This is a genomic window from Pseudomonas sp. UM16, from assembly GCF_050312595.1.
GTDB lineage: Bacteria > Pseudomonadota > Gammaproteobacteria > Pseudomonadales > Pseudomonadaceae > Aquipseudomonas.
On record NZ_JBNPJT010000009.1, the window covers coordinates 114,470 to 171,618 of the forward strand.

The window sequence follows — 57,149 nt, forward strand, 5'->3', positions numbered from 1 at the left end:
TCGAGCTCGTCACGGTACCGGCTCGGCATTGCGAGACGGCCCTTTGCGTCGAGGTTGATGGCGTTTGCTCCGCGGAACACGGCTGCGATTCCCCACTTGTTTGCTTTTTTGTGTTCAGAAAACCCACTTCATGCCACTTTCTGCCACTTGCGCACACTATAGGAATCCGCCTACCACACCGTCAAGGCGCGGCTATAAGGAAATCCCTTACAGATCGGAGATTTAGCGCAATGTAGGAACAAGAAAGGACAAAGCGGAGAGGTTTTTGACGAAAAAAATCAAACCCATTCAGACAAATAGCGTCCGAAGTTAAAGTAATTTATTAAGAGTAAGATTTTTTTGGTATTACGAAGACACATCTGCTAGCGATTCAAGCAGGAGGGGTGGAAGGTGGAGAGTCGATCTGTAAGCCGGGTTTTGTCGAGGACAGTCATTCCTCTACGACGGCCATCACTGGACGCCTCTAGCAACCTACCCGGTTCCAACGCGGGCCGCGCCATATGGAACCCTATTTGGTCTTGCTCCGAGTGGGGTTTACCTAGCCACGAACTGTTGCCAGTCGTGCGGTGCGCTCTTACCGCACCTTTTCACCCTTACCGGCACCGAAGTGCTTAGGCGGTTGTTTTCTGTGGCACTTTCCGTAGGCTCGCGCCTCCCAGGGGTTACCTGGCACTCTGCCCTATGGAGCCCGGACTTTCCTCCCCCCTCTTTTGCGGAACAAAAGAAGGCAGCGACTGTCCGATCGACTCTCCGCCGCAAAGGTTAACGGCAGCAGCGCTCAAGAACAAGCGATAAAACAAATAGTAGCACCAAGCCACTATTTGTCTTTCTGTTTTTCCAGCGCTACCTGATACAGCACATTCTTGCGTACTCCGGTAATTTCCGCCGCCAGTGCCGCCGCCCGCTTCAGGGGCATCTCCGCCAGCAGCAGGTCAAGCACGCGCAGCGCCTCGCTACTGACAGCCTGCTCGTCTTCCGGTGCAGTCCAGCCCGCAACCAGCACCACGCACTCGCCACGCTGCTGATTGCTGTCAGCCTCGACGAAAGCGCGCAGTTCAGCCAGTGGCAGCCCCTTTAGGGTTTCAAAGGTCTTGGTCAGCTCACGGGCCAGCAATGCCGGCCGCTCGCCACCAAACACCTCTTCCATGTCCTGCAGGCACTCCAAAATACGATGCGGCGCCTCATAGAAAATCAAGGTGCGCGGCTCTTCCTTGACCTGGCTCAGGCGCGCGCGGCGGCCGACCGCCTTGGCTGGGAGGAACCCCTCAAAGATGAACCGGTCAGAAGGCAGCCCGGCAGCCGACAACGCCGCGATCAAAGCGCAAGCTCCCGGCACCGGCACCACCGCAATGCCGGCGGCACGCGCCTGGCGCACCAGGTGGTAGCCCGGATCAGAAATCAGTGGCGTGCCGGCATCGGAGATCAACGCAACGTTATCACCTGCCAGCAACCGGGTGAGAAAGCGACTGCCCTCATCCCGCTCGTTGTGCTCGTGGCACGCTGCCAAGGGGGTATTGATTCCAAAGTGTTGCAGCAAACGGATCGAATGACGGGTGTCTTCTGCGGCAATCAGGGCCACATCGCTGAGCACTTTCAGTGCCCGCGCACTCATGTCGTCCAGGTTGCCGATAGGCGTGGCCACCACGTAAAGCGTGCCAGCAGTGGATTGGGAAGCCCCTGGAGCATCAGTCACAGCACACACCTTGTCGTCTTGAACAAAGCGCCATTGTAGCCCGACTGACGGCAACAATGCGTAACCTGCGCAGCCTGCAGATCACGATCCACGACCTATATTGAAGGATTAACGCCAGTAACATCGCGCCCCGGCCAGTGCTTGGGTACAATCGCCCGTTAATTTGATCGAGTAACAGGACCTTTACATGATCGCTTGCCTGCGGCTGTTCACAGCCCTTTGCCTCGCCGCCCTGCTGGCAGCATGCGCCAGCTCGCCTTCGTCGAGCCTCGGCGAACTGCCACGCACCCCGGACGCCAGCATCGAGCAATTGCTTGAACAGGCCGCCACCAGCAAGACCCCCGAACAAGCCGCCCTGCTGCGCCTGAGCGCCGCCGACCTGGCTTACCGGCAGAAGGACAACGTCCGCGCGGCGAAAATCCTCGAACAGGTGCCGGTCGAGCAACTTAAACCGGCCCAACAGGTGTTCGCCAGCACATTGAGCGCTGAGCTGGCCATGACCCGCAACCAGCCCAAGGCCGCCCTGACCGCCCTGAGCCATCCAAGCCTGGCGCGACTGGGCGAACTGCCAGAAGAACAGCAGGCCCGCACCCTCAGCGTGCAAGCTGCCGCCCTGGAAGCCGACGGCCAGACCTTGAACGCCGCCAAGGCGCGCGTGCAACTGGCACCGCTGCTCAGCGCCAACGCTGCCAGTGCCAACCACGACGCGATCTGGAACCTGGTCGCTGCCCTGCCTAGCGATCAGCTGCAAGGCGTTGCCAGCGGCAACGACACCCTGGCCGGCTGGGCCAGCCTGGCCCTGGCAGTGAAGAGCGCCGGGACCCTGGAACAGCAACAGGCTGCCATCGACACCTGGCGCAGCCAGCACTCCGACCACCCCGCCGCCCTGCAACTGCCGCTGCCGCTGGTCAAACTCAAGGAACTGGCCAGCCAGCCGCTGACCAAGATTGCCTTGCTGCTGCCACAAGAAGGCCAACTGGCCGGTGTTGCCCGCGCCCTGCGCGACGGCTTCATGGCGGCACACTTCCAGGCACAGCAAGCCGGTCAAAAACCGCCGGCGATCGAAGTATTCGACAGCTCGCGCCTGACCTCCCTGGATGATTTCTATCGCCAGGCCCAGGCCTCCGGCGTGCAACTGGTGGTTGGCCCGCTGGAGAAACCACTGGTCAAGCAACTCGCTTCGCGCCCACAGCTACCAATCACCACCCTGGCCCTGAACTACAGCGATGCAGGTCAGAACGGCCCGGCACAACTGTTCCAGTTTGGCTTGGCCGCCGAAGACGAAGCCCGCGAAGTATCGCGTCGCGCCCGCGCCGACGGCATGGTTCGCGCTGTTGCCCTGGTGCCTCGTGGCGAATGGGGTGACCGCGTACTCAAGGCATTCCGCCAGGACTGGGAAGCCAACGGCGGCACCCTGCTCGCCGCCGAGCATATCGACCAACCGGTAGCATTGGCCCAGCAGATTGCTGACCTGTTCCAACTGCGTCAGAGCGAAGGCCGCGCCAAGAGCCTGCAGAACACCGTCGGTGGCGCCGTTTCGGCGCAGCCGTCGCGCCGCCAGGACATTGACTTCATCTTCCTCGCCGCCACCCCTCAGCAAGGCCAGCAGATCAAGCCGACCCTTAACTTCCAGTACGCCGGTGACGTACCGGTCTACGCCACTTCGCACCTGTACAGCGCCAGCGGTGACGTCAACCAGTACAACGACATGAACGGCATTCGGTTCTGCGAAACGCCATGGCTGCTCGACACCAACAACAGCCTGCGTCAACAGGTGGTCAGCCAGTGGCCACAAGCTGCCGGCAGCCTTGGCCGCCTGTATGCCATGGGTATCGATGCCTACAGCCTGGCGCCACGCCTGGGCCAGCTCAAGGCACTGCCAGACAACCGTATCGAAGGCTTCTCCGGCAGCCTGAGCATGAACCCGAACCAGCGCATTGAACGTCAGCTGCCTTGGGCCGAGTTCTCCGGCGGTCAGGTCAAGCGCCTGCCCGACACCCCACGCTGATGCCTGACAGTTCGCGCCAACAGGCAGGCCAGGCCGCCGAGCGGCACGCCCTTGAATACCTTCAAGGGCAAGGCCTGCACCTGTTAGCGCAGAACTGGCGATGCAAACTTGGCGAGCTTGATCTGGTCATGCTCGACAGCGATACAGTAGTATTTGTCGAAGTTCGCTATCGGTTGCACGCGAACTTTGGCGGTGCGCTCGCCAGTATCGACGGGCGCAAGCAGGACAAACTGGTGCTAGCCGCCGAGTCTTTTCTGCACAAGGAAACACGCTGGGCCAACCACCCCTGCCGTTTCGATGTGATCGCCGTGCAAGGCAGAGGCCACTCGGGCCAAGCGCTCCAATGGCTGAAAAACGCCTTCGACTGCTGAGCCCGCCCTGACCCTGCACGTTTACCCCAATAACTTTTTTGCTCTTTGCTTCGCGGGCTGCACAGTCATGTGCCGGGACCCTTTCTGTACACTCCCGACACGCCCGACCAGCCGCCCTACTTAAGGTCTCACTGATGGACATGCAATCCCGAATTCGCCAGCTTTTTCAGGCCAGCATCAACACCAAGCAACAGGCGATGGAAGTCCTTGCACCACACATCGAGCAAGCCAGTCAGGTCATGGTCAACACACTGCTCAACGAGGGCAAGATGCTCGCGTGCGGCAACGGTGGCTCGGCCGGCGATGCCCAGCATTTCTCTTCTGAACTGCTCAACCGCTTCGAACGCGAGCGCCCGAGCCTGCCGGCTATCGCCCTGACCACCGACAGCTCGACCATCACCTCGATTGCCAACGACTACAGCTACAACGAAATCTTTTCCAAGCAGATCCGCGCCCTGGGCCAACCAGGCGACGTGTTGCTGGCGATTTCGACCAGCGGTAACTCAGCAAACATAATTCAGGCGATCCAGGCCGCACATGATCGCGAAATGATTGTCGTAGCCCTGACCGGACGCGATGGTGGCGGCATGGCCTCACTGCTGCTGCCCGAGGACGTCGAAATCCGCGTTCCGGCCAACGTCACCGCACGTATCCAGGAAGTCCACCTGCTGGCGATCCACTGCCTCTGCGACCTGATCGACAGCCAATTGTTCGGGAGTGAAGAATGACCCCTAAGCGCATCGGCCTGATGGCCTTGACCCTGTGCCTGAGCCTCAGTGGCTGCAGCTCGGTCCTTACCGCCACCCGCGACAAGCCGATCGAAGATGATCGCGGCACCCGCACCTTCGGTAGCAAAATCGATGACTCACTGATCGAAACCAAAGTAGCTGTGAACGTAGCCAAGGCCAGCCCTGACCTGGACAAGAACTCACACATTGTTGTCAGCAGCTTTAATGGCGTTGTCCTGCTGGCAGGGCAAACCCCGCGCGCCGACCTCAAGAACCTGGCCGAACAGGCTGCAGGTCAGGTCCAGCGGGTAAAAAAGGTGCATAACGAGCTGCAGGTGCTGCCGCCCTCCTCGTTGCTGGCGCGCAACAATGACGCCTGGCTGACCACCAAGATCAAGACCCAAATGCTCACCGACAGCAACATTCCCGGCTCGCGGATCAAGGTGATCACCGAGAACGGCATCGTTTACTTGCTCGGCCTGCTGACCCAACAGGAAGCCACCCGCGCCACCAACCTGGTGCAAGGTGTGTCGGGCGTGCAGAAAATCGTCAAGCTGTTCGAATACATCGACTGATTACCATCCTGTGGGAGCCGGCCTTGCCGGCGATGGGGCGCAACGCGTCCCTAGCTCTTACATTCAATCTGCCTAGGAAGTCCCCATGAAAAACGGCCTGCTGCCAACCCTGCTGATCGGCGCCTTCGCCACCCTGGCCGGCTGCTCCACCCCAAGCCTGATCACCCTCAACGACGGCCGCGAATTCCAGGCAGTCGACGCACCTCGCTTCGAACGCAGCTCGGGCTTCTACGAGTTCGAACAGCTGGATGGCAAAGTGACCCGCGTCAACAAGGACCAGGTCCGCACCATCAGCGACCTGTAAGCCAAGCGAGAGCACAAAAAAAGGCGATCCATGCGGATCGCCTTTTTTCTTACTTCACAACCTTCAGACTCGGACGCCCGCTGGGGCGTGGCGGCTGGCCACCAGCCGGCGGACCATCGTCATCCGGCTCAACGCCATCGTCCTCTTCATAGTCATCATCCTCAAGCACAGGCGGCTCAAGCTCGAAGACCATGCCCTGGCCGTTTTCCCGGGCGTAAATCCCGAGAATCGCACCGGCAGGCACGAACAGGGTATGAGCAACCCCGCCAAAGCGCCCCTCGAAGCTCACAGCCTCGTTATCCATGTGCAGGTGACGTACGGCACTGGGTGAGATATTCAAGACGATCTGGCCATCGCTGGCGAAGCCCTGGGGCACTTGTACCGCTGGGTACTCAGCGTTGACCAGCATATGCGGGGTGCAGTCGTTGTCCACGATCCACTCATAGAGTGCACGTACCAAATAGGGGCGACTGGAGTTCATCGACAGCTCCTTAAAACCTAGCGCATTTCACGTTCAGCAGCGGACAAGCTTGCCTGGAAAGCTTCGCGGGCAAACTGTCGCTCCATGTAATCGAGCAACGGCTTGGCCGGCCGCGGCAGTTCAATTCCCAACACTGGCAAACGCCAGAGTATGGGCAGTAGACAACAATCGACCAGACTTTGCTCCTCACTGAGGAAACACGGCTTGTCGGCAAACAACGGCGATACGCCGGTCAGGCTTTCGCGCAGCTCCTTGCGCGCCTGTACACGCGCCGCTTCCTTGCTGCGTGGGTCGAGAATCAAATCAACCAGTGCACACCAATCGCGCTGGATGCGATGGATCAGCAGCCGGCTGTTGGCTCGCGCTACCGGATAGACCGGCAACAGCGGTGGATGCGGATAACGCTCGTCGAGGTATTCCATCACCACGGTCGACTCGTACAACGCCAGGTCGCGATCGACCAGGGTCGGCACGCCGCCATAGGGGTTCACTTCGACCAGCTTGGGCGGCAAGCGTCCGGGATCGACATTGATGATCTCGACGCTGACACCCTTCTCGGCGAGAACGATGCGCACCCGATGAGAATAATGGTCAGCGGGGTCGGAGTAGCAGGCTAACCGGTTGGTCACGCCCATAGTGGTCCTCCTCGCGATGAAATTATAAAAGCTACAAATGCAAACGCGCCCTGCAGGTGCCTCCGTGTTCCGGAGGGCCCCCAGGGCGCGTTCAACTACCAGAAACTACTGCGTGATCAGTGCACGTCCTTCCAGTATTCGCGCTTGAGCAGGTAAGCGAATATGAAGAAGAAGGCCAGGTACAGTAACACGTAGGTACCGATGCGCTGGCTTTCCAGTTTGACCGGGTTGGCCGAGTAGGCCAGGAAGGTCACCAGATTCTTGACCTTCTCGTCGAACTGCTCTTCGGTCAGGGTACCGGATTTCGGCTCCACGGTCAGCTGGTCGCACGCTTCATGAGTCAATGGCGTGCCGGTCAACGGGTCGAATTGCTTCTTGCCATCGACCACCATCTGCACCTGTTTGCAGCCGATGACTTGGTTGCCTTGCAGGCCAACCAGCACGTTAGGCATGCCGACGTTCGGGAACACCTTGTTGTTCACACCATAAGGACGCGACTTGTCCTCATAGAAGCTGCGCAGGTAGGTGTACAGCCAGTCGGTGCCACGCACCCGAGCGACCAGGGTCAGGTCAGGCGGCGCGGCACCGAACCAGGTCTTGGCATCATCAGGCTTCATGCCGATTTTCATGTGGTCGCCAATCTTGGCGCCCGTGAACACCAGCTTCTCGAGCATCAGCTCGTGGGGAATACCCAAGTCGTCAGCAACACGCTCGTAACGCTGGAACTTGGCGCTGTGGCAACCCATGCAATAGTTGGCAAAGGTGCGCGCACCATCCTGCATGGCGGCCTTGTCGGTCAGATCGATATCAACCTTGTCCAGTGCCACGCCGGTTCCGGCCGCGAAGGTCAACGAGGGCATCACTGCCAGAATCAATACTGCAAATAGCTTTTTCATCAGCCAGTCACCCTTTCCGGAACCGGTTTGGTCTTCTCAAGCCGGGTGTAGAACGGCATCAGAAGGAAGTAGGCGAAATACAGGAAGGTGCATACCTGCGACAGCAGCGTACGGCCCGGGGTTGGCGCCAATACACCAAGCACGCCGAGGATCACGAACGAGACGCAGAACACCAGCAGCCAGGCCTTGCTCATCCAGCCCTTGTAGCGCATGGACTTGACCGGACTGCGGTCGAGCCATGGCAGCACGAACAGCACGGCAATCGCAGCGCCCATGGCGATAACACCGAGGAGCTTGTCTGGAACCGCCCGCAGGATCGCGTAGAACGGGGTGAAGTACCAGACCGGGGCAATGTGCTCAGGGGTCTTGAAAGCGTTGGCCTGTTCGAAGTTCGGTTTCTCCAGGAAGTAACCGCCCATTTCCGGGAAGAAGAACACCACCGCACAGAACACGAAGAGGAACACGACGACGCCGACGATATCCTTCACGGTGTAGTAAGGGTGGAAGGCAATGCCATCGAGCGGCACACCGTTCTCATCCTTGTGCTTCTTGATGTCGACGCCATCCGGGTTGTTCGAACCCACTTCGTGCAGTGCCAGGATGTGCAGCACCACCAGACCGAGAATAACGATAGGCAGGGCCACCACGTGCAAGGCGAAGAAGCGGTTCAGGGTGATACCGGAAATCAGGTAGTCACCACGGATCCACTGAGTCAGGTCATCGCCGATCACCGGAATCGCGCCGAACAGCGAGATGATCACCTGGGCACCCCAGTAGGACATCTGGCCCCAAGGCAGCAGATAGCCCATGAAGGCTTCCGCCATCAGCGCCAGGTAGATCAGCATGCCGAACACCCAGACCAGCTCACGCGGCTTCTGGTACGAGCCGTAGAGCAGACCGCGGAACATGTGCAGGTAGACGACAATGAAGAATGCCGATGCGCCGGTGGAGTGCAGGTAGCGCAAGATCCAGCCGTACTCGACGTCACGCATGATGTATTCGACCGAAGCAAACGCTTCTTCGGCCGACGGCGTGAAGCTCATGGTCAGCCAGACGCCAGTGACGATCTGGTTAACCAGCACCAGCAGTGCCAGAGAGCCGAAAAAGTAGAAGAAGTTGAAGTTCTTCGGTGCGTAGTACTTGCTGAGGTGGTCTTCCCACATCTTGGTCGCAGGGAAGCGGGCGTCAACCCAGTCCATGAACTTACTCATCACGCGTTCTCCTGATCGACGCCGACGACAATGATGTCGTCCGACTCATAAGAGTGCGGCGGCACTGGCAGATTGAGCGGCGCCGGCTGGGACTTGTAGACGCGACCAGCCAGGTCGTAGTGCGAACCGTGGCAAGGGCAGAAGTAACCGCCAACCCACTTGGGACCCAGGTCGACCGGAGCGACTTCAGGGCGGAAGGTTGGCGAGCAGCCCAAGTGGGTGCACAGACCGACCAACACCAGGATTTCCGGCTTGATCGCACGGTTTTCCGGGTTGACGTAAGTCGGTTGAACCGATGCCTTGGACTCAGGGTCGGAGAGGTCGCCAGCGATCTTCTTGAGGTTGCCGAGGATCTCTTCGGTGCGACGGACGATGAAGACCGGCTGGCCACGCCACTCAGCAATCATCTGCTGACCTGGCTCCACCTTGGCAATATTGACCTTCACCGGTGCACCTGCGGCTTTCGCCTTGGCACTGGGGAACCATGACCCCACGAACGGGACCGCAGCCCCCACCGCTCCTGCAGCACCCACCACGGATGTGGCTGCTACGAGGAAGCGACGCCGGCCTGCATTGACGCCGTCATTGCTCATTCAGTCCTCTCCCATCAGCTTTATGGCCTGTTACAACAGGCATCTACTAAGTAATTTCTGAACTGCTAAAAATTTGCCGCATGGTAATGAAAAGACCCTGCTCTGACAAGGTGATTAGCCCGTGACCATAGCGCAATCCCTTGTAGCTCTTGACTTGCGTCTATGCGGCAAGTTGTCACAGTAAAGAACAGCATAGTTATTCAAGACATAAAAAAAGCCCGGTTCCACAAGGAACCGGGCTTTTTTTGAACGCCGAAGCGAAATTAACGCTTGGAGTACTGAGGACGCTTACGTGCTTTACGCAGACCCACTTTCTTACGCTCGACTTCACGAGCGTCACGGGTAACGAAGCCAGCTTTGCGCAGAGCGCTACGCAGGGTTTCGTCGTAGTCCATCAGTGCACGGGTGATACCGTGACGGATTGCACCGGCCTGGCCGCTGACACCACCACCGATAACGGTGACGTAGATGTCGAACTTTTCGGTGGTTTCGGTCAGTTCCAGCGGCTGGCGTACTACCATGCGCGCGGTTTCACGACCGAAGAACACGTCCAGAGAACGGTTGTTGATGGAGATGTTACCGGTACCTGGACGCAGGAAAACGCGAGCGGTTGCGGTCTTGCGACGGCCAGTGCCGTAATTTTGAGTCGCCGACATAATGAACTATTCCGTTAAATCTTCAGTTCTTGGGGCTGCTGAGCAGTATGAGGGTGAGCAGCGCCCGCATAGACTTTCAGCTTACGGTACATGTCGCGACCCAGTGGGTTTTTAGGCAGCATGCCTTTAACCGCGGTCTCGATCACGCGCTCTGGGGCCTTGGCGATCAACTTCTCGAAGTTGATTTCCTTGATACCGCCCGGGAAGCCGGAGTGGGAGTAGTACATTTTGTCCGTGGTCTTGGCGCCAGTTACACGGATCTGCTCGGCGTTGATGACGACGATGTAGTCACCGGTATCAACGTGAGGAGTGTATTCTGGTTTGTGCTTGCCACGCAGACGGGTAGCGATTTCGGTAGCCAGACGACCCAGGGTCTGACCAGCGGCGTCAACTACGAACCAGTCGCGCTTTACTGTTTCCGGTTTAGCAGTAAAAGTTTTCATTCTTTATAGCCTCAGGGGCCGCCCAGCGAAAATAAGACGGCGGATCTTACTGGATAGTGCGCACCTTGACAAGTCAAGGACACAGCCGCACACGGACGCTATCGGGGGCTCGGGTCAGCGCGTCCAATATTCGGCAGGGTTCTACTATGAAGCGGGGCATCACTCCCACAACACTGAGAGGGGCTGAATTATCCAGATTGCGAAAAAAAATTCAACCTGCTTTTATGCTTCTTTTGTCAGGGACACACCAATGGACTACCGCCAGCTGGGCCGCACCGACCTCAATGTCAGCGCTCTGTGCCTGGGTACCATGACCTGGGGCGAGCAGAATGAACAGGCCGAGGCGTTCACCCAGATCGAACGCGCCAAGGCCGCCGGGATCAATTTCATCGACACTGCCGAGATGTATCCGGTGCCTCCCCGCCCGGAAACCTATGCCGCCACCGAGCGCATCATCGGCAACTGGTTCAAGGCCCGCGGCGATCGCGCCGACTGGATCCTGGCGAGCAAAGTCGCAGGCCCGGGCAACGGCATCAGCCACATCCGCGACGGCCAACTCAAACACAACCGCCAGCATATCGTCGCCGCCCTGGACGACAGCCTCAAACGCCTGCAAACCGACTGGATCGACCTCTACCAACTGCACTGGCCGGAGCGCAGCACCAACTTCTTCGGTAAGCTAGGCTACCAACACCTGCCCCAAGATCACTTCACCCCACTGGAAGAAACCCTGGAAGTGCTCGACGAGCAGGTCAAGGCCGGCAAGATTCGTCATATCGGCCTGTCCAACGAAACCCCGTGGGGCACCATGAAGTTCCTGCAGCTGGCCGAGAGCCGTGGCTGGAGCCGCGCGGTGTCGATCCAGAACCCCTACAACCTGCTCAACCGCAGCTTCGAAGTGGGCCTGGCGGAAATCGCCATCCGTGAGCAGTGCGGCTTGCTGGCGTACTCGCCGCTGGCCTTTGGCATGCTCTCGGGCAAGTACGAAGACGGGGCGCGGCCAGCGCAAGGTCGCTTGACCCTGTTCAACCGCTTCTCGCGCTATTCCAACCCGCAAACCGTGGCGGCCTGCAGCCGCTATGTAAAGCTCGCCCGCGAGCACGGCCTGGACCCGGCACAGATGGCCCTGGCGTTTGTCACCCGTCAGCCCTTCGTGACCAGCAACATCATCGGCGCGACCACCCTGGAGCAACTGGACAGCAACCTCGCCAGCTTCGATCTCAAGCTCTCTGACGAGCTGTTGGCTGCCATTGAGGCCATTCATCAGGACCAGCCCAACCCGGCGCCCTGAGTCGCGGGAACCGAGGGTAGACACAACGGCCAAAAAATAAGACGATCCAGCCGGTGATTGACCACTCTACCCTATAAGAATAAAGAAAATGATGTTTACCCAACCCAGCGCCTCCTTGCGCCGCGTCAGTATCCTGGCCATCGACAACGTCTTCGCTTCCACGCTGATGCAGGCCAAAGACTTCTTCCACCTGGCCAGCTTGCGCTACGGCAAACAATTGGGCCTGGGCTTGAAACCCATGTTCGAGACTCGCCTGGTCAGCCCTGACGGCGAGCCGGTGCGTAGCTTCAGTGATGTCCTGCTACCGGTGGACAGCGGCCTGGAACAGGCCGATGTGATCATCCTGCCGGCCTTCTGGGACGATTTCGATGCCATCTGCCAGCGCTACCCACAGGTCTTGCCCTGGTTACGCGAACAGCACGCCCGCGGCGCGGTGCTCTGCGGCGAAGCCAGTGGTGTATTCTGGCTGGCCGAGGCCGGCCTGCTTGATGGCAAGGAAGCGACTACCTACTGGCGCTTCTTCAACCAGTTTGCCGAACGCTTCCCCAATGTCAGCCTGAATCAGGACAAGCACCTGACCGACGCCGACAACCTCTATTGCGCAGGCGGTACCACCTCGGCCTGCGACCTGTACATCTACCTGATTGAGCGCTTCTGCGGCGCCAATGTTGCCCAGGCGGTCGCCCGCGACATCCTCTACGAGGTGCAGCGCAACTACACCCCGGGGCGTATGGGATTTGGTGGCCAGAAGCTGCACCAGGATCTGATCATCCTGCAGATCCAGCAGTGGCTTGAAGAACACTTTGCCGACAAGTTCCGTTTCGAAGATGTCGCGCGCAATCACGGCATGAGCATCCGCAACTTCATGCGTCGCTTCCAGAGCGCGACCGGTGACAAGCCGTTGCATTACCTGCAACGCCTGCGCATCGAAACGGCCAAGGGCTTGCTGTCAGGCACGCGCAAAAGCATCAAGACCATCAGCTACGAGGTCGGTTATGACGATGCGAGTTTCTTTGCCCGGTTGTTCAGACAGCACACGGAGTTGTCGCCGAATCAGTATCGGCAGCAGTTTATGCAGGAGGCCTAAGGGCCTCCTCAGCTGCAAGCTGTAAGCTTCAAGCGGCAAGTAAGATCAAGAGCTGATCGCGTATTGCTTGCCTCCACTTGCAGCTTGAAGCTTGAAGCTTGAAACTTGCAGCTGCTTCTATGGCCTATGCGCCCGCGACAGGAATTCGTGGGATTGCATTTCCAGCAAACGGCTGAGGGTCCGCTGGAATTCGAAGGTCAGGCGACCCCCGGTGTACAAATCCTTGAGCTCAACTTCAGCCGAGATGATCAGCTTGACGTTGCGGTCATAGAATTCGTCGACCATGTTGATGAAACGCCGGGCGATGTCATCGGTGGCCACGCTCATCTGCTCAACGTCGCTAAGCAGCACGGCATGAAAGATCTTGCCCAGTTCGATGTAATCGTTCTGGCTACGCGGGCCGTCGCACAGCTCACGGAAATCGAACCAGGCGACGTCATCACAGGTGCGCAAGGCACGGATTTCACGGTTTTCGATCATCAGTACATCGTTTTCCACCGCCTGGGTACACTCTGGCGTCAGCGCCTTGAAGCTCTTGCGCAAACTTTCGTGTGCCGCAGCATCCAGCGGGAAGTGGAACAGTTCGGCCTGCTCCAGGTGACGCAGGCGATAGTCGACGCCGCTGTCGACGTTGACGATTTCGGTGTTCTGCTTGATCAGGGCGATCGCCGGCAGGAAGCGTGCACGCTGCAGGCCGTCCTTGTACAAGCCATCAGGAACGATGTTGGAGGTGGCCACCAGGGTCACGCCGTTCTTGAACAGCTCCTCCATCAAGGTGCCGAGGATCATCGCGTCGGTAATGTCGGAGACGAAGAATTCGTCGAAGCAGATAACGCGCGCCTCGTCGGAAAAACGCTTGGCGATGACGGTCAGCGGGTTCTTCTCGCCCTTGAGGGTTTTCATTTCCTCATGCACGCGCTTCATGAAGCGATGGAAGTGCGTCCGCACCTTCTGCTTGAACGGCAGCGCCTCGAAGAAAGTATCGACCAGGTAGGTCTTGCCGCGCCCTACCCCACCCCAGAAATACAAGCCTTTGACCGGTGCCTGCGCCTTCTTGCCGAACAACTTGCCGAACACGCCAGGCTTGTTGTTCTGCGCCGCGATCAGATCGTCGTACAGGCGCTGCAGATGACGCACCGCTGTTTCCTGCGCCGCATCATGGAAGAATTCGGGACGTTTCAGATCTGCTTGATATCGTTCTAGGGGCGTCATAATTCGTTAGCAAGGTAACAAAAACGGGCCGTCACTGTAGCGACGGCCCTGGAGAATGGCAATCAGACTTGCGTCAGACCGTTTAGTCTTGCTGCGGTTGCAACGCTACACGCAGGCTGTCGATAGCGGCATCGCGTGCAGCCTCATCGGCAAGCTCCGGGCCGTCGGCAACGCACTGACCTTCCAGCCACAGGCTGAAGCCCAGGCCTTCAGCACGCACGTCCAGCTCACCGCCCTGTTGCAACTGCTTACTCACCGCGCCAGCAGTCTTGCCATCGGCGAAATTGCGCGACAGCAGCAATTGCTCGCCGTCGGCGGCCAGCAGGCGGAAGCGGAAGCTGCCGTCGTCTTCACGGAAGCTGACAAAGCGCGCGGCCTTGGCCGCCTTCTTCTTCACCTGGGCAGGCCCCTGCTCGATGCTGCGGAACGAACGCAGGCCAACCGCTTCACGCAGTTGCTCAAGAAACGGCGTGGCCACCTTGCGGGCTTTTTGCGCACCGGCCAGCAAGATGTCTTCAAGATCGGCCGGACGGCTGATCAGCTGGTGATAACGCTCGCGAGGCTCGCTCAACTGGCCATCGAGCAACTGGAACAAACGCTGCTTGGCTTCGCCCCAGCCCAGCCCTTGCAGCAGTTCACTGCGGAACTCGTCGGCTTGTGCCAGGGTAGCGAAGGCCTGGAACAGGGTGAACAGGTGCGAGTTGTCCGGGTCTTTGGCTTCACCCGGAGCGCGCGAGTCGGTGACGATACGCGAGATGGCATCTTTCATGTCCTTGGCGCTGGTGAACAACGGGATGGTGTTGTCATAGCTCTTGGACATCTTGCGCCCGTCAAGACCTGGCAAGGTCGCCACGCTCTCTTCGATCAGCGCTTCGGGCATGGCAAAGAATTCCTTGCCCTGGCCGAACAGGTGGTTGAAGCGCTGGCCGATGTCGCGGGCCATCTCCACGTGCTGGATCTGGTCACGACCGACCGGCACCTTGTTGGCATTGAACATCAGAATGTCGGCGGCCATCAGCACCGGATAGCTGTACAGGCCCATGCTGATGCCGGCATCCGGGTCTTCACCGCTCTCGACGTTCTTGTCCACCGAGGCTTTGTAGGCGTGTGCACGGTTAAGCAAGCCCTTGGCCGCGACGCAGGTCAGCAGCCAGGTCAGCTCGGGAATTTCGGGGATGTCGGACTGGCGATAGAAAGTCACTCGTTCCGGGTCCAGGCCACCGGCCAGCCAGGTCGCGGCGATTTCCAGACGCGAGCGCTGGATGCGCTGCGGGTCATCGCATTTGATCAGGGCGTGGTAGTCGGCCAGGAAGTAGAACGAGTCGACACCTGGCTCACGGCTGGCGAGAATCGCCGGGCGAATGGCACCGGCGTAGTTGCCCAGGTGAGGCGTGCCCGTGGTGGTGATACCGGTAAGGATGCGCGTAGTCATGGGTAATCGCTTATCAGGCTTGTATCAGTTCGAAAGGCGCGGCAGCACCAGTTCCTTGAGGTCGGTGAGCTTGCCATGGAAAAAGTGTCCGCATTCTGCCACTTTCAGCAGCTCATGGGGGCGCGTGAGTGCGTCAGACCAGTCGTAGACCCGCTGCGGATCAATCACTTCGTCGGTTTCCGGCTGGATCACGCTGAGGGCGCAGGCCTGTGGCAAGGCGTCGTGATCCTTCAGGCGCATCACCGCTGGGGCGACCATGAACAGTTGCTTGAGCGCCACTCCCTGAGCCTCCAGGCGGCCGCCAAGGCTGGCGGCGACAAAGCCACCGAAGGAAAAACCCATCAGCGTCAGGGGCAGATCTGCATGCTGTGCCAGCAGCCAGGTAGCTGCGGCCTGAGCATCGTCCACTTCACCGCTGCCCATGTCATGGCTGCCGGCACTGGCGCCGACGCCGCGGTAATTGAAGCGCAAGGTAATGTAACCGGCATCGCGGGCAGTGCGTTGCAGCATCGACACCACTTTGTTGGTCATGGTCCCGCCCTGCACCGGGTTGGGGTGACACAGCAGCACCACGCCGCGTGGCTCGGCGACATCCAGGTACAGGGCTTCCAGTTGGCCGACCGGGCCATCGATGAATACGGGGGTTTCGCGGATAAGCAAGGATAAACTCCGTGACCTCGGAAAGGGTCGACTCGTCTAGCTGAATGATTCTGTCTGAGATATTTGCGATCGTTCGCGGTATACAGCGCAGGTCCGAGCCGTTAACGTAAAGCAAAGCCGTTTATAGAGGAAGGACTCGTGGAACTCTCGCTCTTAGTTTGGTTGTTGCCGACCCTGGCCCTCGTCGTGGGTGTCGTCGTTGGTTTCCTGGTCGCCCGTCTGCTGCCCAATGCCGCGCCGAGCAGCACCCAGCGGCAGTTGGATGATATCCAGGAACGCTTCGACAGCTACCAGAATGAGGTGGTTACCCACTTCAACAGCACGGCTGCACTGGTCAAGAAACTGACTCAAAGTTACCAGGAAGTTCAGGACCACCTGGCCGAAGGCGCCAACCGCCTGGCCCTGGACGAACTGACCCGCCAGCGCCTGCTGGCCTCACTGCACTCGGAAGCGGCCCAGGCTCCGCGTGATCGCCTGACTCCACCCAAGGACACCGAGGTGCCACGCGACTACGCACCAAAAGCGCCGAACTCGCCAGGCATGCTCGATGAGCATTACGGGCTCAAGCGCTGAAAACACAAACCCCGCCGATTGGCGGGGTTTTTTTATGGTTCTTCACGGAATCTCGAGATCAATCGGCCAAGGGCTTTCTCTGTTCGCCCCTGCATTCGGTGGAGATGACCAAGGAGTTGGTGGCCGCTGCTAGCCGTTCCAAGGCGCCGCGCCCGCCCTTTGGCCATAACGCTCCAAGGCCTGATCCAGCACTCGCCGCTCAAGCCCACCCTGACGCACCAGGCTATGCAAACTGGCCAGCACGATACTGAAGCGGTCCACTTCGAAAAACCGCCGTAACTGCTGACGGGTATCACTGCGGCCAAAACCATCGGTACCCAGCGTGGTGTAAGGCGCCTGCACATACTCCGCAATCAACTGTGGCCAGGCACGCACGTAGTCAGTGGCGGCAATCACCGGCGCACTGCCGTTCAGGCAGCGCTCGACATGGCTGACCTCAACATGGCCCTGCCCTAGCCGACTGGCGCGATCAACATCCCGCGCCTCTCGCGCCAATTCGCTGAAGCTGGTGACGCTGAACACTTCACTCGCAATCTGCCAATCACTGGCCAGCAACTCACTGGCAGCAATGACCTCGCGCAAAATCGCACCCGAGCCAAGCAAGCGCACCTGCCCTTGAGCATCCGCTACCCGCTGTTCGACATAACGGTACATGCCGCGCAACACCTCTTCATGCACCTGCGCTGGCAGGGAAGGCTGTGGATAGTTTTCGTTCATGATCGCCACATAGTGAAACTCGTCGCGCTGCTCGCTGAGCATGCGCCGCGCGGCATGCTCGAGAATCACCGCCAGCTCGCCGGCAAAGCACGGCTCCCAGGCCCGGCAGTTGGGCACCATCGAGGCCATCACCAGGCTCGAACCATCCTGGTGCTGCAAACCCTCCCCGCCCAACGTCGTGCGCCCGGCCGTAGCGCCCAGCAGCAAACCGCGGGCACGCTGGTCGGCGGCCGCCCAGATCAGGTCGCCGACACGCTGGAAGCCAAACATCGAGTAATAGATGTACACCGGCAGCATCGGCTCACCGTGTACCGCGTAGGAAGTTGCCGCTGCGACCCAGGAGGAAATCGCCCCTGCCTCGGTAATGCCTTCTTCAAGCAGTTGGCCATCGCGGGCTTCTTTGTACGACAGCAGCGAGCCGGCGTCCTCAGGCTCATAGCATTGGCCCTGAGGTGAGTAGATGCCGATTTGACGGAACAGGCTGGCCATGCCGAAGGTACGCGCCTCATCGGCGACGATCGGCACCACGCGCGGCCCCAGTTCCGGTGCCTTTAGCCAAGCGCTGAGCATGCGCACCGCAGCCATGGTGGTGGACATTTCCTTGCCATCAGCCTGCAAGGCAAAACCGCCCATCGTCTCCAGCGCGGGCACCGGTACCGAGGGAGCGTCGGCGCGTCGAGCAGGCAATGGGCCTCCGAGTGTTGTGCGGCGCTCACGCAAATAACGCATTTCCGGGCTGTCGTCGGCCGGGCGGTAAAACTGCAGTTGCTCGACCTGAGTGTCGCTGAGCGGTAGATGAAAGCGATCACGAAACGCCAGCAAAGCCTGCACGTCGAGCTTCTTGGCCTGGTGTGCAGTCATCCGCGACTCACCGGCGCTGCTCATGCCATAACCTTTCTTGGTCTTGGCCAGAATCACCGTCGGCCGCCCTTTGCAGGCCTTGGCCGCAGCGAAGGCGGCGTACAGCTTGCGAAAATCGTGACCACCGCGCTTGAGCGCGTTGATCTCGGCAGAGCCCATGTGTTCGACCAGTTTCTGCAGGGCCGGATGCTGGTTGAAGAAGTGTTCAAGGTTGTAGGCGCCGTCCTTGGCACCGAGGTTCTGGAACTGGCCATCGGGTGTCGCCGCCAGTTGACGTAACAAGACGTGCTCACTGTCGCGGGCAAACAATGCATCCCACTCCGAGCCCCAGAGCACCTTGATCACATTCCAGCCAGCACCACTGAACAGTGCCTCAAGCTCCTGAATGATCTGACCGTTGCCACGTACCGGGCCATCCAGGCGCTGCAGGTTGCAGTTGACCACAAAGGTGAGGTTATCCAGCTGTTCACGCGCCGCCAGGGTCAGGCCGGCAATGGATTCCGGTTCATCCATCTCGCCGTCACCGAACACGCCCCAGACATGCCGGGCGCTGGTGTCGAGCAGTTGGCGGTTGTGCAGGTAGCGCATGAAGCGCGCCTGGTAGATGGCATTGATCGGCCCGATGCCCATTGACCCTGTTGGAAATTGCCAGAAATCGGGCATCAACCAAGGGTGCGGGTAAGAGCACAGGCCATTGCCTGCGACCTCCTGGCGGTAACTGGCCAATTGCTCGGCACTGAGCCGCCCTTCAAGAAACGCCCGCGCATAAATGCCTGGCGCCGAATGCGGTTGGAAGAACACCAGGTCGGCGGTTCGTGGCCCGGCCCCGGACTCACCGCGAAAGAAATGCTGAAAGCCGACCTCGAAAATTTCCGCTGCCGAGGCATAACTGGCGATGTGCCCGCCCAGGTCACCATAGGCGTGGTTGGCGCGCATCACCATGGCCAGGGCGTTCCAGCGCAGCAGGCTGGTGATCCGCTCATCAAGCTCCAGATCGCCGGGGTAGCCCCCCTGCTGCTCCACAGACAAGGTATTGCGGTACGCCGAAAAAGCCTGCACGCCGCGCTCCACGCCCAGTTCGCGGGCATGAGCTTCTAGCTGTTCAAGCAGAAACCGCGCGCGTTCAGGGCCGCAGTGCTGCAGGGTCGAATCCAGAGCGTCGAGCCATTCGGCGGTTTCACCCGGATCACTGTCAGCCTGTGGATCGTCACCGAGGCGCTGCGGTACACCCTCACCTGACACAAGGCTCATCATTGCCACCATTGCGTTGACCTCTTCCTTGGCGGTTTCAGGCACAGGCCTTGAGGGCCTGCTCGATATCGGCCAGCAGGTCTTCGATATCTTCAAGACCGACCGACAGCCGGACCAAACCTTCGGAGATGCCGTATTGCGCACGCTCCTCAGGGGTATAGCTGGAATGGGTCATGCTTGCCGGGTGCTGGGCCAGGGATTCAGCATCGCCGAGACTGACGGCACGGCTGAACAACTGCAGGGCATTCATGAAGCGGCGACCGGCGCTGATCCCGCCCTTGAGTTCGAAGGCGATCATGCCGCCAGGCAAACGCATCTGCCGCTGGGCCAAATCGTATTGAGGGAAATTGGTCAGGCCGGGATAATTGATCAGCTCCACTGCAGGATGCTGCAGCAGGTACTCAGCAATTGTCTGGGCGTTGCTGCAATGGCGTTCCATGCGCAAGGCCAGGGTTTTCATGCCACGCATCAGCAACGCGGCGTCTTGCGGTGACATGACCGCGCCGGTCATGTCTTTGAGCCCTTCGAGTCGCACCCGATCAACCAGCGCCTTGCGCCCGACCACCAGGCCGGCCGTAATGTCGCCATGGCCGCTGAGGTATTTGGTCGCCGAATGCACCACCAGGTCGGCGCCCAGTTCCAGCGGGCGCTGCAGGTACGGCGTGCAGTAGGTGCTGTCGACCACCACGGTGATGTCGCGCTGGTGGGCAAGTTTCGCTACCGCGGCGATATCGGCCATCTGCATGTTCGGGTTGGCCGGGGTTTCGAAGTAGATCACTTTGGTGTGTTCGCTGATCGCGTTTTCCAACGCTTGCAGGTCGGTCATATCGATATGCCGGACCTTGACCCCGAACTCACCGATACCGTGGTGCAGGAAGGCAAAGGTACAACCATACAAGGTACGCCCAACCAACACTTCATCACCGGGTCGTAGCAGGGTCCATAACGTGGCAGTGATCGCGCCCATTCCCGACGCCAGTGCCAGCCCGGCTTCCCCCCCCTCAAGCGAAGCCATGCGCTCTTCCAGCAAGGCCAGAGTGGGGTTGGAAATACGTGTATAGAAATATCCGCCCTGCTCGCCGGCAAAGCAGGCTGCGCCGTACTCAACCGTAGGAAATGCGAACGTGGCGGTCTGGTAGACCGGCGGAACCAGTGAGCCGTGGTTGGCCAATGGGTCGTAACCGTGGTGGATGGCACGGGTAGCAAAACCTGAATCCTTGGTGGAGCCGCTCATGACAACAGCCTCTTGTGGTTTGTTATAAGCTTATGCCACTGAGGTGCTGATTTTTTTCCAAATACAACCACTGCTGACGGTGGTTATTAACAAGAAAACCACGAATTCAGGCCACGGAGGGCAAATCATGCCTACCGCCATCGACCGTACCGACCGCGCCCTATTGGCGGCCCTGCAAGACAACGCGCGACTGACCATTTCCGAGCTGGCCGATACTGTCGCGCTGACCACTTCGCCGTGCTGGCGGCGGGTCAAACTGCTTGAAGAGAACGGCTACATCACCGGCTACCAGGCCGTGCTTTCACCCAAGGCATTGGGCTTTGGCGTGACGGCGTTCGTCAGCATCATGATGGACTCGCATTCCAAAGACATGGCCCGGGCCTTTGAGCAGCGGCTGATGGAAATTCCCGAGATCGTCGCCTGCCACAACATCTCTGGGCGTTATGACTTCTTGCTGGAGATTCTGGCGCGGGACCTGGAGTCGTTTGGTGAGTTTGCCAGGGAGGTGCTGCAAACCTTGCCAGGGGTGAAGGAGATCTACTCGAGCTTCTCGTTCAAGGCGGTGAAGGAGAAGCGGGTGATTCCGGTGTCGGAGAAGCATATTTGAATACAAACACGACCATCTGGAAAAACATTTGTAGATACTCATGCTCACCGGGAGAGTGACATCTTACGTAAAAGCCGCTTTGGCCTACAGTGAAATGGGAAGCATAGATATTTCCTCACTACTCGCACCGAGAGATCATTGCACCCTCCCGGCGCGAGGCAGTGACACCAAACGATATATATTGATTATTATCACAATTACCTTGTCCGCATGCAGCAATGGACGATTTACGCTAACCGAACCACTTTACGAACGACAATTCAAATGTGATATGGACAAAAATATGCAACTGTGCAACAGAGACAACTAAAAATCCCAAGTATAGACTGAAAAATTAAAGAGCTCTTTGTAAGGCTTAGGTTTTGGGATCCGTCCTGGAACAAAATCGGTCCGCGCCCAACGGACATCAACTGATCGCTGATCATATATGACCAGACTCCCATCATCCCGAAGAACCAGGCAGTTATTGTACCAATAGGTTTTATCACTCGCATGAGTGCTCTCGGCTATCTATAACCTTCCTCTGGAAGAATCATATAAATAACCAGAGTTACTCACTACAAAGTGTGTTTTTTCGCGCATCTTCTTTCTATTGATCAGTCTTACTGAACGGCTATCTAGCATCAGCCACCCAGATCAGTTTTCCATCCTGCTCAACCATTAAGTTTCCGTCAGATCTCAAGCGGCAATAATATCTTCCATTTTCGGATCTCAGAAACTGACCTGGCGAAAGCGTTTGATTAGGGGGTAGGAGCATTGAGCCTGTGCTCTGAAAGTTGGTGTACTTAACAGGCATTGCGAACCTCATCATTTATTCAATGAGATTTCAAAATACGGCTCAGCTGAAAAATACTGCGGTAAACATATACTTCACCACCTGCACAGGTACTTTTGTCTTGACAACAAAAAACCCCACCAAGGTGGGGTTTTTTGTTCATCCGCAATGCTTAGATCGCGCCACGCTTACGCAGCAGCTCCAGCACCTGCTTGACACCCTCTTCCACGCTGACGTTCTGGGTATCGACCACCAGGTCGGCATCCAGCGGCACGTCATACGGGAAGCTTTCGCCAGGGATGTTGTCGCCACCAGCAGCATACAAGCCCTGCGGGTCGCGTTCACGGCAGGCCATTGGCGAGGCCTGGACGTATACGGTGATCAGACGCTCCTTGCCGATCAGGGCCTTGGCCTGTTCACGGCCTTCGGCATCCGGGGCAACGAAGGCAGCCAGGGTCAGCAGGCCAGCTTCGTTGAACTGACGCGCCACGTGAGCAGCACGACGCCAGTTCTCGGTACGCCCGGCACGGTCCTGTGGCAGACCTTTGTTCAGGTCGTGACGCAGGTTCTGGCCATCGAGCACATACACTGCACGGCCCATGTCAAACAGTTTGCGCTCCACCGCGTAAGCCAAGGTGCTCTTGCCCGCGCCCGACAGGCCGCTGAACAGCACGGTGGCCGGTTGCTGGCCAAAACGCAGGGCACGCTCTGCAGTGTCAACGTGAGCCAGCTTGCCGTGCTGACCGACGGTGCCGTGTGGCACTACCGGAGGCGCGATGATCATGCCGGCACCCACGGTGCCGTTGGTCAGGCGGTCGATGACAATGAAGGCACCGGTGGTGCGGTTGCTGTCATAGCCGTCCAGGGCGATCGGCGCGTCGAGGCTGACCTTGACCTTGCCGATTTCATTCAGTTGCAGAGCACTGGCAGCGCCCTGCTCCAAGGTGTTCACATCAACCTTGTGAGCGATGCTGGCAATCGAGCCCGGCACATAGCTGGTGGCGCGCTTGATGTCGTATTTCTTGCCCGGCAACATCGGCTCTTCAGCCATCCACACCAGCATGGCGTCGAACTGATCGGTTACCTGCGGAACGTTGTCGGCATGTACCAGCAGATCGCCACGGGAGATGTCGATTTCATCTTCCATGGTCAGGGTCACGGCCTGGCCTGGGCCGGCGTTTTCCAGCTCACCTTCGAAGGTGACAATGGATTTGACCCGGCTGCTCTTGCCCGATGGCAGCACGACGATCTCGTCGCCCTTGTGCACCACGCCACTGGCCAGGGTGCCGGCAAAGCCACGGAAGTTCAGGTTCGGACGGTTGACGTACTGCACCGGGAAACGCAAGTCGGTAAAGTTGCGATCGGCAGCCACTTCAACGGTCTCGAGGATTTCCATCAGCGCCGGGCCGGTGTACCACGGCGAACGCTCGCTGCGGTTGACCACGTTGTCGCCCTTGAGCGCCGACATCGGCACAAAGTGCAGGCTGCTCGGGGCCATGTTGATGGCTTCGGCAAACTGCAGGTAGTCGGCCTTGATGCTGTCGAACACGCCCTCATCGAAGCCCTTGAGGTCCATCTTGTTCACCGCCACGACGATGTGCTTGATGCCCAACAGGGAAGCGATGTAGCTGTGGCGACGGGTCTGGGTCTGCACGCCGTAACGGGCATCGACGAGGATGATCGCCAGGTCACAGGTGGAGGCACCGGTGGCCATGTTGCGGGTGTACTGCTCGTGGCCTGGGGTGTCGGCGATGATGAATTTGCGTTTGGCGGTGGAGAAGTAGCGGTAGGCCACATCAATAGTGATGCCCTGCTCCCGCTCAGCCTGCAGGCCGTCGACCAGCAACGCCAGGTCGATATCGTCACCGGTAGTGCCGACTTTCTTCGAATCGCGGGTGATGGCTTCCAGATGGTCTTCGTAGATCATCTTCGAGTCGTGCAGCAGGCGCCCGATCAGGGTGCTCTTGCCGTCATCAACGTTCCCGCAGGTCAAAAAGCGCAGCAGTTCTTTACGTTCGTGCTGGGCCAGGTAAGCGAGGATATCCTCGCTGATCAATTCCGATTGGTGCGACATGGTCTGACCCTAACTTAGAAATAGCCTTGACGTTTTTTGTCTTCCATCGAGCCTGCGCCATCGTGGTCGATGACTCGGCCCTGACGCTCGGACGTACGGGTCAGGAGCATTTCCTGAATGATGTCCGTAAGGCTTTCGGCCTCGGACTCCACCGCCCCCGTCAACGGGTAGCAGCCAAGGGTACGGAAGCGAACTTTCTTTTTGACGATGCGGGCTTTTTCTTCATCCGAGAGGTGCTCAAGGATGCGCTGGTCATCGATCATGATCAGGGTGCCGTTCTTCTCGATCACTTCGCGCTCGGCAGCGAAGTACAGCGGCACAATCGGGATGCCTTCGAGGTAGATGTACTGCCAGATGTCCAGCTCGGTCCAGTTCGACAGCGGGAAGACGCGAATCGATTCGCCCTTGTTGACTTTGCCGTTGTAGACGTTCCACAGCTCCGGGCGCTGGTTTTTCGGGTCCCAGCGGTGCTTGCTGTCGCGGAACGAGTACACACGTTCTTTGGCCCGCGACTTCTCTTCGTCGCGCCGCGCACCACCGAAGGCAGCATCGAAGCCGTACTTGTCGAGCGCCTGCTTGAGGCCCTCGGTCTTCATGATGTCGGTGTGTTTGGCACTGCCGTGAGTGAACGGGTTGATGCCCTGGGCAATGCCGTCCGGGTTCACGTGAGTGATCAACTCCAGGCCCATTTCCTCGACCATCTTGTCGCGGAAGCTGTACATCTCCTGGAATTTCCACTGGGTGTCGACGTGCATCACCGGAAACGGCAACTTGCCCGGAAAGAAGGCTTTGCGTGCCAGGTGCAGCATCACGGCCGAATCCTTGCCGATCGAGTACAGCATCACCGGGTTATCGAACTCAGCGGCCACCTCACGAATGATGTGGATGCTCTCCGCCTCCAACTGTTTCAAATGCGTCAGTTTGTCGACCATGGCTACTCACGGATATACGATCTTATGGACGGCCAGCGGGCCGTGTTCGAGCGGGTCACTTTATCACAGCACTCGAGTCTATCCAGGCAGCCAACTAGAACGAAACAGTATAAGAATATGCCCTGCCGTTTTAGCCTCAGATCGGGTTCGGACAGTCGATAAACAGGTGCTCCAGGGCGAAACGCCGGGCCAGATAGTCGCCCAATGCCTGCACGCCGTAGCGCTCAGTGGCATGGTGACCGGCGGCGATAAAACTGATGCCGTTTTCCCGGGCGCTGTGGAAGGTCTGCTCCGACGCTTCGCCACTGAGGAACAGGTCGACACCGGCAGCAATCGCCTGATCGATGTAGCCCTGCCCGCCACCGGTACACCAGCCAACCCGGCGAATGACTTGATCACCCTCGATCAACAGCGGTTCGCGGCCCATGACCTCTTGCACCTTGCGGGCAAAGTCGCGCGCCGACATCGGCTCGGCCAATGAACCGACCAGGCCGACGACACGCAGGTTGTCCGGGTCGAGCGGGCCCTCGACGGTAATGTCGAGCTGGCGCGCCAACTGGACGTTGTTGCCCACTTCCGGGTGCAGATCCAGTGGCAGGTGATAGGCCAGCAAACTCAGGTCATTGTTGAGCAAGGTCTTCAGACGACGTTGCTTCATGCCGGTGATGCACGGGTTCTCGCCTTTCCAGAAATAGCCATGGTGCACCAGCACCAGGTCGGCATCGGCTTCGACCGCCGCGTCCAGCAGCGCTTGGCTGGCCGTGACGCCACTGACGATGCGGGTGACTTGCGGCCGCCCTTCTACCTGCAGGCCATTAGGGCAGTAATCCTGGATTTTTGCGCTGCCAAGGTAGCGTTCGGCTTCCTCGACCAGGGTGCTCAGGGCAACAGCCATGAAAAGACTCCTCAAATTCGCAGTTCAGCGCGGCACAAGGCCCCGTATAATGACCGCCATTATGGGCCGTCGCCGGGTTTGGGGAAACCGACGGCGGTTGCCTGGGGGCCCGCACGCTGTAGCAATGGCTCGACGCGATTTAACAGTTCCTGCACGGCTTCTGCCGCAGTATGATCGCGCGCGCTCGCTCCCACGCAGTTATACGGCCCTCTGCCCACTCCCAGGATTCGTTCAATGTTCAAGGCTTTGCGTTACTTTGGCTGGCCGCTGCTGGTCGGCGTGTTGATCGCCATGCTGATCATCCAGCGCTTTCCGCAATGGGTCGGTTTGCCCAGCCAGGACGTCAACCTGCAACAGGCACCGCAAACCTCGCGCATCATGCAGGGCCCAGTGTCTTATGCCGACGCGGTGAGCATTGCCGCCCCCGCGGTAGCCAACCTGTACACCACCAAGGTGGTCAACAAGACCGCTCACCCGCTGTTCGAAGATCCGCAGTTCCGCCGTTTCTTCGGCGACAACCTGCCCAAGCAACGGCGCTGGGAGTCGAGCCTGGGCTCGGCGGTGATCATGAGCCCGGAAGGCTACCTGCTGACCAACAACCATGTGACCTCCGGTGCCGATCAGATCGTGGTGGCACTCAAGGACGGTCGCGAAACCCTGGCACGGGTGATCGGTAGCGACCCGGAAACCGACCTGGCGGTGCTCAAAATCGATCTGAAGAACCTGCCGTCGATCACCATCGGCCGCTCCGACAGCATTCATATCGGCGACGTCGCCCTGGCCATCGGTAACCCCTTTGGTGTCGGCCAGACGGTGACCATGGGCATCATCAGCGCCACCGGCCGCAACCAGCTGGGCCTGAACAACTATGAAGACTTCATTCAGACCGACGCGGCGATCAACCCGGGCAACTCCGGTGGTGCACTGGTGGATGCCAACGGCAACCTGACCGGTATCAACACGGCGATCTTCTCCAAGTCTGGTGGCTCCCAAGGCATCGGCTTTGCCATTCCGACCAAACTGGCCCTGGAAGTGATGAAGTCGATCATCGAGCACGGTCAGGTGATCCGTGGCTGGCTTGGGATCGAAGTGCAGCCGCTGAGCCAGGAACTGGCTGAGTCGTACGGCATGCAAGGGCGTCCGGGTATCGTCGTGGCGGGCATCTTCCGCGACGGTCCGGCGCAGAAGGCCGGCCTGCAGCTGGGTGATGTGATCCTCAGCATCAACGGCGAACCGGCCGGTGACGGTCGTCGTTCGATGAACCAGGTGGCGCGGATCAAACCCAACGACAAGGTGGCGATCCAGGTTATGCGCAATGGCAAAGAGCTGAAGCTGACCGCTGAGATCGGCCTGCGTCCACCGCCTGCACCAGCGGCCAAAGAAGAAGAGTGATCCGTTAAAATCAGGGCTGCGCAGCAGCCCCAATAGTGTCAGTGCAGAATCTGACTAAGAAACAACTTGGTCCGCTCGTTCTGCGGCCGGTCGAAGAAGTCGTCCGGCGCCGCCTGTTCAACGATCTCGCCTTTGTCCATAAAGATCACCCGGTTCGCCACGGTGCGGGCAAAACCCATCTCGTGGGTCACACAGAGCATGGTCATGCCGTCTTCCGCCAGGCTGACCATGGTGTCGAGTACTTCCTTGACCATCTCCGGATCTAGCGCCGAGGTGGGTTCATCAAACAACATGATCTTCGGCTTCATGCACAGCGCCCGGGCAATCGCCACACGCTGCTGCTGACCACCAGACAGCTGCCCAGGAAACTTGTTGGCCTGCTCCGGAATCCGCACCCGCTCCAGGTAGTGCATGGCGATTTCCTCGGCCTTGCGCTTGGGCAGCTTGCGCACCCACATTGGTGCCAGGGTGCAGTTCTGCAGGATGGTCAGATGCGGAAACAGATTGAAATGCTGGAATACCATGCCGACTTCACGGCGGATCGCTTCGATCTGCTTGAGGTCGTTGGTCAGCTCCACACCATCGACCACGATGCGGCCCTGCTGATGCTCTTCCAGACGGTTGAGGCAGCGAATGGTGGTGGATTTGCCCGATCCCGACGGGCCACACAGAACGATTCGCTCGCCCTGGCGCACGTTGAGATTGATGTCCTTGAGCACGTGGAACTGGCCGTACCACTTGTTCACGCCCTGCATCTGAATAATGCCTTCAGGGCTCACAGGCTGTTTGATCGCTTCACTCATGGGAATACTCCTAACGCTTGTGGCCTGTGTCCAGCTTGCGCTCCAGATGCATGGAGTAGCGGGACATACCGAAACAGAAAATCCAGAAAACCAGGGCGGCGAACACATAGCCCTCGGTCGCCATGCCCAGCCAGGTCGGGTCGGCAGCGGCTTGTTTGACACTATTGAGCAGGTCGAACAGGCCGATGATGATCACCAGGCTTGTGTCCTTGAACAGGGCAATGAAGGTGTTGACGATGCCAGGAATCACCAGCTTCAGGGCTTGCGGCAGAATCACCAGGCCCATCGCACGCCAGTAGCCCAGGCCCATTGCTGCGGCCGCTTCGTACTGGCCCTTGGGAATGGCTTGCAAGCCACCGCGCACCACTTCGGCGATGTACGCTGACTGGAACAGGATCACCCCGATCATCGCCCGCAACAGCTTGTCGAAGCTCATGCCTTCAGGCAGGAACAACGGCAACATCACCGACGACATGAACAGCACGGTGATCAGCGGCACGCCTCGCCAGAACTCGATGAAGGTCACACACACCACCTTCACCGCCGGCATGTTCGAACGCCGCCCCAGCGCCAACAAAATGCCCAACGGCAAGGCGCCGACGATACCCACGGTGGCGATCACCAGCGTCAGCATCAGCCCGCCCCATTTGTTGGTCGGCACCGTGTCCAGGCCCAGGTAGCCGCCATGCAACAGGGTGTAAGCAACAATCGGGTACAGCACCAGGAAGCTCAGGCCATAGATCGCCTTGCGCGGGAAGCGCGCAATGAACAAGGGCGCCGCACCGATCACCGCCAGCCACACGGTCAGATCAACGCGCCAACGCAGTTCACTCGGGTAGTAGCCATACATGAACTGACCGAAACGCTGCTGGATGAACACCCAGCAGGCACCTTCCTTGGTGCAGTCGGCACGGGTGGTGCCGACCCAGTTGGCGTCAAAGATCGACCATTGCAGCAGCGGCGGCACGATCAGCCAGACCAGGTACAAGGCCAACAACGTAAGCAGGGTGTTGAGCCAGCTGGAGAACAGGTTGGCGCGCATCCACGCCAGCACACCAACGGTTTTCACTGGCGGCGGCATATCGGGTTTGAAAACATGGGTTGTCATGCGCGTGTCCTCACCGTTCGATCAGCGCAATGCGCTTGTTGTACCAGTTCATCAGCAGAGAAATACTGATGCTGATCGCCAGGTAAACGCTCATGGTGATGGCAATCACCTCGATAGCCTGACCGGTCTGGTTGAGTACAGTCCCCGCGAACAACGACACCATCTCCGGATAACCGATACCAGCCGCCAGCGACGAGTTCTTCGCCAGGTTCAGGTACTGGCTGGTCAACGGTGGAATGATCACCCGCAGCGCCTGGGGAATGATCACCTTGCGCAGCGTTGGCCCTTCACGCAGCCCCAGCGAGCGCGCCGCCTCGGTTTGGCCATAGCTCACCGAACGAATCCCCGAACGCACGATTTCAGCGATAAACGCTGCGGTGTAGATGGTCAGGGCCAAGGTCAGGGCCAGCAGTTCCGGGATCAACACCCAACCACCGACAAAGTTGAAGCCCTTGAGTTGCGGTATTTCCCAGTGAACAGGGCTGCCGAACATCAACACACTCAGCGCCGGTATCCCGAAAAACAGAAACAAACCAACCCAGAACTTGTGAAACGGCTCGCCAGTGGCCTCAAAGCGCCGGTTGGCCAACCGCACCATCAGCACAATGGCGATGATCGCCAACACCAGGCTTACAACAAATGGCCAGAATCCATCGGCCATGGAAGCGCCGGGCATGTTCACGCCGCGGTTGCTTATAAAGAAGGCATCATTGATGTTGATGCTACCCCGCGGTCCCGGCAGGGTCAGGAACACCGCAAAGTACCAGAACAGGATCTGCAACAGCGGTGGGATGTTACGGAAAGTCTCGACATACACGGTGGCGAGCTTGTTGATCATCCAGTTCGGTGACAAACGGGCCACACCGATGATGAACCCCAGCAGGGTCGCGAAGATGATGCCGATAAAGGTCACCAGCAACGTGTTGAGCAAGCCGATGACGAATACTCGTGCATAGCTGTCCTGCTCGGTGTAGGAGATCAGGTGTTGGGCGATACCAAAACCGGCACTGCGTTCAAGAAAGTCGAAACCCGAGGTGATGCCCCGGTGCTGCAGGTTGGTCTGGGTGTTGTGGAACAAGTACCAGCCCAGGCCGACCACAAAGACAATGGTGAGAATCTGAAATAGCCACGCACGCACACGTGGATCGCTCAGGGACAGGCCCTTGGGTGCGCCGATTGAATTTTGCATGTAATGCCCCGGAAAAAAGGGAACCGAACACCCTGCGACGGCCGTTCGCCGCCACAGGGTGCAGCCATCAGCGCACCGGTGGTGCGTACTGGATGCCGCCGTTGTTCCACAGGGCGTTCAGACCGCGATCGATCTGCAGCGGGGTTTCCTTACCCAGGTTCTTCTCGAAGACTTCGCCGTAGTTGCCGACCTGCTTGACGATCTGCACAACCCAGTCCTTCGGCAGCTTGAGGTCCTTGCCGTACTCACCGTCGGCGCCGAGCATCCGGGCCACGTCAGGGTTCTTGGTGGACTTGGCTTGCGCCTCGACGTTCTTCGAAGTGACGCCCATTTCTTCGGCATTGAGCATGGCGAACAGGGTCCACTTGACGATGCTGAACCACTCTTCATCGCCTTTGCGTACCACTGGGCCTAGCGGTTCCTTGGAAATGGTTTCTGGCAGTACCACGTATTCCGTCGGGGCGGCCAGCTTGGAGCGCTGTGCGTAAAGCTGCGACTTGTCCGAGGTCAGCACGTCGCAACGGCCGGATTCCAGCGACTTGGCGCTTTCATCGGAGGTATCGAAGGTGATCGGGGTGTACTTCAGGCCATTGGCACGGAAGTAGTCGGAGACGTTGAGTTCAGTGGTGGTACCGGCCTGGATGCAGATGGTTGCACCGTCCAGCTCTTTGGCGCTGGAAACACCAAGCTTTTTGTTAACCAGAAAGCCGATTCCGTCGTAATAGGTAACACCGGCGAACACCAAGCCCATACCAGCGTCACGCGAGCTGGTCCAGGTAGTGTTACGCGACAGTACATCGACTTCGCCGGACTGCAGCGCGGTGAAGCGCTCCTTGGCGTTGAGCTGACTGAACTTGACCTTGGTGGCATCACCGAACACGGCTGCGGCCACTGCGCGGCAGACGTCTGCGTCGATCCCGACGATGTTGCCCTTGGCATCCGGAACCGAGAAGCCCGGCAAGCCATCACTGACGCCACACTGAACGAAGCCCTTCTTCTGCACGGCGTCCAGGGTCGCACCTGCTTGTGCGATACCACTGATACCCAGCACGGTAGCAGCGGTAACCACTGCCAGGGTGGATTTCAACATCTTCATTCAAACCTCCAGTCTTGCTCTTATTGTGTTGAGCCGGGATTGCACCGCACCCTTATGAGGCGCATCCGACCCGTGTTGGCTTGTTTTTGGGTCAATTGGCGCAATGCGCTGTTCTGTGACAGCCTTGGGGACCGCTAACGGGTGTTACCGTCCAAAACGTGTAACCTCGCATCAGGAGTTTCATAGCAAAGCGCGTACCACACTGAGCGGCTAAAGCGATTCAGTTCCCGTCAAGAGGGAAACTTGCAGCGTTGCGACAGGTTTTTCCCGGATTTACCCGACGCGCCTTCATTTCATGCACGCAAACAAGAGCGCGCGCACTTTTTCGGAGCAGTCATGAGCCACCCATTGATTCTTGAACCACAAAAAACCACAGACGCCTGTGTGATCTGGTTGCACGGCCTTGGGGCCGACCGTTACGACTTCATGCCGGTGGCCGAAGCCCTGCAGGAAGTCTTGCTGACCACCCGGTTCGTCATGCCCCAGGCACCTACCCGCCCGGTGACCATCAACGGTGGCTATGAAATGCCCAGCTGGTACGACATCAAGGCCATGACCCCGGCGCGGGCGATCGATGAAGATCAGCTACAGGAGTCGGCGGATCAGGTGATCGCGCTGATAAAAGCCGAGCAGGCAAAAGGCATCGACCTGGCACGCATTGTCCTTGCCGGTTTTTCCCAGGGTGGCGCGGTGGTACTGCACACCGCTTATATAAAGTGGCAAGAAGCCTTGGGCGGGGTGATCGCCCTGTCGACCTATGCGCCAACCTTTATCCAGGAGCGCCAACTGAGCGCCTGTCAGCAGCGCACACCGGCGCTGTGCCTGCACGGCGTCTATGACCCAGTGGTACTGCCGGCCATGGGCCGCAGCGCCTATGAGCACCTCAAGCAGTGGGGCGTTGCCACCGAGTGGAAGGAATACCCGATGGAGCACGCGGTACTGCCGGAGGAAATCAACGATATCGGCGTCTGGCTGGCCGAACGCCTGCGCTAAAAGAACACTTCCCTGTAGTTGTCAGTGCAATCCACTACGCCGCGCCCGTTTCTTGCATTACACTGGCCGGCGTACATTCCTTAACCAATTGATGAGATGACCGTGCTCAAAGCACTCAAGAAGATGTTCGGTAAGAGCGAGGTTGAGCAACTCGCCACCGAAAGCGCTGCTCCCGTGAAGCAGCCACACGCAGCACCCAAGGCCCCTGCCCCGGCCGCCCCGCTCAAAACCGAAGTTGAGGCCGTCAAGCCGGCACGTGCCGAAAAGCCGGCCGACGCCAAACCGCGCCGTGAGCGCAAGCCAAAACCTGCAGCCTCCACCTGGAAGCTGGAAGATTTCGTGGTCGAGCCGCAAGAAGGCAAGACCCGTTTCCATGACTTCAAGCTCTCGCCCGAGCTGATGCATGCGATCCATGACCTGGGCTTTCCTTACTGCACGCCGATCCAGGCGCAGGTATTGGGTTACACCCTGAGTGGCAAGGACGCCATTGGCCGCGCCCAGACCGGCACCGGCAAGACCGCAGCGTTCCTGATTTCGATCATCTCCCAACTGCAGCAGACCCCACCGCCGAAAGAGCGCTACATGGGCGAGCCGCGTGCGCTGATCATCGCCCCGACCCGTGAACTGGTGGTGCAGATTGCCAAAGACGCTGCGGCGCTGACCAAGTACACCGGCCTTAACGTGATGACCTTCGTCGGCGGCATGGACTTCGACAAGCAGCTCAAGGCCCTCGAAGCGCGTCACTGCGACATCCTGGTTGCTACCCCTGGCCGCCTGCTGGACTTCAACCAGCGCGGTGAAGCGCACCTGGACATGGTTGAGGTGCTGGTGCTGGACGAAGCTGACCGCATGCTCGACATGGGCTTCATTCCGCAGGTTCGGCAGATCATCCGCCAGACCCCACCCAAGAGCGAACGCCAGACCCTGCTGTTCTCCGCCACCTTCACCGAAGACGTGATGAACCTGGCCAAGCAGTGGACCACCGACCCTGCGATTGTCGAGATCGAGCCCGAGAACGTTGCCAGCGAAACCGTCGAACAGCACGTCTACGCCGTGGCCGGCGCCGACAAATACAAGCTCCTGTACAACCTGGTGACCGAGAACAAATGGGAGCGGGTCATGGTCTTCGCCAACCGCAAGGATGAAGTGCGGCGCATCGAAGAACGCCTGGTACGCGACGGCGTTAATGCCGCCCAGCTCTCGGGTGACGTGCCACAGCACAAGCGCATCAAGACCCTGGAGAGTTTCCGTGAAGGCCGTATCACCGTGCTGGTCGCCACCGACGTCGCCGGTCGTGGCATTCACATCGACGGCATCAGCCATGTGATCAACTTCACCCTGCCGGAAGATCCGGACGACTACGTGCACCGTATCGGCCGTACCGGTCGTGCCGGCACCAGCGGCGTGTCGATCAGCTTCGCCGGTGAAGATGACTCCTACCAGTTGCCGGCGATTGAAGCGCTGCTGGGTCGCAAGATCAGCTGTGAAATGCCACCGACTGAATTGCTCAAGGCAGTGCCGCGCAAGCATCACTGATTGCGCGTGGGTGAAAAAGGCACCGTGGGCTCGCCCCTCGGTGCCTTTTGCATTTTCAGACCAACGATATTGCCCAAATATACAAAGAGTCCATAATAGACAAAATAGTTTATTTGGAGCCTCGTATGTCCGCGCCTCTCGTCATCGATCAACAGCACGCTCGCCAGTTGCTTACGCAAGTGGATGTTCCACAGATCCTGCGCAACCTGTTCCGTGACCTGGCGGCCGGACAAGCCGTGCAGCCACCACAGCAACTGGTAGAATTTCCGGCGGGCAAAGGCGACTTCATCAATTATGGCGGCGTGCTCGCCAACGAAGGGGTGTACGGGGTCAAGACTTCGCCTTACATCGTCCGCGAACAAGGCCCGCTGGTTAGCGCCTGGACCCTGTTGATGTCCATGGAGAGCGGCCAACCTCTGTTGCTATGCGATGCCGGTGAACTGACCACCGCGCGTACTGCGGCTACCACCGCGGTAGCGGTCGACGCCCTGGCACCGAGCAGCGTTCGCCGCCTGACCCTGATCGGCAGCGGCCCGATTGCCCGTGCGCACCTGCACTATGTCCGTGGCCTGCGTGAATGGCAGGATATCCGCCTGTATTCGCCAAGCCTGGCCGAACAAAGCGCCGCCCAGCGCCAGTCATGGCTCGACTTGGATTCACGCCTGTCGCTCTGCGACAACCTCGAAGCGGCTGTAGCGGATGCCGATGTGATCATGCTGTGCACCTCATCGGCGACTCCGGTCATCGACCCGGACAGCTTGAGCAAGCCGGCCCTGATCACCTCGATCAGCACCAACGCCGTACGCGCCCATGAGGTCCCGCCTACCAGCCTCAGCGCCATGGACGTGTACTGCGACTACCGCCTGACCACACCGGGCAGCGCCGGTGAGATGCGCATCGCCGCCGAGCAGCATGGCTGGCAAGCCGAAGCCATCGTCGGCGACCTGGCGCAGCTGTTGAGCGGTCAGGTCCCGGCCCCGAGTTACCAACGTCACGCCTTCTTCCGCTCCATCGGCCTGGGCCTGGAAGACATCGCCCTGGCCAACGCCTTGTACCGTTTGCAGCGCGCCGACTGAGGAGACTTTCATGCAACAGGCTGATTTCATCATCATTGGCGCCGGCATTGCGGGGGCCTCGACTGGCTATTGGCTAGCACGTCACGGACGAGTGTTGCTGCTCGAGCGCGAATCGCACCCCGGTTACCACTCCACGGGCCGTTCGGCAGCGCTGTACACCGCCGCCTATGGCACCCCGCAGGTGCGGGCGCTGACCTTGGCCAGCCGTGAGTTTTTCGATCACCCGCCCGCAGGCTTTGCCGAGCACCCCCTGCTCAGCCTGCGCGGCGAAATGACCGTCGACCTCACGGGCGACCCTGAAGAACTGCAGCGTCAGTACCAGAGTGCCAAGGCCTGTGTGCCGGAAGTCGAACTGCTCAGCGCCGACCAGGCCTGCGCCCGCCTCCCGGTGCTGCGCCGCGACAAAGTCCACGGTGCGCTCTACGACCCAAGCGCCAGCGATATCGATACCGATGCCCTGCACCAAGGCTACCTGCGCGGTATTCGTCGCCAGCAAGGCGAGGTGCACAGCGATTGCGAAGTCCAGCAGCTGAGCCGTGCTGACGACGGCCTCTGGCAAGTGCAAACCAGCCGCGGCACCTTCAGTGCGCCGGTACTGATCAACGCCGCCGGTGCCTGGGCTGACCAGATCGGCGTCCTGGCCGGTGCCCAGCCGCTTGGCCTGCAACCCAAGCGGCGCGCTGCCTTTATCTTCGCCGCCCCCGAGGGCATCGACAGCCATGCCTGGCCGATGCTGGTGAGCCTCGATGAATCGTTCTACATGAAACCCGACGCCGGCATGCTGCTCGGCTCGCCGGCCAATTCCGACCCGGTCGACCCGCATGACGTGCAGCCCGAAGAGTTGGACATAGCCATGGGTATCTTTCAGATCGAAGAAGCCACCAACCTGAGCATTCGCCGTCCCACCCGTACCTGGGCCGGGCTGCGCAGCTTTGTCGCCGATGGCGATCTGGTGGCCGGCTTCGACCCCAACGTGCCCGGCCTGTTCTGGGTCGCGGCCCAGGGCGGCTACGGTATCCAGACCTCCCCCGCCATGGGTCAGGCCAGCGCCGCTCTGGTACGTGGCGAAGACCTGCCCGAGGCCCTCAAAGGGTTTGGCCTGAACGCCGAGATGTTGTCCCCGCGCCGCCTGCACAGGTGACGCCCCGCCGCGATTGCGGCACACTCGCAGCGCCCTTGTGCCAAGGGCGCTGACACCGCCTGGAGCCTGCCTGAATGTCGACACCTCGCCGCGACCCTGTCCTGGACAATTACCGGGCCATCGCCGATGCCATTGCCACCTTGTTCTTTCCCCACGCCGAGGTGGTGCTGCACGACCTGCGCAGCCAGAAGATCGACTACATCGCCAATAACCTGTCCAAACGCGAGATTGGTGATGATGCCGCGCTGGAAGACATGCTCGAGACCGGCAGCGAGGAAACCAACATCGGCCCCTACGAGAAACTCAACTGGGACGGGCAGAAAATCCGCTCATTGAGTACCGTATTGCGCAATGAGGCCGGTACGCCACTGGCGGTGCTGTGTATCAACCTGAACATTTCCCTGTTCGAGAATGCCAAGGCCGCGCTGGACCTGTTCCTGTCACCGAGCAAGCTGATCCCCCAGCCTGATGCGCTGTTTCGCGACGACTGGCAGGAGCGTATCAACACCTTTCTCAACAACTGGCTGCGTCAGCGCCAGCTGAGCCTGAACCTGCTGACCCGCGAGCACAAACGTGAACTGGTGCTAGCCCTGCACGCCGAAGGCGCCTTCAAGGGCAAGAGTGCGGCCAACTACGTGGCCAATGTACTGGGGATGGGGCGGGCGACGGTGTACAAACACCTGAAGGAACTCAAGGCCTGAATCGCTCCAGGCCTTGAGCGCGGCGATCAATCGCCGTAGATGTCGGACTTGAAGTACTTCGACTGGATCTTTTGATACTCGCCATTGGCCCGCAGTGCGTCGATGGCGCTGTTGAGCTGACTGACCAGTTCGCCATTGCCCTTGCGTACCGCGATGCCGGCGCCTTCACCGACGTATTTCGGGTCTTTGAGCTCGGGACCGGTGAAGGCATAGTCCGCGCCGCGCGGCATCGACAGGAAGTCATCCAGCGGAATGGTATCGGCGAAAATCGCATCAACGCGACCGGATGCCAGGTCCATGTAGATTTCTTCGTTGTTGCTGTAGCGCTTGATGGTAATGCCTTTGGGTTCGAGCACTTCAGTGGCATAGCGATCGGTGGTGGTGGCGCGCTGCACACCGACGGTCTTGCCCTTGAGGGCGGCATACTGGTCATCGACCACCGCGCCCTTCTTCATCACCAGCCGCGACGAGGTGAAGTAGTACTTGTGGGTGAAATCCACCGACTTCTTGCGCTCGTCAGTGATGGTCATCGACGACAGTGCGGCGTCGATCTTCTTCACCTTCAACGACGGGATCAGGCCATCGAACTCCACCTCGGTCCATGCACACTTGACCTGCATCTGCGCGCATAAAGCGTTGCCGATGTCGTAGTCGAAGCCGACGATCTCACCTTTGTCGTTTTTCGAGGCGAAGGGGGGATAAGCGGCTTCAATGCCAATGCGCAAGGTTTTCTCGGCGGCGAACAGGCTGCTGGCCAACAGGCTCAGGGCCAGACCGCTGATCAGGGTGAACTTCTTCATGCTGGGTCTCTCTCGCTCGTTGTTGGAGGTGTGTTGCAAGACAGAGGGAAAGGGGTAGGCACGGGTCGGCCTGGAATTATTTTGTACTTATAATTCCATACTGGACTTTTCCGTATAAAAACACAACATCGAAGTACAGTGCCGTAGCCGCTGCCGACAGGCTGCGATCGGGCGTATAACGGCCGTTATTCAGGCCCATCATAGTGACTGGATGACGACTGCTTCGCAGCCGATCGCAGCCTGTCGGCAGCGGCTACAAATTGCCTACCAACGCCCGGCAGCGTCTTCGTCACTCTGCTTGCCTTCAACCCAGCGCGGGCCATCCCCGGTCTGTTCCTTCTTCCAGAACGGGGCACGAGTCTTGAGGTAGTCCATGATGAAATTGCAGGCATCGAACGCTGCCTGGCGATGGGCGCTGGCCACGCCAACAAAGACAATCGGCTCACCAGGCTCAAGCGCGCCGATACGATGCAGCACCTCGACCTTGAGCAGCGGCCAACGCTGCTCAGCCTCAACGACGATCTTGGCCAGTGCCTTTTCGGTCATCCCCGGATAATGCTCCAGGAGCATCCCCGCCACGTCCTGGCCATCGTTGAAGTCGCGCACATAGCCAACAAAACCGACCACCGCACCGACACCGACATTGGCGGCATGCATGGCATTGACTTCAACACCCGGGTCAAACGCCTGGTTCTGGACTCGAACGCTCATCTCAGCCTCCGGTCACGGGCGGAAAGAACGCGACTACGTCGCCGTCGACCACCGCTTCGTCGAGCTTGCACAACTCTTCGTTGCGCGCGCACATCAGGTTCTGCTCGTTCAGGACTTCGTACTTGCCACCCTTTGCAAGCAAAGCATTGCGCACGTCGTCCAGTGTCGCGAATTCACCTTCAAGCTTCTCGCTTTCCACGCCCAGGGCTTCTCGGTAGCGGGCGAAATACATCACCTCAATGCTCATTTCACGTCATCCGCCTGGTAGTGGCCGCTTTTGCCGCCGAGCTTTTCCAGCACCCGCACGCCGTCGATGATCATGCCGCGATCAACCGCCTTGCACATATCGTAAATGGTCAGCGCAGCGACACTGGCAGCGGTCAGCGCTTCCATTTCCACGCCGGTCTGCCCGGCCAGCTTGCAGCGGGCAACGATGTACACGGTGTCATTGCCTTCGGCACTGAGCTCGACCTTGACGCTGGTCAGCAGCAACGGATGGCACAGTGGGATCAGGTCGCTGGTCTTCTTCGCCGCCTGGATCCCGGCAATACGCGCCACCGCGAAGACATCACCCTTGGGGTGCTCGCCATCGACAATCATCTGCAGGGTTTCGGGGAGCATGCGCACCCGCGCTTCAGCCACAGCCTCACGCGAGGTCACGGCTTTTTCGGTAACGTCGACCATATTGGCGCGACCTTGGGAATCGAGATGAGTCAGCACAGCCTTCCTCCTGTTCAGGAGCAAAGAGTGTAAACCCTAGGGTCTGGATATCGCAGCGAAAAAAACCGGGCGGCATGGCCGCCCGGTGGCTGGAGGTTACAGGTGCGACTCGGCGTATTCGGCCAGAATCGAACGCGGCACACCCTGCAGGGTAATGTGCACGCCGTTGGGGAAGTCCTTGAAACGCTCGGTCAGGTAGGTCAGGCCGGAGCTGGTGGCGGACAGGTAAGGGGTATCGATCTGCGCCAGGTTGCCCAGACAGATCACTTTCGAACCGGTACCGGCACGGGTGATGATGGTTTTCATCTGGTGCGGGGTGAGGTTCTGGCATTCGTCGATCAGGATCAGGCTCTGCTGGAAGCTGCGACCGCGAATGTAGTTCAGTGACTTGAACTGCAGCGGCACCCGTTCAAGGATGTAGTCGACACTGCCATGGGTGTTTTCATCATCCATGTGCAACGCTTCGAGGTTGTCGGTGATGGCCCCCAGCCAGGGCTCCATTTTTTCCGCTTCGGTACCCGGCAGGAAGCCGATTTCCTGGTCCAGCCCCTGCACACTGCGGGTGGCAATGATGCGCCGGTAGCGCTTGCTGACCATGGTCTGCTCAATGGCCGCAGCCAGGGCCAGGATGGTTTTACCGGAGCCGGCAGCACCGGTCAGGTTGACCAGATGAATGTCCGGATCGAGCAGTGCGAACAGCGCCAGGCTCTGATGAATGTCGCGCGGCTTCAGGCCCCAGGCTTCCTGGTGCAACAGCGGCTCCTGGTGCAGGTCGAGTAGCAGCAGCTCGTCGTCTTTGATGCCCTTGATCCAGCCGACAAAGCCCTGCTCGTCAATGATGAACTCGTTGATGTGCACCGCTGGCAGGTTGTCGATCATCTGCACCCGGTGCCAGGTGCGACCACGCTCCTGGCGGGTTTCGACTTTGCTGACCCGGTCCCAGAACGAACCGGTGACGCTGTGATAGCCCTTGGACAGCAGCGACACGTCGTCAACCAGTTGGTCAGTGCTGTAGTCCTCGGCCGCGATCCCACAGGCGCGGGCCTTGAGGCGCATGTTGATGTCTTTGGTCACCAGCACCACATCCAGTTCCTTGCGCCGACTGCGCAGTTCCAGCAACTGGTTGATGATGATGTTGTCGTTGAGGTTTTCCGGCAGCAAGCGGTTCGGCTCGTTGCGCGGGCTCATCAGAATCGACAGAAAACCCTTGGGCCCGCTCTTGCCGCGCTGAATCGGAACGCCCAGCTCGACATCGGCAGGCGATGCATCGCCCAGGGTCTGGTCGATCAGGCGGATGGCCTGGCGACATTCGGCAGCGATGGTTTGTTTTCCGGTCTTGAGCTTGTCGAGCTCCTCCAGCACCGTCATCGGGATGGCGACGTGGTGCTCCTCGAAATTGAGCAAGGCGTTTGGATCGTGGATCAGTACATTGGTATCGAGCACATAAAGGATTGGCTGGTTGGAGGAAGTGGTGCGTCCTTGATCATCCATACTCGGTCACCTTTGTGGGAGCCATACAACGCAATACCTAAACGGTGCTGCGCCGTGAAGTGGCCGCCGGTTCTCCCCTGCTCCGCGTCGTTACGGTAGGGAAGCTGCCCACAGAGCGTGATGCCCAATGACGCCACCTGTGATGCAGGGTTCGGCGGTCTGTCTTCTTGATACAGCAAAACCCATGACCGAAAAAAGCATTTTTACGTATTTTTGAAGTTTATTTTTCGCCATGGCATTTAGACCTTGGCCTGTGGTCAAAGCACCGCTACAGTCATAAATCCAGCCTCATGAAATGCGTGTAGCATTTTCTTCCTGAGCAGGCCGTTTCCAGCTTGATTTCAGATGTTGCCCGCGTAATGTCGGCAATCTTCCCAGCCAATCCCACTCTGTGCCGTCTGCTTCAGCAGCCAGGCGACAGCGTCCTGGGCCTTGGGCTGCACGTCATGAAACTGGATCACGCCACGGCGCCACAGCAGCATCAGCGTCAGCACTCGCTGCGCCGACTGTTCGGCGCTCAGCGCGCCCTGGTCCTGGGCGTCAATGTTCCACAGCAGCACTTGCAGCCCTTGGCTGGCAAAGAACCCTTCGCTGTCGGCGCGGCGCTGGCCATAGGGCGGCCTGAACAGCGGTACATACTGATCGGGCAGGTCCGCCTGCACCTGCGCCTGACTGCGCAGTACCGATTGCTGCCAGTCCTGCCATTGCCCGTGGGAACGATACTGCCAACCTTGAACCCCCACGCACTGGCCTTTGTAGATCGCGCGCAGGTCCGCCAGCGAAGTCTTGTCGCGGCGCATTTGCAAGCTGTTGCCGAGCACGAAGAAGGTCGCGCCGAGCTTCTGTCGGCGCAGATAGTCGGTCAGGCTATCGGTGCCGCCGACCGGGCTTGGGCCTGAGTCGAAGGTCAGCATGAACAGCCGGTCGTTGAGTTCATCACCATTGCGTTCGCTGTCCGAGTAACGCTCGATCTCGCTAGCGGTCTGCGGGAACAAGGCGGCTTTGTGCAAGAGTTCGTCCAGGTAACGCTGATGGAACTCGCGGCTGGGTTCAGCCCAGCGGGTATAGAAAGAGTCGCTGGTCACTTCGAACTTCGCCGCCTGCTGGCGCAACTCGGCCAGACTGTCAATGGCATAGCAGAACGAGGCATCCTGTTCACAGCTCTGCTGGGCCCGGTCATAGTTGCGCCATAACCGCTGCCACAGACGCGAGCGCACCTGATTGATCGAGGCCAGATTGATCTGTTTAAGCCCCAGGCGTGCAGCCAAAGCCGACTCATCGAGCGCTTCACTGGCCTCCAGGGCCTGAGCGAAGGCGAGAATCTCGGCCCGTGAGGCGACATCGAACAGCGCCGGGCTGTTGAGCTGCTCTGGCCAATGATCACGCTCAAAGGTCGCTGGCGGCACAGGCGCTGCTTGCACGGCAACGCTCAATAACCCGCTCAGTAGTAGAAAAGCAATGCGCACGGTCAAACTCTCCGATTTCCTCGCCGCGCACTATAACGTCAAGCGTCGGGATGGTCTGTGGCTATCGGCGTCATAGCTGGAGATCAGCGCCCCCGCCCCGTAGAATTGCCCCCACGATTCAAGGAGCCCGACCCATGCTGACGGTGATTTCCCCCGCCAAGACCCTCGACTACGACACCCCGCCGGTAACCCAGCGCTACACCCAGCCACAGTACCTGGATGATTCCCAGGAGCTGATCGTGCAACTGCGTGAGTTGTCGCCCGCGCAAATCAGCGAGCTGATGCACCTCTCCGACAAGCTCGCCGGCCTCAATGCCGCGCGTTTCGGCAGCTGGACTCCGGCCTTCACCCCGGACAACGCGAAGCAGGCGCTGCTGGCCTTCAAGGGGGACGTGTACACCGGTCTCGACGCGCAAAGCCTAAGTGAAGACGACTTCAGCTACGCCCAGGACCACCTGCGCATGCTCTCGGGCCTATACGGCCTGCTGCGCCCACTGGACCTGATGCAACCCTACCGTCTGGAAATGGGCACCAAACTGGCCAACGCCCGCGGCAAGGACCTGTATGCCTTCTGGGGCACACGCATTAGCGAATGGCTGAACCAGGCCTTGGCCGAACAAGGTGATGACCTGCTGCTGAACCTGGCCAGCAATGAATACTTCAGTGCGGTCAAACGCAACGCCCTCAAGGCGCGGATCATCAATACCGAGTTCCGTGACTTCAAAAATGGCCAGTACAAGATCATCAGCTTCTATGCCAAGAAAGCCCGCGGCATGATGAGCCGCTTCGTGATCCAGGAGCGCATCAACGATCCCGAGCAGCTGAAGCAGTTCGACGTGCAGGGCTACTACTACAGTGCCGAGCAGTCGAAGCCGGATAACCTGGTGTTTCTGCGCGATCATCCGGACGCATAAATCCCCTCGGGCTGCTCTGCAGCCCATCGCCGGCAAGGCCGGCTCCTACAGAAAACGCAAACATCAGCCCCAGCTGCGTCATATTTTCGGCGCCAATTAAACGACTGCCTGTTGTTATCGCAAAACGCCATAAGACCGTTCGTAGTTTTTTGACGAATTTCGAAAAATAATTTTCGATACTGGCACAAAAACATCTCCGGCCGAGTTCGTCCTTTATATACAGGGACGAAACCGTCCCGTGCTATCAAAGTGAAAGTACTGGCACTTTGAAAAATATTTAAAAATCTTTCACGACCACTGAACCGCTTCTGGAACTTATCCCCTCGCCCATCGCTCATACCACCGGTAACGATTCTCGAGCGTCGTGTGAGAGATGACCTACAGCACTGTTGGAGGCGCACAGAAACTGTGCACTTCAATAACTCCGACATGAATGTCGATAATTGAATTTCAGTTACGCCCAGGAGATCCGCGCCCAATAAAATCGTCCTAGTGGTTGATTTCAATGGATTTTATCCGCTTGAAAGAGCAAGCACTGCAGTATCTGAAAACAGAACTGCAATAAAGACGGCTGCATTTAAGGGCACGCCCACAATTATTGGCCATTGGCTGCCAACTTTGAGTGCAGATTATTTTGCACTCCATATTTATATGCCTGCGAACGCTGAAGTGACATCTTTTTGCCACAACTCCGCTCGCCCGGTAATTGCTGGTTAATCAACCCGATCTGGCTCTTCTAGTTGAGCCGGCATGATAAACACATGAGGTGATAGCGATGCGTATCAGCATCTTTGGTTTGGGTTATGTAGGTGCAGTCTGTGCTGGCTGCCTGTCCGCACGGGGTCATGAAGTGATTGGCGTGGATGTTTCCAAGACCAAGATCGACCTGATCAACCAGGGCAAATCGCCAATTGTCGAACCCGGGCTTGAAGCACTCTTGCAACAGGGCATCGATACCGGTCGCCTGCGTGGCACCACCGACTTTGCTGCTGCGATCCGCGACAGTGACCTGTCGATGATCTGCGTCGGTACGCCGAGCAAGAAGAACGGTGACCTGGGCCTGGAATACATCGAGTCGGTGTGCCGCGAGATCGGCTTTGTACTGCGCGAAAAAGCCAGCCGCCACACCATCGTGGTACGTAGCACCGTGTTGCCAGGCACCGTCAAGAACGTGGTCATCCCGATTCTCGAAGACTGCTCGGGGAAAAAAGCCGGTGTCGATTTCGGCGTGGCGGTGAACCCGGAGTTCCTGCGTGAAAGCACCGCGATCAAAGACTACGACCAGCCACCGATGACCGTTATCGGTGAATTGGACAAGGCCAGCGGCGACGTTCTGCAGTCGCTGTATGAAGAGCTCGACGCACCGATCATCCGCAAGGACATCGAAGTCGCCGAGATGATCAAGTACACCTGCAACGTCTGGCACGCAGCCAAAGTGACCTTCGCCAACGAGATCGGCAACATCGCCAAAGCGGTCGGTGTCGATGGCCGTGAAGTGATGGACGTGGTCTGTCAGGACAAGGCCCTGAACCTCTCGCAGTACTACATGCGCCCAGGTTTCGCCTTTGGCGGCTCGTGCCTGCCCAAGGACGTACGCGCCCTGACCTACCGCGCCAGCAGCCTGGACATCAAAGCACCGCTGCTCAACTCGCTGATGACCAGCAACGAATCACAGGTGCAGAACGCCTTCGACATCATCGAAAGCCACGACAAGCGCAAGGTCGCCCTGCTCGGCCTGAGCTTCAAGGCCGGCACCGACGACCTGCGTGAAAGCCCGTTGGTGGAACTGGCCGAGCGCCTGATCGGCAAGGGTTACGAACTGAACATCTACGACAGCAACGTCGAGTACGCCCGCGTGCACGGTGCGAACAAGGACTATATCGAGTCGAAGATCCCGCACGTCTCATCGCTGCTCAATTCCGACTTCGATCAGGTCATCAACCACGCCGACGTAATCGTTCTGGGCAACCGCGACGAGAAGTTCCGCGCCCTCGCCCAACAAGCGCCCGAAGGCAAGCAGGTCATCGACCTGGTCGGCTTCATGAGCAAGGCCACCTCCCCGGCCACCCGCACTGAAGGCATCTGCTGGTAACCCGGCAGGCGGCGCAGGGCCTTCGGGCCCTGTGCAACACCTTATTCTCCCCACTGGATACGGATGCAGAACATGCAAAGGCTCAAGCACGGCCTGCTACAGGTCGCCGGTTGGTTGTTCTACGTGAGCTTGCTCATGTTGATCGCCCTGGCCTTGCCCAACTCCATTTTCGACCCCGACTCGAAGGATTTCATTTTCCTCGTCGGCGCCGTCGGTATCTGGCGCTATTCCATGGGTGCCACGCACTTTGTGCGCGGCATGCTGTTTCTCTACGTGGTCTACCCGCTGCTGCGCCGCAAGGTGCGCAAACTGGGCAGTGCCGCTGATCCGTCCCACGTTTACCTGATGGTCACCAGTTTTCGCATCGACGCCCTGACCACCGCCCAGGTCTACAGCTCGGTGATCCGCGAAGCGATCGACTGTGGCTACCCGACCACAGTGGTGTGCTCGTTGGTGGAAATGTCCGATGAGCTGCTGGTGAAAAGCCTCTGGGAAAAATTCAACCCGCCAGACCGCGTCACCCTGGACTTCGTGCGTATCGCCGGTACCGGCAAGCGTGATGGCCTGGCCTATGGTTTCCGGGCTATCTCCCGCCACCTGCCAGACGAGAACGCCGTGGTCGCGGTGATCGACGGTGACACCGTGCTCGGCGAAGGTGTGGTGCGCAAGACCGTGCCCTGGTTCAAGCTGTTCGGCAATGTCGGCGGCCTGACCACCAACGAATTCTGCGAAGTGCGCGGCGGCTACATCATGAGCGAGTGGCACAAGCTGCGCTTCGCCCAACGCCACATCAACATGTGCTCGATGGCCCTGTCCAAGCGCGTGTTGACCATGACCGGGCGGATGTCAGTATTTCGCGCCGCCGTGGTGACCAACCCTGAGTTCATCAAGGACGTTGAAAACGACTCGCTGCAGCACTGGCGCCTGGGCCGCTTCAAGTTCCTCACCGGTGACGACAAGTCCAGCTGGTTCAGCCTCATGCGCCTGGGCTACGACACTTTCTACGTGCCGGATGCAGCAATCAACACGGTCGAGCACCCACCGGAAAAAAGCTTCATCAAAGCCAGCCGCAAGCTGATGTACCGCTGGTATGGCAACAACCTGCGGCAGAACTCGCGGGCCCTGGGCCTGGGTATCCGTCGTCTGGGCCTGTTCACCAGCGTGGTGCTGTTCGACCAGCGCGTATCGATGTGGACCAGCCTGCTGGGCCTGACGGTCGCGGTGATTGCCAGCCTCAAGTTCGGCCCAGGGTTCCTCTTGGTCTACCTGCTGTGGATCGGCATCACCCGCCTGATCTTGACCCTCATGCTGCTGTGCTCGGGACACAAGATCGGCCCGGCCTACCCGCTGATTCTTTATTACAACCAGATCGTCGGCGCGATCATGAAGATCTACGTGTTCTTCCGCCTCGACAAGCAGTCCTGGACACGCCAGCCCACTGCCCTCAAACGCGACCTCGCCAGCTTTCAACAATGGTTCAACACCTGGTCCTCCCGGACCATGACCTTCTCGGCGGCCAGCATCTTCATTGCTGTGCTGTTCATGGTCGTGTGAGCCGGAACCCGATTGGATTAAACAGGAACAAATCGCCATGAATACCGCCGTGAACGTCAATGTCGTGCATGAGTCCGAAGCCCAGCGCCAGCACGCCCGGGTGCGCATCCCGGCCAAGCTGCGCTACCTGGGGAGCAACCGCGAAACCCTGGAAGTGAAGGTCGATGACCTGTCTGCCGGGGGCCTGAGCTTCCATGCCAAACACCCGCTGAAAGTCGGCGAGGTGTTGCGCGGCCGCTTGCAGTTCACCGTCGACAAACTCGGCCTGGCCATGGACATCGAGTTCCAGGTGCGCTCGTTCGATACTTCCAGCGGTCGTACCGGCGTGCAGTTCCAGAACCTTGAGCCACGCGATATTGCCACCCTGCGCCACATCATCACCTCGCACCTGTCCGGCGAGCTGATCACCATTGGCGACGTGCTCAGCACGCTGCAGCGCGACAACTTCACCAAGGCGCGCAAACAGAAAGACAGCAGTGGCGGCATGAGTGCCTTTGGCCGCCTGCGCGCGGTGACCTTCAGCCTCGGTGTGTTCGTGGTCGGCGTCGCCGCCTTCGGCTTCATCGCCAAGTCGGTGTATGGCGTGTACTTCGTCAGCCATGCCCAGGCCGGCGTGGTCAGCGTGCCGACCACCAACGTCACCATGCCTCGCGATGGCACCGTGCAAAGTCTGGTCGAAAGTGGTGGCAGCATCGTTAAAGGGGCGCCGTTGGCGTCATTCAGCACCAGCATGCTGGACATGCTCAAGGGTCACCTGGATGACCAGCAGCTAGAGCCGAGCAAAGTTGAAGAGCTGTTCGGCAAGCAAATGAGCGGCACCCTGACCAGCCCTTGCGATTGCGTCGTCGCCCGCCAGCTGGTGGATGACGGTCAGTACGCGAGCAAAGGCCAGGTGATCTTCCAACTGATTCCGCGCACCGCTAATCCAACCATCGAGGCGCGCTTCAGCTATCGCCAGTTCGATGACGTCAAGCCAGGTGCTCGGGTCGACTTCCAGATTGCCGGTGAAGACCAATGGCGCACTGGCGAAATCGTCAGCAGCACCAGCCTGAACAGCGAAGACCTGTCTTCGGACATCCGCGTGCAGATCAAGCCACAGGGTGCCTTGCCCAGCGAGCTGGCCGGTCGCCCGGTAGCGGTAGACAGCAATCGTGGCCCGTCGCTGGACTGGCTGATCGACAAAGCCGTTGCCCGTGGCCTTTAAGGGAGACATGCCGGTGAACGCCAAGAACACCACCCTCAGTGTAGGAGTCGGCCTTGCCGGCGAAGGGCTGCACAGCAGCCCCAGCGGCTCCAGCTCGCGGATGATGCTGTGCAGCCTGGCCCTGGCGGTCAGCCTGGCTGGCTGCGCCGGCCTGCCCGATCAGCGCCTGGCCAACGAAGCGCTCAAGCGCGGCGACACCGCCCTGGCCGAGCAGAACTATCGGCAGTTGGCCGACCTCGGCTACAGCGAGGCGCAAGTGGGCCTGGCCGATATCCAGGTGGAAACCCGCGACCCGGCCAAGCTCAAGGAAGCCGAAGCCACCTACCGCGCTGCCGCCGAGATTTCGCCGCGGGCCCAGGCCCGTCTGGGTCGCCTGCTGGCCGCCAAACCCGGCGCGACTGAAGCCGAACGCCAGGAAGCCGAAACCCTACTGAAAAAAGCCTTCGCCAATGGCGAGGGTAACACCCTGATCCCGCTGGCGATGCTCTACCTGCAATACCCGCAGAGCTTCCCCAGCACCAATGCACAACAGCAGATCAATCAGTGGCGCGCGGCCGGTTACCCAGAAGCCGGCTTGGCCCAGGTCCTGCTGTACCGCACCCAGAACACCTACGACCAACACTTGGACGAGGTCGAGCGTATCTGCAAGGCCGCGCTGACAACCACCGACGTGTGCTACGTCGAGCTGGCGACCGTTTACCAGAAACGCGGCCAAGCCGAGCAGCAAGCCGCATTGATCGAGCAAGTGAAAAGCGCCTACCAGCGCGGCGTGATTCCAGCCACCCGCGTCGACAGCGTCGCCCGTGTACTGGCCGACCGTAGCTTGGGTCAGACCGACGAAAAAACCGCTCAGGCGCTGCTTGAGCAAGTGGCTCCCGTCAACCCGGCCTCCTGGGTCAGCCTGGCGCAGTTGATTTACGACTTCCCCGAACTTGGCGACACCGACAAGCTGATGGAATACATCGACAAGGGCCGCGCGGCTGAACAACCCCGTGCCGAACTGTTGCTGGGACGCCTGTATTACGAAGGCAAGACCGTGCCGGCCGATGCAGAAAAAGCCGAAAGCCACCTGCAAAGCGCCGCCGACGCGGGTGAAATCAGCGCCCATTACTACCTGGGTCAGCTGTATCGCCGTGGCTATTTGGGCAACGTCGATCCGCAGAAAGCGGTCGATCATCTGCTCACGGCCGCCCGCGGCGGCCAGCTCAGTGCCGATTACGCCCTGGCGCAATTGTTCAGCGAAGGCCATGGCATTCGCCAGGACCTGGTCAACGCCTGGGTCTTCAGCCAACTGGCGCAGGCCAACCCCAGCGAGCAATCCCAGGCGCTGGCCGCCGAGCTCGACCAGCAACTCACCACCCCCCAAAAAGCCCAGGCCGAACGCCTGTTGCAACAAGAGCGCCAGGCCCGTGGCGCCATCGGCCAAGGCGCAGGCGCCCTGGCCCTGCAAGCTGTGCAAGCACCTGAAGAAGGCGAGGATTCCCTATGACGCTCAATCCGTGGATGAAAGCCGGCCTTGGCCTTGGCTTCGCCCTGCTGTGGTCGTGCCCGACCCTGGCGGCCATGACCGCTGAAAAGAACTTTGGCCTGGATGTGAAAATCACCGGCCAGTCCGAGGATGACCGTGACCTGGGCACCCGCTCCGGTGGCGACGTCAACGGTGTGGGCCTGGATCTGCGCCCTTGGGTGTACGGCGAACGTGGCAACTGGAGTGCCTTTGCCATGGGCCAGGCGGTGACCGCGACCGACATTATCGAAACAGACACCCTGCGCCAGTCCGGTGATGGTGCTGAATCCGACAGCAGCCGCGCCGATGGCCGCGAAGCGGACAAAAGCTACTTGGCGATGCGTGAATTCTGGGTTGGCTACAGCGGCTTCACCGCCTACCCGGGCGAGGAACTGCGCTTCGGTCGCCAGCGCCTGCGCAACGAAGACGGCATGTGGCGCGACACCAACATCGAAGCGCTGAACTGGACCTTCGACACCACCTTGCTACGCGCCAACCTCGGTGTCGCCGAACGCTTCAGCGAATACCGCACCGACCTCACCGAACTGGCTCCGGAAGACAAGGACCGTCTGCACGTCTACGGTGACATTGCCACACAGTGGACGCCCGGGCATTGGGTCGGCGTGCGCGCCCACCACACCCATGACGACGGCAACCTGAAAAATCCGGGCGAAACCGTCGATGAGCTGGACAAGACCCGCACCGGCGATCTGACCTGGCTGGGCCTTGAGGCCAACAGCGATGCCTACAACTGGCGCAACCAGAACCCGGTCAATTACTGGGGCAGTGTGACCTGGCTGACCGGTGATCGCGACAGCCTCAACACCACCACGGTCAACGGCGAACAAGTGGCCAGCGGTAAGCAGAGTGGTGACGTCAACGCCTGGGCCACCGATCTGGGTGTGCGTTTTCGCCTTGATCCCAACTGGCAGGTCGGTGCCGCCTATGCCCGCGGCAGTGGCGGCGGTGGCAGCGACGGTTCGAGCAACTACGAGCAGACCGGCCTTGAGAGCAACCGTTCCAACTTCACCGGCACCCGCTCACGGGTACATCGCTTCGGTGAAGCCTTTCGCGGCGAACTTGGCAACCTGCAGGCGGCCACCCTGTTCACCTCCTGGCAACTGCGCGACGACTACGACGCCAGCCTGATCTATCACAAGTTCTGGCGTGTCGACGGTGACCAGAACATCGGCAGCAGTGGCATCAATGCCGTGGTCGATGACAACGGCATCAACCGTCCGCTGATTCAGGGCGAAAAAGACCTCGGTCAAGAGATGGACCTGGTGGTTACCAAGTACTTCAAACAGGGCCTGCTGCCAGCTGCCTTGAGCCAGTCAATCGACGAACCTTCAGCCCTGGTGCGTTTCCGTGGCGGCGTGTTCAAGCCGGGTGATGCCTACGGCAAGGAAGCGGATTCGTACATGCACCGCGCCTTCGTCGACGTGATCTGGCGCTTCTGATGCCTGGAGTGCACTGATATGAGCCTTCAATCAAACACCCTGCACGGTTTGCTGGCCGGCTCGCTACTGCTAGCCAGCAGCATCGCCCTGGCCAACAACCAGGCAGCGGTGCCCGTGGCCAAGGAACTGCAGCAGGCCAAGACTTACACGGTCAGCAGCGCGCCAATCGAGCCGCTGCAGATTCCAGCGCCGACCCTGCCCGACCTGTCCGGCTACACCTATGAGGCCGTGCAGAAGAAGATCCAACGCGCACATAAGGGCAAGGTCTCGGTGCGGCGCATGCTGCAAGAAACTGCACTCAAGGAATTCATCGGCGGCGACAACAAGATGGCCGAATGGGTAGCGCGCCAGCACGGCATTCCCCAGGCAATCTTCATCGACGACGGTCATGTGAATTTCACCGAACTGGTCAAACGCGTGCCCAAGCAGTACCTCAGCGAAACCGCGCCGGGCGTGTACCTGGCACGCCTGCCGATTGTGGTCGGGGAAAAGGGCGTGCTGGAGATCGATGGCAAGGTCAAGGAGCTGCGCCTGTCCCAGGAAGGCGGATCGTTCATCGTCAACGACGGCAAGCTGTTTGTCAGCGACACCCAGGTGACCGGCTGGCGCGAAAAGGACAATGGCCCGGCGACCTTCCGTTCGCCCAACGAATTCCGCCCGTTCCTTCTGTCTTGGGGCGGCACCGAGACCTACATTGTCAACAGCAAGATGGCCAGTTTCGGCTACGCCAAGAGTAAGTCGTACGGGGTGAGCATTTCCCAGTACACGCCGAACATGGCCAAGCAGATGAACCGCCCGGAACCCACCGGCTGGATCATCGGCTCGGAATTCAGCGACATGTGGTACGGCTTCTACTGCTACGAAACCAGCGACTTTGTGGTCAAGGACAGCACCTACCGCGACAACATCGTCTACGGCATCGACCCCCATGACCGTTCGCATCGGCTGATCATCGCCGGCAATACCGTCTACGGCACCAAGAAAAAGCACGGGATCATCGTCTCCCGTGAGGTCAACGACAGCTGGATCATCAACAACAAGAGCTACGACAACAAGCTCTCGGGCGTGGTGATCGACCGTAACAGCGTCAACAACCTGATCGCCTACAACGAGATTTACCGCAACCACACCGACGGCATCACCTTGTACGAAAGCGGCGACAACCTGATCTGGGGCAACAAGCTGATCAGCAACCGCCGCCACGGCATTCGCGTGCGTAACAGCGTGAACATTCGCCTGTACGAAAACGTCGCCATGGCCAACGGCCTGGTGGGTGTGTACGGGCACATCAAGGACCTTTCCGACACTGACCGCGACATCGCCCTCGACCCGTTCGACACCAAGGTCTCGCTGATCGTCGTCGGCGGAGAACTGGCGGCCAACGGCAGCGGCCCGCTGTCGATTGACTCGCCGTTGAGTGTGGAACTGTATCGGGTGTCGATGCTGGCACCGAGCAAGGCCAGCGGTATCAGCTTTTCCGGGGTGCTGGGTGAGCGTCAGGACGAGATCCTCGACCTGATGGTGCGCCAGCAGAAAGCCGTATTGATCGACCCGGTCGAGCGCCAGACCGAAATGGCGGATTAAGGAAGCCACGACATGACTCCACACCTGATGAAATTGCTTGGTCTGAGTGCTGCCATGCTGGCGATCAGCAGCGGCGCGCAGGCCGACACCGTACAGGCGCCGACCTTCAGCGCTGCGCCCTGCTGCCAGTTGTGCCCCGAAGCGCATGACGCCAGCCGCTACACCACCCGCTACCAACAGAACTTCACCACCCTGGTGCAAGCCCAGGGTGACTGGCTGTTCCGCACTCGCGAAGACCTGCGTACCGAATTCAACACCACTGCAGCCGGCTACAAACGCCTGCAGCAGTTGCACGACGCCTTCAAGGCCCGTGGCGTCGAGTTGGTAGTGGTGTACCAGCCGACTCGCGGCCTGGTGAACCGCAACATGCTCAAGCCAGCCGAAAAAGCGGCGTTCAACTATGAAAAGGCCCTGGGCAACTACCAGGCGATGCTCGCCCGCTTCAGCAAGATGGGCTACAACGTGCCCGATCTGTCGCCGCTGACCAACGAGCAACTGGCCGCCGCCGATCAGGGCAAGGATTTCTACTTCCGCGGTGACCAGCACTGGACGCCTTACGGCGCCGAGCGCGCAGCCAAGATCGTGGCTGACACCGTGCACAAGATGCCTGCGTTCGAAGGCATTCCACAGCGCGAATTCGAAAGCCACAAGTCCGGACGCATGGGCAAGACCGGCACCCTGCATAACGTCGCCGGGCAATTGTGCGGCACCAGTTATGCCGTGCAGTACATGGACCAGTTCACCACCGAGCCCAAGGGCGAAAGCGGCAGTGACGACCTGTTCGGCGATTCCGGCAATCCGCAGATCACCCTGGTCGGCACCAGCCACAGCGGTAAGAACTACAACTTCTCCGGTTTCCTGGAACAGTACATCGGTGCCGATGTACTCAACGTCGCCTTCCCCGGCGGTGGCCTTGAGGGTTCGATGATCCAGTACCTGGGCAGCGACGACTTCAAGAACAACCCACCGAAGATCCTCATCTGGGAATTCTCGCCGCTGTATCGTTTGGACCAGGAAACCATCTGGCGGCAGATGCTCGCGCTGCTCGACAACGGCTGCGAAGGTCGTCCTGCGCAGATGCACGCCAGTGCCACGCTCAAACCGGGCAAGAACGAACTGATGGTCAACGGCAAGGGGGGCGTGATCAAGGACCTGACCAATGGCCGTCACCAGTTGGACATCAAGTTCGAGGACACCTCGGTCAAGGTCCTGCAGGCTACCCTCTGGTACCTCAACGGCCGTCACGAAGACGTCAAGATCGAAAAACCCGAGACCTCCGACACCGATGGCCGCTTCGCCTTCCAGCTGCGCGAGGATGAAGACTGGGCCAGCCAGACCCTGCTTGCTGTGGAGGTCCAGGGCCCAGAAAGCGGTACCCAGAAGGTCGAGGCCACGCTGTGTAAACGCAACAACTTCGCCGGCAATGCGCAACGTACCGCGCACGCTGGCCAGTGAGGCGCACATGAACAGACTCAACAAGATCGCCGCTCCTACCCTGCTCGCCCTGGCCTTGTTCGGCCCGGCCGCGCAGGCTGCCGGGCTAGTGCCGCCACAGGGTTACTACGCCGGTATCGAAAAGCTCAAGAGCGGCCCCAGCGACTACAAATGCGAAGCCATTCCCAAGCCGTACACCGGCAAGCTGCAGTTTCGCAGCAAGTACGAAGGCTCGGACAAGGCCCGTGCGACCCTGAACAAGGACTCGGAAAAGGCCTTCCGCGAATCCACCGCGAGCATCACTACGCTGGAGCGCGGGGTCAGTAAGCAGGTCATGCAATACATGCGCGATGGCCGCCCGCAGCAGCTCGATTGCGCCCTGGCGTGGCTGGGTAGCTGGGCCCGCGCCGATGCGCTGATGTCCACCGACTACAACCACACCGGCAAGTCCATGCGCAAATGGGCGCTGGGCAGTCTGAGCGCGTCGTGGCTGCACTTGAAGTTCTCCAACTCCATGCCGCTGGCCGCGCACCAACAGGAAGCCGAGCAGATCGAGAAATGGTTCGCGCGCCTGGCCGATCAAGTGGTCAAGGACTGGAGCGATCTGCCCCTTGAGAAGATCAACAACCACTCCTACTGGGCTGCCTGGTCAGTCATGGCGACTGCCGTGGCCACCGACCGCCGCGACCTGTTCGACTGGTCGGTGAAGGAATACCGGGTTGCTGCCAACCAGGTCGATGCCCAGGGCTTCTTGCCCAATGAGCTCAAGCGCAAACAGCGCGCCCTGGCTTACCACAACTACGCCCTGCCGCCGCTGGCGATGATCGCCAGCTTCGCCCAAGTCAACGGCGTTGATGTACGTCCGGAAAACAACGGTGCGCTCAAGCGTCTGGGTGAGCGGGTGCTGTCCGGGTCGAAAGACCCAAGCCCGTTCAAGGCCAAGAACGGTGAAAAGCAGGACATGGACGATCTCAAGATCGACAGCAAATACGCCTGGCTCGAACCCTGGTGCAGCCTCTACCGCTGCAGCGCCGATGAGCTGGAGCGCAAGCGCGACATGCAGCCGTTCAAGAGTTTCCGTCTCGGCGGCGACCTGACCCGGGTCTATGACCCTCAGGCCGAACAGAAAAAGTAAGGCTCACTGCTCCCACAGGGTTAGTCAGTTTGGTTGCCTCCGGTGGTTTTCCACGGGGGGTTTGGGGGGCTGCTGCCCCGATATGGATAACGACAAGGAGAGATCGGGATGGTGTTCTCGTCCAATGTGTTTCTGTTCCTGTTCCTGCCGATCTTTCTCGGCTTGTACTACTTGAGCGGGCAACGCTATCGCAACGCCCTGTTGCTGCTGGCAAGCTACATCTTCTACGCCTGGTGGCGAGTGGACTTCCTGGCGTTGTTTGCCGGAGTCACCCTATGGAACTACTGGATCGGCCTGAAAGTCGGTGCCGCCGGTGTGCGCACCAAACCAGCACAACGCTGGCTGCTGCTTGGGGTCGCGGTCGACCTGTGCATCCTCGGCTACTTCAAGTACGCCAACTTCGGTGTCGACAGCATCAACGCGATCATGACCTCGTTCGGTCTTGAGCCGTTCATCCTCACCCACGTGCTGTTGCCGATCGGCATCTCGTTCTACATCTTCGAGTCGATCAGCTACATCATCGACGTCTACCGCGGCGACACCCCGGCTACACGCAACCTGATCGACTTTGCCGCGTTCGTGGCGATCTTCCCGCACCTGATCGCCGGTCCTGTGCTGCGTTTCAAGGACCTGGCCGACCAGTTCAACCATCGCACCCACACCCTGGACAAGTTCTCCGAAGGCTGTACGCGGTTCATGCAGGGCTTTATCAAAAAGGTATTCATTGCCGACACCCTGGCCGTGGTCGCCGACCATTGCTTCGCCCTGCAGAACCCGACTACCGGTGACGCCTGGCTCGGTGCCCTGGCCTACACCGCACAGCTGTACTTCGACTTCTCCGGCTACAGCGACATGGCCATCGGCCTGGGCTTGATGATGGGTTTCCGCTTCATGGAAAACTTCAAGCAACCGTACATCAGCCAGTCGATCACCGAGTTCTGGCGGCGCTGGCACATCAGCCTGTCGACCTGGCTGCGCGACTACCTGTACATCACTCTCGGAGGCAACCGTGGCGGCACCCTCGCCACCTACCGCAACCTGTTCCTGACCATGCTCCTCGGTGGTCTGTGGCACGGCGCCAACTTCACCTACATCATCTGGGGTGCCTGGCACGGCATGTGGCTGGCCATCGAGCGAGCCCTGGGCCTGGACACCAACCCGCAGCGCTTCAACCCGATCAAGTGGGCCTTCACCTTCCTCCTGGTGGTGGTCGGCTGGGTGATCTTCCGCGCCGAAAACCTCGACGTCGCCGGACGGATGTACGGCGCCATGTTCAGCTTCGGTGACTGGCAGCTGTCCGAGCTCAACCGCGCCAACCTGACCAGCCTGCAGATGGCAACGCTGGCAGTGGCCTACGCGACCCTGGCGTTCTTTGGCTTGCGCGACTTCTACCGCAACGCCAAGCCCGCGCCCAAAGCCAGCCCGGTGGCGGTGCATGCCGACGGCAGCCTGAGCCTGGACTGGGGCCTATACGCCAGCCGCGCACTGGTATTGCTGTTGTTCGTCGCCTCGATCCTCAAGCTCTCGGCACAAAGCTACTCGCCGTTTCTCTACTTCCAGTTCTGAGTGAGCCGACCATGACCCGATCATTACGCAAACTCTACTCCGTGTTGTTCATGCTCTTGCTGCTGGGCCTTGGCCTGTGGTCGCTGGGCGGTTTGGGCAGCTTCCAGCGCACCGCGCAGATGAGCGTGCTCGACGGCAAACTGGCAAAGGCCGCCGAGACGCACTACGACGAGCAGTTCCCGCTCAAGCGCATCGCCACCAACCTGTGGGCGGCGCTGGACTTCAAACTGTTCAACGAAGGCCGTCCAGGGGTAGTCCTGGGCCGCGAGCAGTGGCTGTTC

53 protein-coding genes and 1 other RNA gene (2 of these 54 running past the window's edge) are annotated in these 57,149 nt (G+C 59.6%); 26 read left to right on the forward strand and 28 right to left on the reverse strand.

Annotated features, from left to right (window positions below):
• The 3 genes from mraZ to rsmI all read right to left on the reverse strand — a co-directional run.
• On the reverse strand, window positions 1–80 hold the beginning of the coding sequence (gene mraZ / locus ACQRAX_RS12645; RefSeq protein WP_273893992.1) for a division/cell wall cluster transcriptional repressor MraZ. 376 nt of this gene lie to the left of the window's left edge; 80 of the gene's 456 nt are visible here — the first part of the coding sequence; the start codon lies at window positions 78–80; the stop codon falls past the left edge of the window.
• A gap of 310 nt (window positions 81–390) precedes the next feature.
• An RNA gene (gene rnpB, locus ACQRAX_RS12650) (RNase P RNA component class A) lies at window positions 391–750 on the reverse strand.
• A gap of 67 nt (window positions 751–817) precedes the next feature.
• Window positions 818–1,693 carry a 16S rRNA (cytidine(1402)-2'-O)-methyltransferase gene (rsmI, locus tag ACQRAX_RS12655; RefSeq protein ID WP_412039805.1) on the reverse strand — a complete coding sequence of 292 codons (876 nt, stop codon included), beginning with the start codon at window positions 1,691–1,693 and terminating at the stop codon, window positions 818–820.
• A 187-nt stretch (window positions 1,694–1,880) separates the two neighbouring features.
• Between rsmI and ACQRAX_RS12660 the strand changes: the two genes are divergently transcribed.
• The 5 genes from ACQRAX_RS12660 (at window position 1,881) to ACQRAX_RS12680 (ending at window position 5,679) form a co-directional block, all read left to right on the forward strand.
• Complete coding sequence (locus ACQRAX_RS12660; RefSeq protein ID WP_412039806.1) at window positions 1,881–3,701, forward strand: penicillin-binding protein activator; 1,821 nt, start codon at window positions 1,881–1,883, stop codon at window positions 3,699–3,701.
• Entirely contained in the window at window positions 3,701–4,072 is a 372-nt protein-coding gene (locus tag ACQRAX_RS12665) for a YraN family protein (protein ID WP_412039807.1), read from the forward strand. The genes ACQRAX_RS12660 and ACQRAX_RS12665 overlap by 1 nt, the downstream gene beginning before the upstream one ends.
• Window positions 4,073–4,206: 134 nt before the next feature.
• Window positions 4,207–4,800: a phosphoheptose isomerase gene (locus tag ACQRAX_RS12670; RefSeq protein ID WP_412039808.1), complete on the forward strand. Its 594-nt coding sequence runs from the start codon at window positions 4,207–4,209 to the stop codon at window positions 4,798–4,800.
• A complete protein-coding gene (locus tag ACQRAX_RS12675) occupies window positions 4,797–5,375 on the forward strand; it encodes a BON domain-containing protein (RefSeq protein WP_412039809.1) in 579 nt (192 codons plus the stop codon). The genes ACQRAX_RS12670 and ACQRAX_RS12675 overlap by 4 nt, the downstream gene beginning before the upstream one ends.
• 85 nt (window positions 5,376–5,460) lie before the next feature.
• Window positions 5,461–5,679 carry a YgdI/YgdR family lipoprotein gene (locus ACQRAX_RS12680; protein ID WP_412039810.1) on the forward strand — a complete coding sequence of 73 codons (219 nt, stop codon included), beginning with the start codon at window positions 5,461–5,463 and terminating at the stop codon, window positions 5,677–5,679.
• Between the two features lie 49 nt (window positions 5,680–5,728).
• Here ACQRAX_RS12680 and ACQRAX_RS12685 read toward each other — a convergent pair whose 3' ends face one another.
• The 7 genes from ACQRAX_RS12685 to rplM form a co-directional block, all read right to left on the reverse strand.
• The gene (locus ACQRAX_RS12685; protein ID WP_412039811.1) at window positions 5,729–6,160 is read right to left on the reverse strand and encodes a ClpXP protease specificity-enhancing factor; all 432 of its coding nucleotides are present in this window, start codon (window positions 6,158–6,160) and stop codon (window positions 5,729–5,731) included.
• A gap of 17 nt (window positions 6,161–6,177) precedes the next feature.
• Complete coding sequence (locus ACQRAX_RS12690; protein WP_038607195.1) at window positions 6,178–6,795, reverse strand: glutathione S-transferase N-terminal domain-containing protein; 618 nt, start codon at window positions 6,793–6,795, stop codon at window positions 6,178–6,180.
• A gap of 116 nt (window positions 6,796–6,911) precedes the next feature.
• A complete protein-coding gene (locus ACQRAX_RS12695) occupies window positions 6,912–7,691 on the reverse strand; it encodes a cytochrome c1 (protein ID WP_412039812.1) in 780 nt (259 codons plus the stop codon).
• Complete coding sequence (locus ACQRAX_RS12700) at window positions 7,691–8,902, reverse strand: cytochrome b (RefSeq protein ID WP_412039813.1); 1,212 nt, start codon at window positions 8,900–8,902, stop codon at window positions 7,691–7,693. The genes ACQRAX_RS12695 and ACQRAX_RS12700 overlap by 1 nt, the downstream gene beginning before the upstream one ends.
• Window positions 8,902–9,495, reverse strand: a complete 594-nt coding sequence (petA, locus tag ACQRAX_RS12705; RefSeq protein WP_107025092.1) for a ubiquinol-cytochrome c reductase iron-sulfur subunit — start codon at window positions 9,493–9,495, stop codon at window positions 8,902–8,904. Before petA ends, ACQRAX_RS12700 begins: the two co-directional genes overlap by 1 nt.
• Window positions 9,496–9,758: 263 nt before the next feature.
• A complete protein-coding gene (gene rpsI, locus ACQRAX_RS12710; RefSeq protein ID WP_038607185.1) occupies window positions 9,759–10,151 on the reverse strand; it encodes a 30S ribosomal protein S9 in 393 nt (130 codons plus the stop codon).
• Between the two features lie 14 nt (window positions 10,152–10,165).
• On the reverse strand, window positions 10,166–10,594 hold the full coding sequence (rplM, locus tag ACQRAX_RS12715) for a 50S ribosomal protein L13 (protein WP_045183573.1): 429 nt from the start codon (window positions 10,592–10,594) through the stop codon (window positions 10,166–10,168).
• A 250-nt stretch (window positions 10,595–10,844) separates the two neighbouring features.
• On the opposite strand from rplM, the gene ACQRAX_RS12720 reads away from it, so the two are divergent.
• Together ACQRAX_RS12720 and ACQRAX_RS12725 are read left to right on the forward strand one after the other, a co-directional pair.
• On the forward strand, window positions 10,845–11,885 hold the full coding sequence (locus ACQRAX_RS12720; protein ID WP_412039814.1) for an NADP(H)-dependent aldo-keto reductase: 1,041 nt from the start codon (window positions 10,845–10,847) through the stop codon (window positions 11,883–11,885).
• Window positions 11,886–12,075: 190 nt separating this feature from the next.
• A complete protein-coding gene (locus ACQRAX_RS12725) occupies window positions 12,076–12,972 on the forward strand; it encodes a GlxA family transcriptional regulator (RefSeq protein WP_177327773.1) in 897 nt (298 codons plus the stop codon).
• A 117-nt stretch (window positions 12,973–13,089) separates the two neighbouring features.
• Here ACQRAX_RS12725 and zapE read toward each other — a convergent pair whose 3' ends face one another.
• From zapE to ACQRAX_RS12740, 3 genes are all read right to left on the reverse strand, one after another.
• Window positions 13,090–14,184 carry a cell division protein ZapE gene (gene zapE, locus ACQRAX_RS12730; RefSeq protein ID WP_412039815.1) on the reverse strand — a complete coding sequence of 365 codons (1,095 nt, stop codon included), beginning with the start codon at window positions 14,182–14,184 and terminating at the stop codon, window positions 13,090–13,092.
• A gap of 82 nt (window positions 14,185–14,266) precedes the next feature.
• Complete coding sequence (locus ACQRAX_RS12735) at window positions 14,267–15,616, reverse strand: tryptophan--tRNA ligase (protein WP_412039816.1); 1,350 nt, start codon at window positions 15,614–15,616, stop codon at window positions 14,267–14,269.
• A gap of 24 nt (window positions 15,617–15,640) precedes the next feature.
• Complete coding sequence (locus ACQRAX_RS12740; RefSeq protein WP_412039817.1) at window positions 15,641–16,276, reverse strand: alpha/beta hydrolase; 636 nt, start codon at window positions 16,274–16,276, stop codon at window positions 15,641–15,643.
• Window positions 16,277–16,414: 138 nt separating this feature from the next.
• Between ACQRAX_RS12740 and ACQRAX_RS12745 the strand changes: the two genes are divergently transcribed.
• Window positions 16,415–16,849, forward strand: coding sequence for a YhcB family protein (locus ACQRAX_RS12745; RefSeq protein ID WP_412039818.1), 435 nt, complete (start codon window positions 16,415–16,417; stop codon window positions 16,847–16,849).
• Between the two features lie 129 nt (window positions 16,850–16,978).
• Here ACQRAX_RS12745 and mdeB read toward each other — a convergent pair whose 3' ends face one another.
• Both mdeB and ACQRAX_RS12755 read right to left on the reverse strand, forming a co-directional pair.
• Window positions 16,979–19,678, reverse strand: coding sequence for an alpha-ketoglutarate dehydrogenase (gene mdeB / locus ACQRAX_RS12750; protein ID WP_412039819.1), 2,700 nt, complete (start codon window positions 19,676–19,678; stop codon window positions 16,979–16,981).
• A 37-nt stretch (window positions 19,679–19,715) separates the two neighbouring features.
• Complete coding sequence (locus tag ACQRAX_RS12755; protein WP_412039820.1) at window positions 19,716–20,912, reverse strand: methionine gamma-lyase; 1,197 nt, start codon at window positions 20,910–20,912, stop codon at window positions 19,716–19,718.
• Between the two features lie 127 nt (window positions 20,913–21,039).
• Here ACQRAX_RS12755 and ACQRAX_RS12760 point away from each other — a divergent pair, with 127 nt between their 5' ends.
• Window positions 21,040–21,519: an Lrp/AsnC family transcriptional regulator gene (locus ACQRAX_RS12760; protein WP_412039821.1), complete on the forward strand. Its 480-nt coding sequence runs from the start codon at window positions 21,040–21,042 to the stop codon at window positions 21,517–21,519.
• Window positions 21,520–22,466: 947 nt separating this feature from the next.
• On the opposite strand, the gene cysN is transcribed toward ACQRAX_RS12760, so the two are convergent.
• The 3 genes from cysN to ACQRAX_RS12775 form a co-directional block, all read right to left on the reverse strand.
• A complete protein-coding gene (cysN, locus tag ACQRAX_RS12765; protein WP_412039822.1) occupies window positions 22,467–24,368 on the reverse strand; it encodes a sulfate adenylyltransferase subunit CysN in 1,902 nt (633 codons plus the stop codon).
• A 14-nt stretch (window positions 24,369–24,382) separates the two neighbouring features.
• Window positions 24,383–25,300, reverse strand: a complete 918-nt coding sequence (gene cysD / locus ACQRAX_RS12770; RefSeq protein WP_045183597.1) for a sulfate adenylyltransferase subunit CysD — start codon at window positions 25,298–25,300, stop codon at window positions 24,383–24,385.
• 136 nt (window positions 25,301–25,436) lie between these two features.
• A complete protein-coding gene (locus tag ACQRAX_RS12775; protein ID WP_412039823.1) occupies window positions 25,437–26,195 on the reverse strand; it encodes a Nif3-like dinuclear metal center hexameric protein in 759 nt (252 codons plus the stop codon).
• A gap of 234 nt (window positions 26,196–26,429) precedes the next feature.
• On the opposite strand from ACQRAX_RS12775, the gene algW reads away from it, so the two are divergent.
• Complete coding sequence (algW, locus tag ACQRAX_RS12780; RefSeq protein ID WP_412039824.1) at window positions 26,430–27,587, forward strand: Do family serine endopeptidase AlgW; 1,158 nt, start codon at window positions 26,430–26,432, stop codon at window positions 27,585–27,587.
• Window positions 27,588–27,625: 38 nt separating this feature from the next.
• Here algW and ACQRAX_RS12785 read toward each other — a convergent pair whose 3' ends face one another.
• The 4 genes from ACQRAX_RS12785 to ACQRAX_RS12800 all read right to left on the reverse strand — a co-directional run bounded on the left by ACQRAX_RS12785 (window position 27,626) and on the right by ACQRAX_RS12800 (window position 31,783).
• Complete coding sequence (locus ACQRAX_RS12785) at window positions 27,626–28,390, reverse strand: amino acid ABC transporter ATP-binding protein (protein ID WP_412039825.1); 765 nt, start codon at window positions 28,388–28,390, stop codon at window positions 27,626–27,628.
• Between the two features lie 10 nt (window positions 28,391–28,400).
• Window positions 28,401–29,498, reverse strand: coding sequence for an amino acid ABC transporter permease (locus ACQRAX_RS12790; protein ID WP_412039826.1), 1,098 nt, complete (start codon window positions 29,496–29,498; stop codon window positions 28,401–28,403).
• A gap of 10 nt (window positions 29,499–29,508) precedes the next feature.
• Window positions 29,509–30,687, reverse strand: a complete 1,179-nt coding sequence (locus ACQRAX_RS12795) for an amino acid ABC transporter permease (RefSeq protein ID WP_412039827.1) — start codon at window positions 30,685–30,687, stop codon at window positions 29,509–29,511.
• Between the two features lie 67 nt (window positions 30,688–30,754).
• Window positions 30,755–31,783 (reverse strand): amino acid ABC transporter substrate-binding protein, encoded by a 1,029-nt coding sequence (locus tag ACQRAX_RS12800; RefSeq protein ID WP_412039828.1) that lies wholly within the window; start codon window positions 31,781–31,783, stop codon window positions 30,755–30,757.
• Window positions 31,784–32,119: 336 nt separating this feature from the next.
• Here ACQRAX_RS12800 and ACQRAX_RS12805 point away from each other — a divergent pair, with 336 nt between their 5' ends.
• The 5 genes from ACQRAX_RS12805 to ACQRAX_RS12825 all read left to right on the forward strand — a co-directional run bounded on the left by ACQRAX_RS12805 (window position 32,120) and on the right by ACQRAX_RS12825 (window position 37,230).
• Window positions 32,120–32,776 (forward strand): alpha/beta hydrolase, encoded by a 657-nt coding sequence (locus ACQRAX_RS12805; protein ID WP_412039829.1) that lies wholly within the window; start codon window positions 32,120–32,122, stop codon window positions 32,774–32,776.
• 102 nt (window positions 32,777–32,878) lie between these two features.
• Complete coding sequence (rhlB, locus tag ACQRAX_RS12810; protein WP_412039830.1) at window positions 32,879–34,312, forward strand: ATP-dependent RNA helicase RhlB; 1,434 nt, start codon at window positions 32,879–32,881, stop codon at window positions 34,310–34,312.
• Between the two features lie 125 nt (window positions 34,313–34,437).
• Window positions 34,438–35,388, forward strand: coding sequence for an ornithine cyclodeaminase family protein (locus tag ACQRAX_RS12815; protein ID WP_412039831.1), 951 nt, complete (start codon window positions 34,438–34,440; stop codon window positions 35,386–35,388).
• Between the two features lie 10 nt (window positions 35,389–35,398).
• On the forward strand, window positions 35,399–36,529 hold the full coding sequence (locus ACQRAX_RS12820; protein WP_412039832.1) for an NAD(P)/FAD-dependent oxidoreductase: 1,131 nt from the start codon (window positions 35,399–35,401) through the stop codon (window positions 36,527–36,529).
• 74 nt (window positions 36,530–36,603) lie between these two features.
• Entirely contained in the window at window positions 36,604–37,230 is a 627-nt protein-coding gene (locus ACQRAX_RS12825; protein ID WP_412039833.1) for a helix-turn-helix transcriptional regulator, read from the forward strand.
• A gap of 26 nt (window positions 37,231–37,256) precedes the next feature.
• Here ACQRAX_RS12825 and ACQRAX_RS12830 read toward each other — a convergent pair whose 3' ends face one another.
• The 6 genes from ACQRAX_RS12830 to ACQRAX_RS12855 form a co-directional block, all read right to left on the reverse strand.
• Window positions 37,257–38,030, reverse strand: coding sequence for an ABC transporter substrate-binding protein (locus tag ACQRAX_RS12830; protein ID WP_412039834.1), 774 nt, complete (start codon window positions 38,028–38,030; stop codon window positions 37,257–37,259).
• 264 nt (window positions 38,031–38,294) lie between these two features.
• The gene (gene moaE, locus ACQRAX_RS12835; RefSeq protein WP_412039835.1) at window positions 38,295–38,741 is read right to left on the reverse strand and encodes a molybdopterin synthase catalytic subunit MoaE; all 447 of its coding nucleotides are present in this window, start codon (window positions 38,739–38,741) and stop codon (window positions 38,295–38,297) included.
• Between the two features lies 1 nt (window position 38,742).
• Window positions 38,743–38,988: a MoaD/ThiS family protein gene (locus tag ACQRAX_RS12840; protein WP_412039836.1), complete on the reverse strand. Its 246-nt coding sequence runs from the start codon at window positions 38,986–38,988 to the stop codon at window positions 38,743–38,745.
• A complete protein-coding gene (moaC, locus tag ACQRAX_RS12845; RefSeq protein WP_412039837.1) occupies window positions 38,985–39,461 on the reverse strand; it encodes a cyclic pyranopterin monophosphate synthase MoaC in 477 nt (158 codons plus the stop codon). Before moaC ends, ACQRAX_RS12840 begins: the two co-directional genes overlap by 4 nt.
• 96 nt (window positions 39,462–39,557) lie before the next feature.
• Window positions 39,558–40,952 (reverse strand): PhoH family protein, encoded by a 1,395-nt coding sequence (locus tag ACQRAX_RS12850; protein WP_412039838.1) that lies wholly within the window; start codon window positions 40,950–40,952, stop codon window positions 39,558–39,560.
• A gap of 341 nt (window positions 40,953–41,293) precedes the next feature.
• Window positions 41,294–42,418: a polysaccharide deacetylase family protein gene (locus ACQRAX_RS12855; protein WP_412039839.1), complete on the reverse strand. Its 1,125-nt coding sequence runs from the start codon at window positions 42,416–42,418 to the stop codon at window positions 41,294–41,296.
• Between the two features lie 134 nt (window positions 42,419–42,552).
• Between ACQRAX_RS12855 and yaaA the strand changes: the two genes are divergently transcribed.
• The 11 genes from yaaA to ACQRAX_RS12910 all read left to right on the forward strand — a co-directional run.
• Window positions 42,553–43,332, forward strand: coding sequence for a peroxide stress protein YaaA (yaaA, locus tag ACQRAX_RS12860; protein WP_412039840.1), 780 nt, complete (start codon window positions 42,553–42,555; stop codon window positions 43,330–43,332).
• A gap of 775 nt (window positions 43,333–44,107) precedes the next feature.
• Complete coding sequence (gene algD, locus ACQRAX_RS12865) at window positions 44,108–45,424, forward strand: GDP-mannose 6-dehydrogenase (RefSeq protein WP_412039841.1); 1,317 nt, start codon at window positions 44,108–44,110, stop codon at window positions 45,422–45,424.
• 63 nt (window positions 45,425–45,487) lie between these two features.
• A complete protein-coding gene (gene alg8 / locus ACQRAX_RS12870; protein WP_177327769.1) occupies window positions 45,488–46,978 on the forward strand; it encodes a mannuronan synthase in 1,491 nt (496 codons plus the stop codon).
• 37 nt (window positions 46,979–47,015) lie between these two features.
• Window positions 47,016–48,182: an alginate biosynthesis protein Alg44 gene (locus tag ACQRAX_RS12875; RefSeq protein WP_412039842.1), complete on the forward strand. Its 1,167-nt coding sequence runs from the start codon at window positions 47,016–47,018 to the stop codon at window positions 48,180–48,182.
• 100 nt (window positions 48,183–48,282) lie between these two features.
• A complete protein-coding gene (algK, locus tag ACQRAX_RS12880; protein ID WP_412039910.1) occupies window positions 48,283–49,671 on the forward strand; it encodes an alginate biosynthesis TPR repeat lipoprotein AlgK in 1,389 nt (462 codons plus the stop codon).
• The gene (locus ACQRAX_RS12885) at window positions 49,668–51,149 is read left to right on the forward strand and encodes an alginate export family protein (protein WP_412039843.1); all 1,482 of its coding nucleotides are present in this window, start codon (window positions 49,668–49,670) and stop codon (window positions 51,147–51,149) included. Before algK ends, ACQRAX_RS12885 begins: the two co-directional genes overlap by 4 nt.
• A gap of 18 nt (window positions 51,150–51,167) precedes the next feature.
• Window positions 51,168–52,733 (forward strand): mannuronan 5-epimerase AlgG, encoded by a 1,566-nt coding sequence (algG, locus tag ACQRAX_RS12890; protein ID WP_412039844.1) that lies wholly within the window; start codon window positions 51,168–51,170, stop codon window positions 52,731–52,733.
• Between the two features lie 12 nt (window positions 52,734–52,745).
• A complete protein-coding gene (locus tag ACQRAX_RS12895) occupies window positions 52,746–54,188 on the forward strand; it encodes an alginate O-acetyltransferase (protein WP_412039845.1) in 1,443 nt (480 codons plus the stop codon).
• A 7-nt stretch (window positions 54,189–54,195) separates the two neighbouring features.
• Entirely contained in the window at window positions 54,196–55,302 is a 1,107-nt protein-coding gene (locus ACQRAX_RS12900; RefSeq protein WP_412039846.1) for a mannuronate-specific alginate lyase, read from the forward strand.
• 108 nt (window positions 55,303–55,410) lie between these two features.
• Complete coding sequence (locus ACQRAX_RS12905) at window positions 55,411–56,868, forward strand: MBOAT family O-acyltransferase (RefSeq protein WP_412039847.1); 1,458 nt, start codon at window positions 55,411–55,413, stop codon at window positions 56,866–56,868.
• Window positions 56,869–56,879: 11 nt separating this feature from the next.
• Window positions 56,880–57,149, forward strand: partial view of an alginate O-acetyltransferase gene (locus ACQRAX_RS12910; protein WP_412039848.1) — the start only. 888 nt of this gene lie beyond the right edge of the window; 270 of the gene's 1,158 nt are visible here — the first part of the coding sequence; its start codon is at window positions 56,880–56,882; its stop codon lies off the right edge, out of view.

Bases quoted from the DNA above. Each gene is read 5' to 3' on its own strand.
- ACQRAX_RS12660 (WP_412039806.1), top strand. From the start codon at position 1,881: ATGATCGCTTGCCTGCGGCTGTTCACAGCCCTTTGCCTCGCCGCCCTG.
- ACQRAX_RS12665 (WP_412039807.1), top strand. From the start codon at position 3,701: ATGCCTGACAGTTCGCGCCAACAGGCAGGCCAGGCCGCCGAGCGGCAC.
- ACQRAX_RS12670 (WP_412039808.1), top strand. From the start codon at position 4,207: ATGGACATGCAATCCCGAATTCGCCAGCTTTTTCAGGCCAGCATCAAC.
- ACQRAX_RS12675 (WP_412039809.1), top strand. From the start codon at position 4,797: ATGACCCCTAAGCGCATCGGCCTGATGGCCTTGACCCTGTGCCTGAGC.
- ACQRAX_RS12680 (WP_412039810.1), top strand. From the start codon at position 5,461: ATGAAAAACGGCCTGCTGCCAACCCTGCTGATCGGCGCCTTCGCCACC.
- ACQRAX_RS12685 (WP_412039811.1), bottom strand. From the start codon at position 6,160: ATGAACTCCAGTCGCCCCTATTTGGTACGTGCACTCTATGAGTGGATC.
- ACQRAX_RS12690 (WP_038607195.1), bottom strand. From the start codon at position 6,795: ATGGGCGTGACCAACCGGTTAGCCTGCTACTCCGACCCCGCTGACCAT.
- ACQRAX_RS12695 (WP_412039812.1), bottom strand. From the start codon at position 7,691: ATGAAAAAGCTATTTGCAGTATTGATTCTGGCAGTGATGCCCTCGTTG.
- ACQRAX_RS12700 (WP_412039813.1), bottom strand. From the start codon at position 8,902: ATGAGTAAGTTCATGGACTGGGTTGACGCCCGCTTCCCTGCGACCAAG.
- petA (WP_107025092.1), bottom strand. From the start codon at position 9,495: ATGAGCAATGACGGCGTCAATGCAGGCCGGCGTCGCTTCCTCGTAGCA.
- rpsI (WP_038607185.1), bottom strand. From the start codon at position 10,151: ATGTCGGCGACTCAAAATTACGGCACTGGCCGTCGCAAGACCGCAACC.
- rplM (WP_045183573.1), bottom strand. From the start codon at position 10,594: ATGAAAACTTTTACTGCTAAACCGGAAACAGTAAAGCGCGACTGGTTC.
- ACQRAX_RS12720 (WP_412039814.1), top strand. From the start codon at position 10,845: ATGGACTACCGCCAGCTGGGCCGCACCGACCTCAATGTCAGCGCTCTG.
- zapE (WP_412039815.1), bottom strand. From the start codon at position 14,184: ATGACGCCCCTAGAACGATATCAAGCAGATCTGAAACGTCCCGAATTC.
- ACQRAX_RS12735 (WP_412039816.1), bottom strand. From the start codon at position 15,616: ATGACTACGCGCATCCTTACCGGTATCACCACCACGGGCACGCCTCAC.
- mdeB (WP_412039819.1), bottom strand. From the start codon at position 19,678: ATGAGCCTTGTGTCAGGTGAGGGTGTACCGCAGCGCCTCGGTGACGAT.
- ACQRAX_RS12755 (WP_412039820.1), bottom strand. From the start codon at position 20,912: ATGAGCGGCTCCACCAAGGATTCAGGTTTTGCTACCCGTGCCATCCAC.
- ACQRAX_RS12760 (WP_412039821.1), top strand. From the start codon at position 21,040: ATGCCTACCGCCATCGACCGTACCGACCGCGCCCTATTGGCGGCCCTG.
- cysN (WP_412039822.1), bottom strand. From the start codon at position 24,368: ATGTCGCACCAATCGGAATTGATCAGCGAGGATATCCTCGCTTACCTG.
- cysD (WP_045183597.1), bottom strand. From the start codon at position 25,300: ATGGTCGACAAACTGACGCATTTGAAACAGTTGGAGGCGGAGAGCATC.
- ACQRAX_RS12775 (WP_412039823.1), bottom strand. From the start codon at position 26,195: ATGGCTGTTGCCCTGAGCACCCTGGTCGAGGAAGCCGAACGCTACCTT.
- algW (WP_412039824.1), top strand. From the start codon at position 26,430: ATGTTCAAGGCTTTGCGTTACTTTGGCTGGCCGCTGCTGGTCGGCGTG.
- ACQRAX_RS12785 (WP_412039825.1), bottom strand. From the start codon at position 28,390: ATGAGTGAAGCGATCAAACAGCCTGTGAGCCCTGAAGGCATTATTCAG.
- ACQRAX_RS12790 (WP_412039826.1), bottom strand. From the start codon at position 29,498: ATGACAACCCATGTTTTCAAACCCGATATGCCGCCGCCAGTGAAAACC.
- ACQRAX_RS12795 (WP_412039827.1), bottom strand. From the start codon at position 30,687: ATGCAAAATTCAATCGGCGCACCCAAGGGCCTGTCCCTGAGCGATCCA.
- ACQRAX_RS12800 (WP_412039828.1), bottom strand. From the start codon at position 31,783: ATGAAGATGTTGAAATCCACCCTGGCAGTGGTTACCGCTGCTACCGTG.
- ACQRAX_RS12805 (WP_412039829.1), top strand. From the start codon at position 32,120: ATGAGCCACCCATTGATTCTTGAACCACAAAAAACCACAGACGCCTGT.
- ACQRAX_RS12815 (WP_412039831.1), top strand. From the start codon at position 34,438: ATGTCCGCGCCTCTCGTCATCGATCAACAGCACGCTCGCCAGTTGCTT.
- ACQRAX_RS12820 (WP_412039832.1), top strand. From the start codon at position 35,399: ATGCAACAGGCTGATTTCATCATCATTGGCGCCGGCATTGCGGGGGCC.
- ACQRAX_RS12825 (WP_412039833.1), top strand. From the start codon at position 36,604: ATGTCGACACCTCGCCGCGACCCTGTCCTGGACAATTACCGGGCCATC.
- ACQRAX_RS12830 (WP_412039834.1), bottom strand. From the start codon at position 38,030: ATGAAGAAGTTCACCCTGATCAGCGGTCTGGCCCTGAGCCTGTTGGCC.
- moaE (WP_412039835.1), bottom strand. From the start codon at position 38,741: ATGAGCGTTCGAGTCCAGAACCAGGCGTTTGACCCGGGTGTTGAAGTC.
- ACQRAX_RS12840 (WP_412039836.1), bottom strand. From the start codon at position 38,988: ATGAGCATTGAGGTGATGTATTTCGCCCGCTACCGAGAAGCCCTGGGC.
- ACQRAX_RS12850 (WP_412039838.1), bottom strand. From the start codon at position 40,952: ATGGATGATCAAGGACGCACCACTTCCTCCAACCAGCCAATCCTTTAT.
- yaaA (WP_412039840.1), top strand. From the start codon at position 42,553: ATGCTGACGGTGATTTCCCCCGCCAAGACCCTCGACTACGACACCCCG.
- algD (WP_412039841.1), top strand. From the start codon at position 44,108: ATGCGTATCAGCATCTTTGGTTTGGGTTATGTAGGTGCAGTCTGTGCT.
- alg8 (WP_177327769.1), top strand. From the start codon at position 45,488: ATGCAGAACATGCAAAGGCTCAAGCACGGCCTGCTACAGGTCGCCGGT.
- ACQRAX_RS12875 (WP_412039842.1), top strand. From the start codon at position 47,016: ATGAATACCGCCGTGAACGTCAATGTCGTGCATGAGTCCGAAGCCCAG.
- algK (WP_412039910.1), top strand. From the start codon at position 48,283: ATGATGCTGTGCAGCCTGGCCCTGGCGGTCAGCCTGGCTGGCTGCGCC.
- ACQRAX_RS12885 (WP_412039843.1), top strand. From the start codon at position 49,668: ATGACGCTCAATCCGTGGATGAAAGCCGGCCTTGGCCTTGGCTTCGCC.
- algG (WP_412039844.1), top strand. From the start codon at position 51,168: ATGAGCCTTCAATCAAACACCCTGCACGGTTTGCTGGCCGGCTCGCTA.
- ACQRAX_RS12895 (WP_412039845.1), top strand. From the start codon at position 52,746: ATGACTCCACACCTGATGAAATTGCTTGGTCTGAGTGCTGCCATGCTG.
- ACQRAX_RS12900 (WP_412039846.1), top strand. From the start codon at position 54,196: ATGAACAGACTCAACAAGATCGCCGCTCCTACCCTGCTCGCCCTGGCC.
- ACQRAX_RS12905 (WP_412039847.1), top strand. From the start codon at position 55,411: ATGGTGTTCTCGTCCAATGTGTTTCTGTTCCTGTTCCTGCCGATCTTT.